This window comes from Brucella sp. LJL56 (assembly GCF_054871705.1).
Genome location: NZ_JBTXLQ010000012.1, coordinates 1 through 50,238 on the forward strand (window position 1 = coordinate 1; position 50,238 = coordinate 50,238).

The following is a 50,238-nucleotide window of genomic DNA, read 5'->3' on the forward strand; positions in this document are numbered from 1 at the left end:
CTTCATCCATGACTTCAAGCATGGCATCAGCGCGTTCTCCAACCATTCCATTCCGCTCCTATCGATGAAGGAGCTTATCTCGCGGCCTCATTCACAAAAGAAAAGGTGGGTTGTTCGTCGCGCTCACAATGCATCTGCGACTTCTTGCGCGGTATATCGCTCAGGGCCTTCGATATGTTGGATACCAGTATTCGAGACGGGTTCCATAAGCCGCCGGGCGGCCGCCTGCCCGACATCCCTGGGCGCGACCATCGGCAGGACCAGAGCGGCTGAGAAAAAGCTGGGCAACGCTCCGTTCTCTCGGACAGCTTCGGCCATGCCCGTCCAGTTGCTCATGTAGTATGCGCCGCGATTGATAGCAACCGGAATTGGCTGGACGAGCAGCTTCCGTTCCATTTCATGCAGCACGGTCAGATCTCCACAGCGTTCGCCCTCGAAGGCTCCATAGGTGGACTGCGCAACAACCTTTTCGAGCCCGGCCCCCTCCAGAGCGGCAATGATCGCGGCGACATTCGTGCGCTCTTCAATGTCGGTGTCCATTGACGGATCAGCGGCTGGGTTCAGCAGGAACGCACGTTTGCCGGCACGAAATATATTCCGCAGAGCATCCACGTCGCGTATATCAGCCACGGCGATCCGAGCGCCCGCCTCCTTTAGATCAGCGCCGCGACCCTGGACGCGCGTGACAATCGTTACATCTTGCCCTGCATCCAGCAAAGCACGTGCAGTCGCGGAGCCGACTTGACCCGTCCCCCCAAGAATGATGTGCATGACGGTCTCCGTTGTTCTTGCGTGAGACCAAGGATTAACATCTGGCTCGGACAGAAACTGTCAGGAGTGTTGTCCGGGTCAGAGATTGGCTTGCGGCTCCATGAGCCGATATTCCGCTAGAAGGCTGTGGCGGGATCGTGGCAGAGGGTCTTGCAACTCTTGAAGCTCTACCATGCGGTCAATGCGGAAATGGCGGAAGGCGTCTCGAGTTTCACACCATGCAGCCAATACTTCTGCTTGGTCAAAAAAGCTCAGTGCTACAGGCCAGACAGTGCGGTTCAGCGTGCCCTCCTCACCAGCTCCATACTTGATCCGCAATTTCTTCTGGTTTCGCATTGCCGCGCGTACCGTCGCCAGTTCTGTCAGTTTGCCGCTGCCGGAAGGCCCCACAGTGAGGCCGTTGGAGCGCATTGCCGCTGCGACAACATCTCCCATTCCATCAGCAATCTTGAACAATGCGGTGTCGGCTGCTGCCGCGATGCTTTCGTCGCCGCGCATCGAGACGAACCGAAGTCCCAACAAGACTGCATCGGCCTCGATCTGGGACAGCGCCATCGGAGGAAAAAAGAAGCCGGGGCGCAAAATGAAGCCGATTCCCGCTTCGCCTTCCACGGAAACACCTAGCTCTACGAGCGTTTGCATATCTCGATAGATCGTGCGTTCAGACACACCAAACAAGGTGGAAAGCGTCTGGGCTGTCACCGCCGTACGCCGCTCCCGTAGCACCTGAAGAAGTCTAAGAAGTCGGCCAGAACGTTGCATAAGGTTTAAAATACCCGTTTTCAAACATCGTGAAAAGCTGTGTTGGATAGCGTGGGTCCAGGTTCGGATATCCGGAAACTTCGAGCGGGGAGTGAAACAGCCACGAAACTGGCGAGGGAGTTCCCCCGGGGGCATCTATGCCGGGATAGCACAGATTAATTTGAAAGCAAAAAACGGGTGGCCGCACCATCTGCCGCGCCGCTACACAGTCATGATGCAATGTTCAGGAGAGGCAAATCATGGAACTGGAAAGTAAAACTATCATCGTCACCGGCGCGAGCAGCGGGATCGGCGCGGCGGCGGCGCGGCTGTTCGCATCCGAAGGGGCCAATGTGGTTCTCGGCGCGCGCCGATCCAGGGAGCTTAAAGTCGTTTCGGAAGCGATCACACAAGCCAATGGTAGAGCCGTAGTTTTAGCCGGCGACGTAAAGGATGAGGGCTACGCCGATGCACTAGTTGACCTGGCGAGAAAGGAGTTCGGTGGGCTGGACGGCGCATTCAACAATGCCGGCATCGTGGGTGCGATGCACCCTGCTCCGGATATGAGTCTCGATAATTGGACCGATGTGATTTCGGTCAACCTAACGGGTGCCTTCCTGGCCGCCAAGGCGCAAATACCGGCAATGAAGGCGCGCCGGCAAGGCTCGATCGTCTTCACCTCGTCATTTGTGGGTTTTAGTAATGGTGGCATGCCGGGCATGGGAGCCTATGCGGCATCCAAGGCAGGGTTAATTGGTTTGGTGCAATCGCTGGCATCGGACCATGCCGTCGATGGCATACGCGTGAATGCGCTATTGCCGGGCGGTACGATCACGCCAAGTGGGGGGGAAGGAAACCCGGCCGCATTGGAATTCATCGCCGGCTTGCATCCCATGAAGCGGATGGCGACCTCAAAGGAGATCGCGCAGGCAGCCTTGTTTCTTCTTTCTGATCGATCCAGTTTCATGACCGGAGTCCCATGATCGTAGATGGCGGAATGTCCGTTCGGTTGACATAACGACCATAAAAGATGCTCTCCGAATAGCCAAGACCGTCATTCGGAGCGGCGTTGACCGAGCATCACTGCGACTCTGCGATACAGGCATAGTCGGCCCGAAGCTGCGATTTTGGCCAACTCGAAGAACGTTGTGGGAACATTGCCTGCGGGATTGACCTGAGCAGAATCCGCTCGTGACATTGCGCTTCAATTTGAGGAGCGTAATTAATGAGTATGGGTATTTCAAGTTGGGATCTTGCCGACCAGTGGAGCTAGAGCTTCGCCGACATTGATTTCATCAATGGATTCGGCTGTCGAGTCTAATCAATCAACATTGTCGGGCTTTTCCAAGCTACGCAGTGATATAACGTCTACTACACGCTTGGAGCTGCACAAATGGCACTGAACATCCGCAATCCCGAGGCCGATAGGCTTGCGCGAGAGCTTGCAAGAATTGACCGCCCAAGCATCAGCGATGCTGTGATCACCGCCCTTCGGGAAACCATTCGCAACCGGATAGACAAGGCAAGCCCGAGAGGAAAGGCACAGAAGATTCTGGCGAAGCATGGCCTGTCTTTTCGGCGAGGTCGGAAGCCAGTCCCGCAGAGAGCCTATCACGAGCCCGACCACGATCTGACAGGCGACGAATAATTTTCGTCGATAGGCACCACTACTCCAAAAACTCTGATGTCAAAGCCCGTTGTGAGATACGCCTGTTCCGGATGTGAACGTCTTTATTTTTTCGAGGGCAAAATATCTGAAACCAGTTGAATTTGACATGTTTGTTTTCAATGGCTTAGAATAACCCCCAAGGCCACCATGTTGCCCTTGGGTCAGGATTGCTGATCTTTCTCAACGGTTCCAGCCGCATGACACATGCCTTCAGACGCGATTTTCGGTCATATCTAGGAGCGAAACGGCAGCCTTCGTATCAACTATAGCCGTTTATCATGCTGGTTGAGGCTGTCGCATGTTTCGGGACTTTTGCGACAGGGGAGCGGCGGCTTCCGACCTCATTTCAGCTGTCCGATGGATACCGCGATCTCAATTAACCCTAATTCCAGAAAGTCACGCAAATGGGATGGGAAGCTCTCGAACACTGGGGGCCAGACGTTGACCGCCTGGAACGGCTCACCGGCGGCGTCGCCAACGATGTCTGGAGCGTTCGGATCGGCGGATGCCTTGCGGTGGCACGCCTTGGCACGCGGAGCGATGCTGATCTGGCCTGGGAGACTGGGCTTCTCCAACACTTGGATCAAAATGGCATGACAGTCCCGCTGCCGATCCCGACGACGGATGGACGATTGTTCGTTGATGGCTTGGTCGTGATGGAATACCTGGAGGGCATGCCGCCCAGGACAGAGGGTGACTGGCGGCGGGTAGCTGATACACTGCGCGGGCTGCACCGGCTGACTCGGGGTTGGCCGCAGCGTCCGGGTTGGCGATCGTCGACCGATCTGCTGCAGGCTGAACGAGGGACAAGAATCGACCTCTCCGCAATGCCACCGGAGGGGGTAGTGCGATGCCGAGCCGCCTGGGCGCGGCTTGTCGGCCGCCCAACCTGCGTAGTCCACGGTGATGCCAACCCGCGGAATATTCTGATAGCGGAAGACCGGGTAGCGCTGATTGATTGGGACGAGTCACATGTCGACGTTGCCGATCTTGATCTGGCGCTACGCCACAATGCAGCAGATCTTGACGCACACACGTGGGATATTGCTCATCAGGCCTCGGCCGCCTGGGAAGCCGCGGTTTGCTGGAACGACGACTACTCTATCAAGCGCCTGGCCGAGGTGAGACCCACTTAACCGGATCTCACCTGCGCAGGTCTACTTTGATCGGCGATTGCTTAGAAGCGGGCTGTCCATTTCCCACCCCAAATCTGTCGCGTAACTCCTAAGTTTCTCGCCAAAAATTGCCGACACTGAATTTTCAGAGGAACTTCTGTCGCAAAAGTCGTGTGCGATAGGCAAAGTTTTGCGACAGACTTTCGCGACACGTCGCGGTCCGGAATCCGGGCCGCTGCGGACGTGGTGCAGGTTTCAGGATTTGCGCGACAGCGGAGCAGCCAGGTACGATCCATAGCGGACACCGCAATTGCGCGCCATGACGTGCCCCCGTTAAAATGGTCTGGATTTAATGTTATTTTTCCGGCGGATTTTCCCGATTTGAGAAGGAGAATTTGCCATGAAGAAGAGACGGTATTCGACGGAGCAGATCGTCGCGGCGTTGAAGCAGGTAGAGCTTGGATTGCCTGTCGCAGATCTGATCTGTCAGCTCGGCATATCCGAGATGACCTATTATCGATGGAAGAAGCAATTTGCCGGCCTTGAGTCCGATCAGGTTCGGGAGTTGAAGCAGGTCGTGGAGGAGAACGCCCGGCTGAAGAAACTGGTGGCTGAACTCAGCCTCGACAAGGCTGTTTTACAGGACGTTCTTTCAAAAAAATTTCCCGACCGGCGCTCATGAAACAGGTTGTAGACTATGTGACCGGCGTCCACGGTTACAGCCAGCGCCGGGCCTGTCGTTTGACGCAGCAGCATCGTTCCACACAACGCAAGGTTCTCAGACTGGATCCACGCACGGCACTGCGTCAGCGCATGCATGAGATTGTCCTGACACGTCTTCGATTTGGTTATCGGCGTGTCCATATCCTGCTAAAACGCGAAGGCTGGCAGGTTGGCAAAAATGTCGTTTATCGGCTGTATCGCGAAGAAGGGCTGTGTTTACGGACCAAAAGGCCCCATCGCCGCAAGATGGCAATGCATCGGCAGGCACGCTATCAGCCAACCCGACCCAACGAAGCATGGAGTATGGATTTTGTCCATGATCAGTTGGCCAGTGGTTCGAAACTGCGTCTGCTCACGGTGATCGATGTGTACACCAGAGAAGCACTGGCGATTGAAGTCGGACCCGAACATGTGGCAGCTGTGCTGAACCGTCTTATCTATCTACGTGGGGCGCCAAAGGCAGTGTTTTGTGATAATGGCGCCGAATTTACCGGGCAGATCGTTGATCTATGGGCTTACACGCACAAGGTCAGATTGGACTTCTCGCGGCCAGGAACGCCATCCGACAATGCTCATATTGAATCCTTCAATGGAACATTGCGTGATGAGTTTTTGAATGTGAACTGGTTCAGCTCTGTCATGGAGGCCCGACAGCTCGCTGAGACCTGGAGGCGCGACTATAATGAGAGTCGGCCCCACATGGCTCACAATGGAAAAACACCGACAGAATTTGCCGAAATATCAGCCCTGTGCCAAAATGGGCAGGTCAAAATTGCCGCTGGATTTTAACAGCCCACCCGGACCACCAAAACCAAGCACTTCAGGCTGTAGGATAATGCCGCGTGCGAGGGCTTCTTCGGTCGATTAAAAACGGAACTCTTCTATCCCCGAGACTGGAAGACCGTCACGATCGAACAGTTTGTCCACGAGGTTGATGCTACAATGAGAAGCGCATCAAATTATCACTGGGGTCGCTCAGCCCAATTGAGTATCGAAGAAAGAAGTGGTTCGGTTTGTCTGAACAGTTTCGAGCGTCTTGTTAAGTGGATTTCCGCTGCGATTATGCCGCCATCCGATGATCCTTTCCTGCGGCACGTGTGCGTTCTTTGTTCCGAAGGATGCAGGGACAGGACAGTCATGGGACCGGATGGTCATGCCCTTCTTGGGTCACGGCAGCACCTTCGAGGTCAAGCCTCACCGCAAGGCGTTCCCAGATGATCGACAGGTCCAGGGAAAGACACATATTGGGTCGATCGGAGTGAGGGTCAGATCACACCGAGAAGCCATGCAGCACCAACCCAGCGAATGGTCGATCGGTGTTTGAGTCAAACCACCCGAGAACTGGCATCAATTGTATGACTGTCGGTATTGAATATATTGGGTTTGCCATACCGGGCCAGTGCCTCCTCGACCGCTTCAATGCAGAAGTCCGCCTCCATCGTGATCGACAACCGCCAAGACAGAACCCGGCGACTGAACCAGTCCACGACGGCGCAGAGATAGACAAAGCCTCGCGCCATGGGGATGTAGGTCAGGTCCATGGCCCAGACCTGATTGGGCCTGGTGACCGCCAGCTTGCGCAGGAGATAAGGATAAATCTTGTGTCCAGGTGTGGGCTTGGAAGTGTTGGGGCGGCGGTAGATCGCCTCGATGCTCATCTTCTTCATCAGCGTGGCGATATGCAGCCGCCCAACCTCAAGCCCTTCTCCCTTCAAAAGCCCTTGCAACATCCGACTTCCGGCAAACGGGTAGTCGAGATGCAGTTCGTCGATCCGCCGCATCAGGGCCAGATCGCCGTCAGACACCGCACGAGGCAGATAATAGACGCTGCCACGGCTGAAGCCGAGAAGCTTCGCCTGACGGGCGACCGACAGTTTGTGTGAGCGGTCAATCATTTTTTTCCGCCCAGCAATCCCGCCTTGCTGAGCGCTCCGGCTAAAAAATCGTTCTCCAGAGTTAGCTCACCGATCTTGGCATGCAGCGTTTTAACGTCGACGGTTGGCTCTGCTAGTTCCGCCTTGGTCTCGTCGCCGAAAACTCCGATCGCCCCCTCAAGAAGCTGATCTTTCCATTGCTTGATCTGGTTCGCGTGCACGTCAAACTGCTGGGATAATTCCACAAGCGTCTGCTCACCTCTGATCGCAGCGAGCGCAACTCTTGCCTTAAAAGCTGGGCTATGGTTTCGGCGTGGTCGTCTCGTCATGGTATCTCCTGTTCCCGGCATCTAAGCCGAAGTCAGGCAGAAATTCCACTTATCCTAGCTGTGTAGATTTCCCGAACCACCTCTGAAGTCTCGGCCTTAACGTGTAAATCAGTCCAAGTTTTTATCCGTACCCCGAACACCCCGCGCGTGATGGTAACCGACAAGCTGCGCTCCTATTCCGCCGCGAAGGCCGAGTTGATGCCCGGCGTCGAACATCGCTCACACAAGGGATTGAACAACCGGGCTGAGAATTCGCATCTGCCACAACGACGACGAGAGTGCCGTATGATGCGCTTTAAGTCCGCGCGACAACGTCAACGCTTCGTATCAACTTACGGCCAGGTCGCCAATTTGTTTCTCCTTCACCGCAAATGCTTGACCGCTAACGAACACCGCCAACTCCGCGCAATCGCCGTCACTACCTGGCCTGAAATCGCATTGTCGACTGCGCTGTGAAATTCGGCCTGCAAGAACTCACGACGTCCGCGATCGGTTAAGGCGACGCTACCGCGTGATTGGTTGACTGCATGCAACGTTGTTAAGCAACTCAAAGCCTTGAAGTTTAAAACACCCTATGAAGCCATGCACGAACTTTGGAAATTAAAGCCTGAGGCCTTTATCGCCTAACCGCACCATCACACACTGGGACCAAACACTTAATCCACCGGGTCAACTTATGTCGGTTTGGACATGAACATATAGGAATTCCACCTGTGGTGCCTTGTTACACCTGTCTTTAATCTTTCACCAGAAAGTGGGAGATTTTTTCATGAGAAACATAATCAAACTAGCCGCGCTTCTGGCATTTGCTTCAACATCATCGAATGCGTTCGCCGAAGAGCGTGCATCGGGGACCAAGCTCATCACGTTGGGTACATTGGCAGGGCCGTTCCCAAGTAAAACAAGAGCACAATCATCAAACTTGGTTGTCGTAAACGGGGTGTATTACATTTTCGACGCTGGGGACGGCGTAGTCCGCAGACTTGCCGAAGCGAATATTCCCCTTCAGAATATAGGCTTGGTTTTTCTCACACATCTACACGACGACCACACGGCAGGTCTTCCAGCATTATTGGGGGCTGCTTGGGACAGTAAGCGCACCGACCCAATCAATGTTTATGGTCCACCGAAAACGGAACAACTTGTTAAGGCTCTCATTGATTTCGACAAGATCAGCGCAGATATACGGATCGTTGATGGTGGCCGGTCAATACCTATCGAAACCCTGTTTTCTGGTCACGATACCATGCCCGGAGTGATATACCAGGATGGCAACGTGAAAATCATCGCGGGGCAGAATAGCCATTTCGACTTCCACAAGACCAAGAACCCTGACGCCCACGAAGGATCCTATACATATCGCGTGGAGACGCGCGACAAAGTGATCGTCTTCACCGGCGATACCGGCCCCAATCCTGAGACCGAGAGGTTAGCGGCAGGCGCTGACATCTTGGTGTCGGAAGTAAATTCCGTCGAGGATAGAAAGCAAATTCTCATCGACACTGGGCAGTGGGCGACCATGACTGACGAGGAAAAAAGCCGGATCATGGAGCAAGCTGCCCGAGGGCACATGTCCCCAGCCGAAGTGGGCGAATTGGCTGTGAAGGCCAGGGTCAAAAGCGTTGTTCTGACCCATCTGACGCCGAGAGCTCACAACGACGATTATTCGTCCTGGGCGGAAGAGGTGGGAAAGGTATTCAAAGGAACGGTCATGCTGGCCAACGACCTCGCGGAGTTCTGAGGGGCATACTCTTTTGGAGAAGTGTTGAGATTGGCAGTGTCCTTGCGCGTCACGACCGTTTGAATCTCTTCCAATCTCGACCTTTGAAATCCAGAATCTTAACACGATCCGCGCCGCTCGTCGGCGCGAACTTTGCCACGCATTTTGATTGACGAACGCAGTTGAATCAAACACCAATCAAACTGATTCAAGTCAAAGTATGGCTTCACTGTCTCCAATTGATGGACGCAGTGAAGCCACCATCTTTTCACATTACATTTTCTTTTATGGATATAATATCCGACTCGAGAAAACGTACCAGTTTGCATTCGGCATGTTTGCTCTATTGAAGAAGGCTGTACATCAGTCTGAAGAACCTAGAAGAATCTACCCCTGTTGCGACCCAAACATTATCGGGTAGTCCCCGCTCTTGCCAATAGTCGGCCACTGTGGCGCCGAACGTATAGGTTCCCGTAAGATCAACGGCGACATGCGCCCGGCGCTTTTCGATAAGCGACGGGTCTATTATCGTCGCCAGAACCAGCGGATCATGCAGCGCCCCGCCGACACCCATCTGGCCGCGATGCAATTTTTCGTAGAACTTCAGCCAGTTGAGAACCGCCTTGCCAAGCGGAGTGTCGATCTTGCGCAGTTCTGCGAATTGTTCCTCTTCTACGAGAACATGCATGGTGACATCCAGACCAACCATAGTCACATCGATGCCGCTGTCCATCACGATGCGCGCAGCTTCCGGATCGCAGAAGATATTGAATTCCGTCGGCGTGATATACTCGGTGCGACGGAAAAAAGCACCGCCCATGGACACGATACGCGCAATCTTGGGCTTCAGCTCCGGATATTTGAGAAGGAGCATAGCGATATTGGTAAGCGGACCCGTCGGCGCCAGCGTGACCGGCTCCGGATGTTCGCGCAGGATTTTTGCGATGAAGTCGACGGCGTGCATATCGACCAGCTTCATCGTCGGCTCAGGGAGATCGGGGGTGCCTTCAAGACCGCTCGGACCGTCGGCCGTGCCCAGAACGAGCGGCCTGTTCAAAGGCGTCCCGCAGCCTTGCGCAACAGGCACATCCCTCGCGCCGATGAACTCTAGAATACGCAGAGCGTTAATCGTCGTGCGTTCAAGCGTTGCATTGCCGCAAACGGTCGTGACGCCAAGGAGATTGATTGCGTCGGACTTGTGCGCCATCACGAGCGCAATGGCGTCGTCATGCCCAGGATCGCAATCCATGATGACAGGAATTTGTTTCATCTATGCTACTCTTTTCATGCTTCAGCCAAGCTGTGCGATGGATTTCTTGAACAGGCTCAGGAACTGGCGTCCGTCCAGATTGCGACAGACACGCGTTGTTTCGGGGCCGGAGAACGGTAGAATCTGGCGACCGGTGAAAGCCACTGTCTGCCCGCGCACAAGCCGCTCGCTAAGCGCGACGTCGACAAAGACAGGCTTGGTCATTTCAAAGAATTCCGGATGCAGCACAGCCGAAACCGCGATGGCATCATCCAGCGGAAAGCCGACAAGCTCGAAAAATTCGCGCCAGATGTCGATATAGATGGGGAAGTTCTCGCACACATAGGATGTGATGCGGTTTTGCGGATAGAGCGATGCGAAATCGTTCAGATCATCGCGCGTCAGCATCGAGGCCGCGACACGGTTGTCTTCACAGACGTCCAGCGGAACCAGAATGATCGGAGCGCCCGATCGCAGCACCACACGGGCGGCTTCCGGGTCAGCCCAGATATTGTATTCGGAAACCGGCGTTATATTACCAGGGGTGGCGAAACACCCACCGAGAACCACGATCTGCTTGATCAGTTTCGCGATATCCGGCGCCATCTGGAGTGCCATCGCCACATTGGTTTGCGGACCAGTGGCCACAATCGAAATCTCATGCGGGTTGGCCCGCACCAGATCGATCATGAAATCAATGGCGTGCTTGGCGATCGGCTGATGGCTTGGAGCAGGCGCGGGCGGATTGAATCCCTTCAGCTGTTCTCCGAAACGGGCCTGAAGCTGTTTCTCGAAGTGTACCGGGGCAAGCATATCCTCGCGGGAATTGCCGACCAGCGGACGATAAGCCCCCTTTGCGACAGGAACGTCTTCACGACCGGCAAGCGACAGCGTGTTCAAAACCACGTTGGTAACCTGCTCGATATCCCCCGCAGCGCCTGTAACAGACGTGATGCCCTCAAGCTTAATGCCGTTGCAACCCAGTGCGAACAATATTGCGAGAATATCGTCGCCTGCTGAATCGACATCCAGTATTATACGTTCCATACCTTGATTTTACCCTTATTGAGGGCGCTTCAGGAGCGCCATGCTTTCCAGTGTTTCCTTGAAGAATTTCGGACGTTGGCGGTAGGTCAACACGAACAGCGCGCCGAGAGTGACCGCATATGGGACCATCAGGACGAGATATGATGGAAGACCGAAGGTTTGCAGGCGCAGGGAGAGCGCATCGGAAAACCCGAACAGCAGGCAGCCCAGCAGAACCTTGACCGGATCGCCATTGGAGAAGATGAGCACCGCCACGGCCATGAAACCGCGCCCTGCAGACATGTTTTCCGCAAACATCGTAATGTAGCCCAGCGAAAGATGCGCGCCAGCCAGTCCCGCGAGAACACCGCAGATCAGGGATGCGATATGCTGCATTCTCTCTGTCGGAATGCCGATGGACTGGGCTGCCTCCGGCTTTTCCCCGGTCACCCGGATATAGAGCCCGAGCTTGGTTCGATAAAGCACCAGCCACACCACGAAAACCATGATGAAGGCGAGATAGACAAGCGGCGTGTAGCCGGAAATCGCTTTGCCGAACTGGCCGAGATACTTCGCATACGGAAGATGGATTGCCGACAGGCCCACAATATCCGGGCTGACAATCGATCCGCGCGTGCCGAAAATGGCCTTTGTCAGGGAAATCGTCAGTCCGCCCGCCATGATGTTGAGCGCGAGGCCCACAACCACTTCGTTGGCGCGCATCGTCACGACAAGCAATGAAAAGATCAGGGCGACAATTACGGACGCCAATACGCCGATCACCAGGCCACCGAGGGCTGATCCTGTCCAGATCGATCCGATCACGGCAAAGAATGCGCCCAGAAGCATCTGACCTTCCAGACCGATATTGAAGATACCGGCTTTCGTGGTGAAGGCGCCGCCCAGGGACACAAGAAGAATGGGTGCCGTGGTGCGCAGCGTCGCCGCCAGCAATGTGACGGTGAATATCTTGTCTAGAACTTCCACCGGCGCTCTCCACTGAAATTATTGCGGCGGCGGAACAGGATCTGCGCCGATACGCATAGAATGATAAACGCCTGAATGACCGTGATGATTTCACGCGAGGCGCTGGTTTCAACCTCCATCAGGAGTGAGCCGGACCGCAGTGCACCAAAGAAAAGCGCAGTTCCGATGACGCCTATGGGATTGCCGTTGGCCAGAAGCGCTGCGATCACGCCATCGAACCCGAAGCCGGGGGCAAAGCCCTCCATGAACCGGTGATGGACACCCAACGTCTCAATCCCCCCTGCCAGACCGCCGACGGCTCCCGAAACCAGCAGGATCACGAACACATTGCGCTTGATGTTCACACCTCCATAGGCGGCGAATTTGGGGTTTGTGCCCATCGCCGTCATGGAATAGCCAGCACTTGTGTATTTGAGGAAAAGCTGGAACGCGACTGCCAGAATAACGCCGATGAACAGACCGATGTTCAGCCGCGAAAACTCGAAAATCTGCGGCAGATAAGCTGTCGGTGCAACAGGGTCGGTTTCCGACCAGCCGCCCGGACGCTTGAACACGGAAATAGTGAGAAACGACGTCAGCAGGATGGCAATATAGTTGCTGAGAATTGTCGAAACCACTTCGTTCGTGCCGTAGCGCGCGCGGAAGAACGCCGGGATCAATATCCACAAGCCCCCCGCCACGATGGCCGCGAACATGGCCACCATCATATGGAGGACCGGCGGCATGGTGAAGGCAAAACCGACCCATGCGGCCGCGAAGCCGCCAAGATAAAGCTGCCCTTCAACACCGATATTGAAAAGGCCGCCGCGCAAGGCGACACACGCCGCCACACCGCAAACGATGATCGGCGTTGCCTGAAGCAGCGTTCCCGCCAGCCGCTCGGTGCTGCTGAACGCGCCCCGCACGAGGGTCGCGAAAACATGCAGCGGATTTTCACCGACGAGCAGAATGATGATCGCACCGCCCGCCAGAGAAATGAAAATGGCAAGCAGCTGGCCCAACAGATTTTCGATCCAGTCCGGCAGCGGCTTTTTTGGCGTCGGTTGCGTCCCCGCCGTTAGATTGTCTTGCGCAGTCATAGGGATACCATTTTTGCGCCGCCGGCTTTGGAGCCCGCCATCAGGTAACCGATTTCATCTTCGGTCGCCGTTTCTGGATCGACTTCACCGGCGATCATTCCTGAAAACATGACCAGTACGCGGTCTGCGAGTTTGAGAATTTCATCGAGCTGCACGGAGATCAGCAGGATCGCAGCTCCGCGTTCGCGTTGCTTCATGATCTCCTCGTGAATGCCTTCCATCGCGCCGATATCGACGCCCCGGGTGGGCTGATCGACGATCAGGAAAGGACAATTCTGAGAAAATTCGCGGGCGAGAACCACCTTCTGCATGTTGCCGCCCGAGAGGGTTTTGACGGTGGTTTTCGGCCCCATGGCGCGAATGTCGAACTTGCGGATCATCTCCACCGCCTGTTCGGTTGCATAACGCCAATTTACAAAGCCGTTTGTCGCCCATGGCTTACGATGCTGGCGCCCCATCACGAGATTGGGGGTGATCGTGTCAGCGGCGTTCACCCCGTAGGTGAGGCGGTCACCGGGCACGTGCGCCAATCCCGTTTCGCGGACGGCCATTGGCGTTTCGCCCGCAATTTCCTTGCCTTGAAGAAGAATGCTGCCGTGAGACGGCTTGCGCAATCCGGCGATCACTTCGGCAAGTTCGGTCTGGCCATTGCCGTCAACACCGACAATGCCGACGATTTCTCCCGCATTCACACCGAAACTGACATCCTGAAGAACCGGCGTTCCGCGTCCGTCACGGGCATAGACGCCGGAGAGCCTGAGCACTTCCTGACCGCGCGTCGGATTGCGGGGGCGCCGGGAGAAGTTCACCTCACGCCCCACCATCATCCGGACGAGTTCGTCCTCCGTCATGTCCCTGGTTGCCTTGCTGCCGACCGCCTTGCCGTCCCGCAGAACAGTGATCGTTTCGGAATGCTGCATGACTTCGGAAAGGTGGTGCGAAATGAAGACGACGGTCATTCCCTGCTGCACGAAATTCCGCAATATCTTGAAGAGTTCGCGACTTTCCTGCGGCGTCAGAACGGCTGTCGGCTCATCGAGAATGACGATTTCGGCGCCCCGTGCCAACGCTTTCAGAATTTCAACGCGTTGTTCAGCCCCAACCGAAAGCTCGCTGACGTGCTTTGTGGGATCGACCTTAAGCCCGAAAGTCTCGGAAATTTCCTGCACCCTGTCGATCTGGGCTTTATGATCGATCAGGCCGTTATGCGTTATTTCCATTCCCAGAAAGATATTCTCGGCAACGGTGAGCGAGGGGACCAGCTTGAAATGCTGATGAACCATTCCCAACCCGCGCTCGATCGCGACCTTGGGGGAAGACATGACGGCTTCCTGGCCATTTATGCGAATAACACCCTCATCCGGCTGGTGAATGCCGAACAAGATGTTCATCAACGTCGATTTTCCTGCGCCATTCTCGCCAACCAGCGCGTGAATCTCGCCCTTCCTGACCTTGAGGTCGATTCGGTCGTTTGCTGTCAGCGCGCCGAACCGCTTGGTGATGCCTTGTAGTTCGATTGCATAAGTCATGGATCGCGGTTCCGAAAATCGGTGTTTCGCCAAAACGACACGTGCACTATCGCCACGTCGCGGGATGAAGCCCTGCATGCTCGATGAGCGCAAGCCCGCCGCCAAATCCGGCAGGCTTGCGTCGTGTTTTTCAGTTACTGGTTCATCTTCACGGCGATGGTGCCGTCAGCAATGCCTTTGCGAACCTCTTCCAGCTTGGCTGTAATATCAGCTGGCACCCTGTCCTTCATGTCGTCGCATATCTTCAGCTCGACACCACCGGATTTCACACCGTAAGCATATGCGCCGGGCTTGACCGGATTTCCGTCGACCTCACCCTTGATCAGGTCATAAACCGCAATATCCGCGCGCTTGAGCATGGATGCCAGCATGGCACCGGGAGCGGTCGGGCACTGATCGACATCCACGCCGATCGCATATTTGCCTGCCGCTCTGGCTGCCTGCAACACGCCCTCGCCTGTCGGACCCGCCGCCTGGTAAAGAAGATCGACATCCTGGCCGTAAAGCGCCATCGCCAGTTCGCTGCCCTTGGCCGGATCGTCGAACGTACCGGCAAAAACGCTGCTGACGGAAACATCACTTGCGACCTGCGCGACGCCCTGCTCCATACCTGTCAGGAAGTTGCGTATAACCGGAATGTCACGCCCGCCGACGAAACCGACCTGCGAGGAACTGTCGAACCCCTCGACCTGCTGGGACGTCATCAGGCCAGCCAGCGCGCCGACCAGGAAGGAGCCCTCTTCCTCCACGAAATCGATATAAGTCATTGTCGGGCTGTCGAGCACGCCATCGATGAAGATGAACTTCTGGTTCGGGTAAGCCTTGTTAGACTTCTGCAAGGCATCGACCAACTCCCAACCCATGACGAAGATCAGGTCGTACTGCCCGTCCTTCGCGAGATTGTTGAACTGCTCTTCATAATCAAGCGCCCGATTGCCCGTGTCCACGATCTTGAGATCGACGCCGAAATCGCCCTTGGCACGCTCCAGACCCTTGATGATCGAAATGCCGAAGCCCTGCGAAAAATAGCCCGAAATGGCCGCGACCTTCAGGTCTTGCGCCGCGACCGGTGCAGACAACATGCCCAAACCGATAAATGCGGATACAGCAAGGGTCTTCAATCCCAACTTCATTTCGATGTCCTCCCAGACCGTCGTCGTTTGCACTTGACGACAATTATTGTTTGTGTACGAATAAATTGCGAAAAGACTGATCGTCTGTCAAGGGCATATTCGAGGCAACGAATGACAGAACAGAAAAATAAAATCGAGACGGCGCAATCCGTTCTTGTAACCGGTGCCGCAGGGCTGCTGGGCTCTTATGTAACGCGCGCCTTCAAGGATGCCGGCTACAAGGTCACAGGCGTCGATATTGCGCAACGCGATGGATTGGACGTGACTGTTGCGGACCTGACCCGTCTCGATGCGGCGCTGGAACTGGTCAGAAATGTGGACCATGTGGTTCATATCGCATCGCTCCCCCGTCCCGTGGGCTACGATGTCCAGGACGTCTACAACACGAATATGTCGCTGATGTTTAACGTCGTTGAAGCCATGGAACGCAATAAAATCAATAGTTTGATTTATGCATCCTCCTTCAGCACCATCGGCCTACCTTTCGCCAACAAGCCGCTGGCGCCGGATTATTTTCCGGTTGATTCGCAACATCCGACCAAAGCGATGGATGTTTACGCACTGACAAAACTCCTGGGCGAGAATATCGTTGATTATTGGGTGGCCCGCACCGGCGGCGATGCGATCAGTATCCGCATGCCGTGGATCCAGGACACCCATATTTTCGCACGCGATGTCTTGCCCCGCCGCGACACGGACGACGCAAAGCTGGATCTCTGGGCTTATGTGGACGCACGGGACGCAGCCCGGGCCTTTATCCTGTCTTCCCAGGCTAAGCTACGGGGACATATTCGTTTTTTTATTTCAGCCGCAGACACCTATTCCAAACACATGTCGGTCGAACTGATCGAAAGGTTCTATCCAGGCGTTGCACTGAAGGAACCGCTGGTAGGCTTCGCCAGTCTTATTTCCAATCGGGAAGCCGAAGCCCTGATCGGTTTCCGGCCCCGCCATAGCTGGCGTGAATACGGCCAGTTCAAGTAAACTCGGAGGAAGTCTTTGTAATGAAAGATTTTTTGGGGAAAACCGTTCTTGTAACAGGAGGTGCTGGTGCTATCGGCAGCGCCACTGCGAAACTCTTCCTCGAACGGGGCGCCAATCTGGTGTTGGCCGACATTGATTCTGTGAAGCTCGACAAGATGAAAGCACACTTGTCCGCCTTCGGTGAAGTGTCTGTCATCAGCGGTGACGTCACTAACGAAATCCATGTACGCAAGGTCATCGATTATTGTATTAGTACGTACGGATCGCTCGACACCGTTTTCAACAATGCCGGCATTGCAGGTGCGGTTCGCCCGATTCACGAGTGGAGCAGCGCCGACTGGGATCATATCGTAAATGTAAATTTGCGCAGCCAGTTTCTGGTATTGAAATATGCTGCGATGCATATGACAGAACGCAGGGCGGGCGCCATCGTGAACATGGGCTCATCCATGTCCAACTGGGATGTCCTGTCCGGTGGCGTCGGTTATGTGGCAACCAAACATGCCGTTGTCGGCCTGACCAAGACGGCTGCACTCGATCTTGCTCCATACGGCGTGAGGATCAATGCAGTCTGTCCGGGCGTGATCGAAACGAGTCTCGGAGTTCCCGGCCTTGAGGATGGAAACGTGGGCAGCACATCAGCGGTTGCTCGCTTCGCCTCAAAAATTCCGTCGCTGCGCATTGGCCAGCCGGAAGATGTCGGCGAGGTCGTCGTGTTTCTCGCTTCGGACAGCGCCCGCCACATCAATGGTGCGGCCTGGCTAATTGATGGCGGGCAGACCCTCCAGAGTTACGCCAATGGCCCCGACGGCGGGACCTATTGAAGCAACGCAATTCGTGAAATATTTCCGCGCGGCTTGTCCGCCAAAGATAACAAGATTTAGGGGTGAACCATGTCTGTCGATGTATTTTCCGCACATAAGGCTGAAGCTGCATTCAATCTGCGAGCGGAGAAAGCCGCCATTATCGTCGTGGATATGATCAATGAGTTCTGCAAACCGGGCGGCAAAATGGTTCTGCCAGGCTATGAAACACTGGTCCCGCCGCAGCTGGCGGTGATCGAGAAGGCGCGCAAAAACGGAATGCCTGTCTTCTGGGTTCATGACGTTCACAGGAAGGGAATGCGCCGCGAGCGTGAATTTCTCAAGCGGAGTCCACATGGCGAGGAAGGCTCGTGGGGAACCGAGATCATTTCCGATCTCAATGCCCGCGAAGACGATATCCACATTACCAAGAGGCGCTATTCGTCATTCTACCAGACGGACCTGCATCTGACGCTCAAGGATATGATGGTCGAACAAGTTATCGTGTTCGGCGTCGTCACCAATATCTGCGTTCGTTCAACCGTCGCCGATGCTTTTTTCGAAGGATATGAGATTCTGGTCCCCCAGGATTGCTGCGCTGCAACCGGCCCGCGCGAGCAGGCCAGTTCGTTGTACGATATCGCCACACATTTTGGCGTTGTGTGCAATTCGGATGATATAGTTGCGGCGCTGAACAGTGACGCGCCCATTGAAAACATCATCAACGCCTGAGGTGCAGTTTGGCTGAAGAACATACAAAAGTGAGCCCCGCACCGCGAAAACGCGTACGAAAGACTGTTGCATCCCATGACGGCGACCAGATTCTGGACCGGGATGAAGCGGCAATCGCTTATGCGCGCAGCGGATACGATTTGGATACGCATCCGGCTTTCGCAGTGCGCAAGGTGCACCAGAAAGCGACACTCATATTTCAGAGCATCATGGGGATGGATAACCTGTCTCCACCGCAATTTGCGGCGCTGGCAACCATTTTGAAATATGGCGCGGTTTCCCAGAACCATCTTGGCCGCATGACATCCATGGACCCTTCGACCATCAGTGTCGTGGTGCGTAAACTGATCAATGACGGCTTGATTCACCGTAGCCGATCGAAATCGGACCAGCGTTTGAGCGTCCTCACCCTGACGAATGAAGGGCTGAGCTTCACGATCGATCGTCTCAAGGACAGCAGCGAGGTGGGAGAACGCCTGCTGGCGCCTCTCAGCGATGAAGAAAAGATTTCTTTCATGGATATGCTGATCAAGATCAGCGCCGACCCCGAAGCCTAATTTCGGCTTCAGTTCCAGAAGCCGTCAACACCACGCTAACTATTTGTTTTTAAACGCTTCTAAATGAAAATGGTTCCTACCTTTGCGGGAAACGTTTTCGTACGCGCCACTTTGGAGCGCACATTCAAGAAGAAAAACAGGGGAGAAACATGACCGATCCGAAACGCACCGTTATCAGAAATATCGGACTTACACTGAGCGGAGACATTCGAAATCCCATTTTGGACATCGATACCATTGTCGTGGAGAACGGTATCATAACGAAACTGGGAAAAAAGGATGAGATTTCCACGAGCTCCGGTGACAGGATCATTGACGCAAACGGCTCTGCCGTCAGTCCCGGCCTGATCGATAATCACGTGCATCCCGTTGCCGGTGACTGGACACCGCGCCAAAATCAGATCGGCTGGATGGATTCGACAGTTCACGGCGGCGTCACCACCATTATTTCCGCCGGCGAAGCGCATTATCCCGGTCGCCCCAACGATGTGATCGGGGTCAAGGCACTGGGCATTGCCTCGCAGCGTGCTTTTTCAAACTTCCGACCGACAGGCATGAAAGTGCTTGCAGGCGCGCCGGTGCTCGAACCGGGCATGACGGAACAGGATTTCAAGGAACTGGCCGAAGCAGGCGTCCGGCTGATCGGCGAAGTCGGGCTTGGCAGAGTGAAAGACGGCCCGACGGGCAAGAGAATGATCGCATGGGCCCGCAAATATGGCATGACATCCATGACCCATACGGGCGGCAATTCGATCCCCGGCTCGGGACGGATCGGCGCCGATGTCGTCATTGAAGTCGATGCCGATATCATTGCACATATCAATGGTGGCCCCACCGCACTTCCCTTCAACGAACTCGAACAGATTTGCGAGAAAAGCACCCGCGCCATCGAAATCGTTCACAACGGCAATCTCAAGGCGGGCCTTTATGTGCTGGATATCGCCAAACAGCGCGGCGAACTGGATCGTGTGGTGCTGGGAACGGATGGCCCAGCCGGTTCCGGCGTCCAACCACTGGGCATCCTGCGCACCATCACCCATCTGGTTTCACTGGGCGACGTGTCCGTGGAAACGGCCTTTTGCTTTGCGACCGGCAATATATGCAAATTCCGCAATCTCGATGATCGCGGCATGATTGAAGTGGGCCGCAGCGCCGATCTTGTCTTCATGGATCAGGCGACGGGCGGTGCGGGCGACGGCTTCATTGAAAGCATCGAACTGGGCAATTTGCCGGGCATTGGCATGGTGATGATCGATGGAGAAATTCGCGTGGGGCGCTCACGCAATACGCCGCCGTCGGACAGGGCTCCGCAGATCGTTCAGGAATAAAAAAAGCGGCCAATCTGGCCGCTTTTTTCTACACGCATTTTCTCGCCGGATCAGTTCCGGCGAGATCAATCCACGCCGTTCTCGCCTTTGATCTGGTCCTTTGTCAGTCCGCCGACACGCGGGTGCGGGCGGCCTGAATCGGTGACAGAAACAGCAACCACAATTTCGTTGTCCCGCGGCGCATCCGCCACGCGAACCTCCATCCCATCGAAATGGCTCCGGACTTTCGCAGCGTCTTTATGGCCAAGCGGAATGTCGATTGGCGCGCCCATGCCTGCTCGTTTCTTGGATGAGGGAATGAGGGCAGGCCCGCGTCCCAATATCCGGCGCACAGGGGCACCGAGCCTGGGATGCAGTATCGCCGCCGCATGTTCCAGCTCACCGTCAGCCCCAACGACTGCCGCCTTGCCGAAGCTTTCCACGCGGTCACCCGGAATGGCCAAGGCCTCGACAGCCCGGGTTGTCAAAAGCTCACCAAGCTCCTCCCCCATCTCGCTGAGCAGTGCGAGGTCTTCGACATATTCATCTGTGTAGGGATTAGTGATCACGGCCACCGCCGCCGCCCGGCGCGTCGGCTCCGCCAGTTCCCGTCCACCTTCGATACGGGTTTCCTCTACGAAGGTTACAATCTTTCTGATCCGTGTTTTCATCGCAATCCGTCGTCCCCCTTGATCTCATCCGCAGCCAGACCGCCGGACCGCGCGTGCACGCGAGAACCGGTCGTCATAGACAGGACCAGCAACAGTTCATTGGCGCGCGGCGCGTCCGGAATGCCGACCTCGATCGCATCGAAATGCGAGCGCACATAGGATGCGTTCACATGAGTGATGGGAATGTCTATCCGCACGCCTGGCGCGCCCACTTTCTTGGCGGACGGAACAATGGCCTTCGGGCTACCCAAAAGCTCGCGCATCGCATAGCCGCCGGGATTGTGCCACAGCGCACCGTGCTCCAGCTCGCCTGCGCCGCCAACAACAGCACCCTTGCCATATCCTTCAATCTTGGAGGCGTCGCCTCCCAGAGCGTTCAAAAGCTGGGTGGCCATTTGCACACCCAACGGCTTCAGATCATCCATGAAGCCAACAATATCCTCGACATAACGACCCGCGAACGGGTTTTCGATGACGGCGAGAATTGATCCGCGAAGAACCGGCTCGGAACGGACGGGGCCACCCTCATGATAGACCTCTTCGATCTGGATCAAAGTTTTACGCAATTTTACCGGAAACATATTTCCTCCGAAGTTTCACATCCGCGATGATTGCAGTTATTTGTATGAGTAGCAATGATTTTTTAATCGTTGGAGATTCACAGAGTCCAATTCGGAAAGTCGGAAAATAGGAATTTATAGCAATAAAAACAAATGAATAACACTATTTTTGAAAGAAAAACTATCGGATCCTATTGCCTCACTCCTATTTCTTTCAACGCAGGCAGATACAATCATACGTAATGATACAAACAGACATACCTTGCAGACTGCCAAGCGTGCCTGGCAGGGTGTCAGGAGTTGAAAAACAGGGAACTGACCCGTCAGCGACACCAGAACGGAGGTTTGGATTTCATTTGAAGTCTCGAATACCCGCAATTTCAATCCTGCTCGCCGCACATTTGCGGATGACCCAGCTTCAGCCGTCACCGTAGTTTTATGCCTTCGATCTCGCCGTCATCGCGCATGCGTTTCGGGTAGAACTCGCGCTTTAGCAGTTCATCTGTATCGTTTGGACGAATTCGGCGACTGGCGCTCGCAAGCGGAATGCTGCTACACAACTGACGGGATGTTTCCCCTGTTAAATGGCCTGGTTCTGGTATTCATTCTCCAGTGAGTTCTTTCGGGCTGAGAAGGAGAAGTGGTTATGCAGAAGCTACCGATTTCGACCCAACAACTCTTTCAGTACACTTGAAATACTCGATGGCAAATTGTGCATGCAAAGCTGCGCCGCTTGCTAGCGGTTCTTCATCAATGTTGAATTTCGGATGATGATGGGGATAGCATGCACCAAGTGCTTCGTTGCGCACGCCCACCAGTGCAAAAGCGCCCGGATAAACAGACAGAAAATCCGCATAGTTCTCCGATGCCATAACTGTATTGAAAAGTGTGCAGTCTTTTCCAAGACCGAGAACCTCGACAGCACGTTTTGCAATCGAACTGCACAACGGATCGTTTGTCACAACGGAGACGCCTCCGCTGAAGGCGATCTCGGCCCGAGCCCGATAGGCTTCGGCTGTGCTTTTTACCAAGCGTTCCAATGACCGGCGCAGGTGCTCGGCTGTTTCTCCGCTCGTCGTACGCATGGTGCCGGAAACTCTGACGATATCCGGAATTACATTTGATGCCTCGCCGCCATGAATTTGTCCGAATGTTAATGCGACCGGTTCGACGGGATCGAATTCGCGACTGACAAGAGCAGAGCAATTCAAAATGATGGCTGCTGCCGTAATGATCGGATCAACACCCCTGTTTGGATATGCGCCATGAGTTCCGACACCGTGAATTGTTATGTCTATCGCATGCCCCGCGGCCATGCGGGGGCCTGCCTCGACCGATATCTTGCCAGCTTCAAGCTCTGACCACAGGTGGATGCCGAAAATCGATTCAATCGGATGTTTTCCGAGTTCGGCTATGATCTCCGCAGTCCCCTTGCCGACTTCGTCAGCCTGCTGACAGCAGAGCTTGACGGTTCCGTGAAGTTCTTGTTGCATCTGTGAAAGAATGCGGGCTGCGCCGAGCAACATTGCTACATGACCGTCATGGCCGCATGCATGCATTATGCCGGGGACTTCCGATTGATAGTCAAGATGCTGATTGTCTTCTTGAATGGGAAGTGCATCCATATCCGCACGTAACGCGACGGCACGATCGCTGCGCGTGCCTTCAACCGTGGCAACGATACCGTATTTGCCGACACGTATATAAGGAATGCCGAGGGAATCCAGTTCTTCCCCAATGCGCCTAGACGTCCGGCTTTCTTTCAACGAAAGTTCCGGTTTTTGGTGAAACTCCCTGCGTAATCCGTGCATATGTTCCAGGTCGTCGCGCGCAATCTGATAAGCCTTCACTTTTCCTTCCGTTTCCCAAGTTTCTTCATGTCATGTCACCTCACTGGGCGAGATATTTCTTGAGGAAGGAGCGGGTACGCTCCTGCACCGGATTGCTCAGAATCTGATCCGGCGGCCCCTCTTCCACCACCACGCCGCCATCCATGAACAGGATGCGGTCGGCGACTTCGCCCGCAAATCGCATCTCATGCGTGACGATCAGCATCGTCATATGTTCGGCGGCAAGCTGCTTCATGACGGCATTGACTTCATCCACCAGCTCGGGATCGAGTGCCGACGTGGCCTCATCGAACAGCATCACCTTCGGCTGCATGGCGAGCGCACGCGCAATGGCGACACGCTGCTTCTGCCCGCCCGACAGGCGCGAGGGGTAGACGTCGATCTTGTCGGCAAGCCCCACCTTTGACAAAAGTTCCAGCGCCAGTGCGCGCGCTGCATTCTTCGTCATGCCCTTGAGCTTGATCGGGCCGAGCGTGATGTTTTCCAGCACCGTCAGATGCGGGAACAGATTGAAGTGCTGGAAGACCATGCCCATCTGCTGGCGCACCGCATTGATGTGCTTTTCGAAGGCTTGTCCTGCCAGCGGCTGGTTGACCTGCACGCCATCGAGCCAGACTTCACCGCCATTCAGCGTTTCCAGGTGATTGATCGAACGCAGAAGCGTGCTTTTGCCGGAACCGCTCGGACCGATGATCGCAACGATCTGGCCGCGCCCTACTGAAAGATCGATGCTTTTCAGGACTTCCAGCGCGCCGTAAGCCTTGCGGGCATCCTTCACTTCAACCATCGGTTTTGCCGATTTGGAGCTGCTCATCGCGTGACCTCCACTTTTCTTTCAATGCGCCGCAGGCCTGCCTCGAGGACGAGATTGACCACATAATAGATGGCCGCGACGGTGATATAGAATTCAAACGGGCTGAAGGTTTCGCTGATGGCAAGCTGGGCGCTGTGCACCAGTTCAGCAATGCCGATGATCGAAACCAGCGACGTGTCCTTCAGAAGAACGATCATGTTGTTGCCAATGGGCGGGATCGTGTTGCGGATCGCCTGCGGAATGACAACATAACGCAAAGCCTGACCGTGGCTGAAACCGATGGAACGGGCGCCTTCCATCTGGCCGGGATCGACAGCCACAATGCCTGCCCGGATGATGTCGGCATTATAGACCGCGAAATGCAGGCTAAGGCCGATAATGCCGGCGCCGAGGGCGGGAATATTGATGCCGATCTGAACCAGTCCGAAATAGATCAGGAACAGTTGCAGCAGAAGCGGCGTTCCCATGAACAGCCACATGAAGAACCGTACCGGCCATGCAAGAATGGCAGGCGCATAAAGCACCACCAGCGCAAATGCGATCCCGAGCACGAAGCTTAAGGATGCGGAGGCGACGGTCAGAACCAGCGTCCACCAAAGGCCGGTCAGAAGCAGATCCGTATAGGGAGTGACGATGCTGAAATCGAGAGCTTGCATCCAGTCCTCCCTCACTGCGCCGCGAAGCGCTTGTCGAGGAGATCGACCCCGCGCGCCACGATATAGATGATGATCATGTAGAGAACGGCTGCAACGCCGAAAATCTCGAACGGTTTGTAGGTCGAACCGATGAAACGCTGCGCCGTATAAGTCAGCTCAACCACCGAAATGGTCGAGACCAGCGCCGAACCCTTCAAAAGGGCAATAGCGTTGACGCCCAGTGGACGGATCATGAGGCGAGCGGCCTGCGGCAGCACGACGAACCGCATGGTCTGGCCACGCCCGAAGCCGATGGAGCGCGCGGCTTCGCTCTGGCCGCGATCGACGCTCTGGATCGCTCCACGGATCGATTCCGACATATAGGCGCCGATGTTCAGCCCAAGTCCGATAACGCCAGCAGCAAACGGTTCCAGATTGATGCCGATCTGCGGACCGCCGAAATAGAGAATGAAGAGCTGCACAAGGCAAGGCGTGCCGCGAAAGACACTGACATAGGCAGCTGCAAGTCCCCGCAAAATAGGGGAGCGGGACAGGCGGCCCGCCACGAGTATTGCAGCCACCGCAAGGCCCAGGATCAGGGCCAGCGCGGAAATTTGCACAGTTACCCATGCCGCCTCCAGAAAGAACGGGAGGACGCGCTGCATCAACGCAAAATCCATCGGAAAACTCCGGTCAATCGGTTCTCAACCGGCCCGGACATGTGCCGGGCCGGGATGACGACATATCAGCGAATGTCGCTGCCGACCCATTGCATCGAGATCTTCTCGTAGGTGCCATCGGCCATGATCTCGTCGAGAGCCTTCTGCATCGCAGCCTTCAGCTCCGGATTGTTCTTGCGGATGGCGATGCCAACCGAAACATCTCCACCTTCAATGTCCGGCGTATCGAGCTTGCGGACTTTCTGGCCGGTTTCCTTGATCGCCACCATGACCGGGATACGATCCATAACAATGGCATCAATGCGATCGGCGTCGAGCTCCAGCAACAATTCAGGCAAGGCCTTGTAGGTGCGGATGTTAAAGTCGCCCTGTTCACGCGCCCATTTATCATGGGTATCGCCGAGAATAACGCCTACAGTTTTCCCTTTCAAATCCTCCAGGGCTTTTAATGGAGAACTTTCCTTTACAATAATTGTCCTGCCGGCGTGATAATATGGGCCAACAAAATCAACCGCCTTCTGGCGTTCTGGCGTAATCGCGGTCGATCCAATGACGGTGTCATATTTGCTGGCCAGGACGCCAGCAATAATACCGTCAAACGGCGTGGTTATGATCCTTGCCTTTAAGCCCATTCGCTCGGCGATCGCTGAACCGATGGCGGCATCAAAACCGACAACCTCATTATTGTCATTGACGAAGTTGAACGGCGGGTACTGGCCGCTCATGGCGATACTGAGTTCACCTGTTTTTCTGATTTTCTCAAGGTCATCCGCATTGGCAGACTGGACAGAAAACGAAAGCATGGCTGTTGTTGCGACGAAAGCAAAAAGTCCCTTGAATGTTTTCCTCATCTTGTCGCGGTGCCCCCTGGAACGATTGCTTGTTTGTCTAAGCGTGTTTGGTTCTCATTGTTTGTAGTCAAAATCTGGCACAGACAGCTTTTCCAGACATCCATTCATATGTCGGCCTGGCAGGCAAATTGCCGGAATCAACCGGCTTATTGTCGCGAATACCTCAATCCGCAGCTCTGCACCTTTCGTGGACCGGGATCACGCGGTCCACGAAAGATATCAGCAGCGCGCTACGCGCAACCGTCCACTGCTACCGTCGGTCCGCGTATTGTTAAGAACCGTACGCAGCAGCTGCGCCGCTCCCGTTTCGATATGGGGATCGGTCATTCTGGCCGAGCCAACTTGCTGCCCACCGCCTAGGTTCTCTGGGTGATTGAAGAAACAAATTATTGATTGAGCAGCACGCCAAAGCCCAGCAAGGGAACGACGATCGGTGAGCGAACACTACGCCGGTTTATCATTAGTGCAAGCACCGTAATGCTGCAAGTTCGCCGTCGCGGCACTCCGGAAGCCGCGTAGCTGGGGGGCATACCACTCATGCTGATGACAGGCGCTCTCGCCAACAAGGTTGCTACATTGTGCCATGAAGGTCTTGAAGAGGTTACAGCCCCGCCCCAGATATCGGCAATGCGCCGGTCCGGGCCCCTCCGGCGAGCACCCAAATTTCTCGTGATGTCGGACCTCTCGAATTACTCCAGATGCTGGTGAACCTCATGGTCTCTGATTTCGTTGCCTGGTTGTTTGCCCTTTTCGTTATCGATCCGCTTCAAACCAGTTTGACAGAACGCTTGGATCAAGCAAAACTACCCAACGTCGGGATGATGCAAATCCAGCAGTGCGTGGCGGCTCATGGAAAGAAGCTTCTCGCGCAAGCCGAGCAGGAGCCCGTGTGGGCGATGACAACTGTTGTCGGTATATCCGTGGGGTGGGTTTCGCCCTCCCAACTTCTCACCAATGCTGATCCAAGTTGTCGTCTCCTCTTTCAGACTCTTGACGGAGATTTCAATGGAAAGCTGGAAAGCTGATTATGGAGCCATCAGAAGAGCGAGAAAAGACCGCCAACGGTGTCACTTCGATGACAATGGCTCGCCTGTCGCGGGAAGCAGGCTTGCGAGATGGCCTGACAGTTTTTGAAGCTCTGGAAATGATGGGGCGATCAAGCTTCGGATTTGTTCTCATTCTGCTTGCATTACCGGCTCTTATCCCATTGCCCGGGCCGTTTGGCGTTATTTTCGGCACAGCCGTTTCAATCGTTTCCTTACAATTTTTGTTCGGGTTGCAGCCGATCTGGATCCCCTCGTTTCTTGGAAATCGTAAATTGTCTGCAGGCGCATTTTCCTCCATGGAACGTCATGCATCACCACTAGTTCAAAAGATCGAGCGTTTTGTCCTTCCCAACCGACTGCAGGCATTCGCGGAAGGCAGCCTCAATTACATCATAGCTGTCCCAGTTTTTTGTCTCGGCGTCGCCATCGCATTGCCCATTCCGTTTGGAAATATGGCTCCCGTTGCTGCAATTTGCACTATATCAATCGGATTAATTGAGAAGGACGGTCTCGTCGTTCTCTTTGGACTTTGTATGACAATGTTTGCCTTGTTGGTAACGGGCGGCCTTCTATACGCCCTGCTGGGTGCGGTCGCTTTGGCTTGAGGCTCCACCCCTCTGCGGCGCACCATCATGTTGTGACGAATACATCCAAGATGCGCGACTGCCACATCGAAAACGCTGTGAGTGTCCCGATGTTGGGAAGAGCGGCGGGCTTATTGTGTCATCCACAAGCTTCGCGCTCTAGCCATGTTATTGATGAGGCACTCTTCCAACTGAACCAACTCCACAAGACCTCAGATGAGAATCTTCCAGCGATAATTTTTGCGTTTGCAATCGAATAATGAAATGGCAACGTAACTTTTCAGATTCCAGTCAAAAATCGTCGCTGACGCTAACCACAAACAGTTTTCCCGCTTTGAAAGTGATCAAATCCTCAACCTCCTCCGCCTTCATTGACGGACGGCAACAATGGATCCGTTAGCGGACTGCGCCTCTTGGGAAGTAACGGTGATATGCCAAGAAAGTGAAGGGGTAATAGGTACAGTTGGGCGCGGACAGCGGCGCGGAACGCTCACTGCCGCTCTCGTTGGGTTTACTGGCATCTAATGCTTCAAGAGAAGACAATGTCGTCGGCGGACAGATCGGCGAGCGTGGCGTCCTCGATGAGGATACCGTAGTTGTCACGATCTGCGATTGCGAAATAGACGCCATCCGCCGTGTCGCGTGAAGCCGCCAGGAAATCCTCGTAATCATAGACTAAGCCTGTGTGATCGAACCGGATCATGAACTGCACCCGATTTCGATCGGACAGTCGGCATAAGCAGAAAGGCTCAAGCACAGGCTGAAGCCTTGCCGTCGTCGATCTCCAGCGTCGCACCCTCGTCGAGCTTGAGACCAAACCGTAGGACCAGACGCCGATTCAACTGAACGTATTGGCAAGCAGGGCGAGGCAGCTATCGGAATACCCTCACTGCCTCGCCCCAAAGGGACTGATCGTTACCCGCTGCAAGTACCCAAGGCCAGTTCCCCAATTCCGACCACGTCCGCTTTGGATTTGCGATGATATTCTAGCAATGGCAACGTAACAACCGCAGATAGAATGCCTGCATCAGGCAAGGCCTCATCAATTCGAGGTAGGGCATTCATCGAGCGAGGTACGTGTTTCAACGCTGTCTGAATTGGCCGACCGACGAGCGGACCAGTAGTCAAGGACTCCAAGATTGACCACACCCATTGGGATCCGGCAACCTATTCCGCGTTAGCTGACGCCCTTGCGGAGCTGCTACACGAGGACAATGCAGCGTCGGACTTATTGGTCTGGCTACTACAAAGCCAGCGGCGCCCCAATCAATTCACGCTCCCCTGGAGCACCAGAGCATAGCAGTAGCTAACGCTTGAAGTGCATGCTATTATTGCAATTCGCTTTCATTTGCAGAAAGGAAAGCAAGCATGTACGGGCGTAGGCACTGGTTGGCGCAGACCGTGGATCGAAGGCTGCTTCTAGCGGGCGGGCTCGCGGCAGCGGGAAGCACCGTGGTGGCAGCAAGCGGCGCTCGTAGCCAAGCAAGCCATACAGATCACGGGAAGGCTGCTGCTGCCACGACCCGGGAGCCGCCTGTTCACCTCGCAGCCCACGGTGCCATGATCACGGTTGGAGAAGTCAACGATGCGCGTAACGGCTTCGATCCGTCGAAGCTGCTGTGCGACTGGGACACGGGCACTGTGTCACAAATGCCGGACGGAAGGACACTGCGCACATTTGAGGTGACGGCCGAAGACAAGGAGATCGAGATCGCGCCGGGCGTCATGTTCCCAGCCTGGACCTACAGCGGCCGCGTTCCCGGCCCATCGCTGCGCGCCGTCGAAGGCGAGCGCCTGCGCATCGTGTTCAGGAACAACGGGTCGCATCCGCATTCCATGCATTTCCATGGCATTCATGCCGCGCGCATGGACGGCGTGCCTGGTGCTGGCCTGATCGGACCGGGCGAGGAATTTGTCTACGAGTTCGACGCCAAGCCATTCGGGTGCCATCTCTATCACTGTCACGCCTTGCCGTTGAAACGGCACATCCACAAGGGCATGTACGGCGCATTCGTGATCGACCCCGACCCCGCACGGCACCCCAAGTATGAGGCGGTCGCGCGGTCGCGTCTCCTCGGCACGCTTGAAAATGCAGGTTGGCAAGAGTTCGTGATGATCATGAACGCCTTCGACACCAACTTCGACAACGAGAACGAGGTCTACGCAGTCAACACCGTCGCGCACGCTTACACAAAAAAGCCGATCCGCGTGGCGAAGGACAAACCGGTCAGGGTCTATCTTGTGAACGTGGTCGAGTTCGACCCGATCAACTCCTTTCATCTCCATGGCAACTTCTTCGACTACTACAATCAGGGCACCACCCTGACGCCGACGCTCAAGACCGTCGATCTGATCACCCGGTGTCAGGCCGAGCGCGGCATCCTTGAGTTCCATTTCCGGGAGCATGAGCCGGGGTTCTACATGTTCCATCCGCATCAGTCGGAGTTCACCGAACTCGGCTGGGTCGGCATGTTCGACGTCGTGGAGGCCGTGTCGTGACCGACGTAACCCGCAGCTCTTCCGGCGTGCCTGTCCGCGGCTTTGGCAGGCTTCGTCTGCTGTGGATCATGCTGCCGCTCGCGGTCCTTGGGGTGGCGATTGCCTGGTTGATTTCCGGCGATCCGCTGTCGGGCTTCCGCAATGGCGCGCCGCCGGTCGAGAACCTCACCTTCGAACGGACGATCCTTGGCACCGACGGTATTCGGGCTCTCGTAAGAGCGGGCGGTTCGGAACCGATGACCATCGCCCAGGTCCAGGTTGACGACGCCTACTGGCAGTTCTCGCAGGATCCGCCAGGACCAATCGCACGCGGCGGCACGGCCTGGATCGCGATAACGTTCCCGTGGGTGCCTGGCGAATCGCACGCCCTGAACATAGTCACCAACACGGGAGCAACGTTTGCGCATGAGATCGCGGTCGCTGTGCCCACGCCAACGCCGGATTCCATGAGTTTGGTTTCGCAAGCGATGCTTGGTGTTTTCGTTGGCATCCTGCCGGTGGCGATCGGCCTCATGCTCTATCCGGCACTCAGGCACGTCGGCCGTGCAGCTATGGATTTTCTCTTGTCGCTGACGGTAGGGCTTCTCGCCTTCCTCTTTGTCGATGCACTGGAGGACGCGCTCGAATTGGCCGGCGAGGCCGCAGCCCTGTTCCAGGGATCAACTATGGTCGTGCTCGCTGCCATTACCAGCTTCCTGCTCCTTATGGCGGTGGGACGCCGGAGCGGAACGCCGACCGGATTGACTCTCGCTACCTTCATGGCGCTCGGCATCGGTCTTCACAATCTCGGCGAAGGGCTGGCGATCGGCGCCGCGTTCGCGTCTGGTGCGGCAGGACTTGGCACCTTCCTGGTGCTCGGCTTCACACTGCACAATATCACCGAGGGTATCGGCATCGCGGCTCCGATCCTGAAGCAGCGCCCGCCACTGTGGAGTTTCGTCGCGCTAACGCTGCTTGCCGGTGGACCTGCGATCATCGGACTATGGATCGGCAGCCTGACCTTTGCACCGCAATGGTCGGCGCTGGCACTGGCGATCGGAGCGGGAGCAATTCTCCAGGTGATCGTCGAGGTCGTCTTGATGCAGCTTCGCCAGCGGGCAGAGGGCAAGGCGTTACTCACCCCAGCCATAATAACCGGTCTCACTGCAGGTGTCGGCGTCATGTACGTCACGGCGATGCTGGTTAAAATCTGAACCGGCCGTTGTTGTAGCCATGCCTGTGTCCATGGCAATGATGCGGGCACGCCAAAGAGTTGTTCTCAACTCCCCTATGGTCGCTGAGCCAAGCAAAGTTATCAGTGTTCGAGCAGCGCCGTGCCGTATGAATTATCTACGACGCATAACCAGTTTCCAGATGCGTCTCGAATGCTTTTCTGATCAACTCTTTGCCATGGAGATACATGCCCGCTTTGACCACGAATGTAGCGTCATCGGTGTAAACTGCATCAAGCTGTCAAGGTCTTTGGCCGTTATCGAACGGTCCACAGCTTCGATGAGGGTTTTCAAGGGATGGTTGGACATTCTGGACTCCAAAATGGCCGCGAGCGGAAAACAAAGACCCACCTCGAGCGTATCGGGAACCGGAGAATGGCCTATGCGGGGGGTGGTACCGGCCGGGGGCGGAACGACACTCTCTCATGACCGTCAAGGGTGGTAGAAGGCATAATACTGCATCGCCGCGTTTAAAATGTCATCGTTCAATTTCAACCTGGCTGTTGTGCCGCGATCCGATCTGACGGCGATTGATGACGCTCTCATCTTCCGATTGGTTACCGCATTTCTCATTTTCGTCGCGGGCCTTCCTCGCTCTAAGGACGGGCGTAAACCGGAGCTTGCCTTAACGTGTCTTGAGGATTTCCTATCATGACTGGATTTCGCGGCACGCCAGTCAGGTTGCTATGTTCAAATCATTTCCAGATCGTAGGTAATGTCAGCTCACCTTTTCTGTTCGAGAGGGAAGACGGCACACGCCAGCTTACATCCCAGACAAAGTGCCCGTCGTTTCTTTCAGTTGAAAAGTATCATTCCCGATTCTTCAAATGACGAAGTTCGCGCTGCAAATCCTCGATAGATACCTGCAGGCTTTTTAACTCGCCAACGAAGTGAACCAGAAGTTTTCCGGTGGCCATGCGCAGATTAGAATCGCGGATTCTACCGAGAATCAAATTGATCTCGTTTTCAAGATTGCTGACAGTCATTTTCCTCTCCCCACGGTTTGTCGTCATAGGACACACTTGAGATTAGCTATCACTTGAGACCAGGTTTTGTTTCGAGTAGAGAAATTCCAATACATCCGAATAAACTAGGCGGTGGCCCTTCTCAGTGACGCGATAGAACATATGAGCTGGCGCGGTGCCCTGAATTATTAGGCCATCAGTGACAAGACCATCATTAATAAGCCGGGTCTCGACAGATCCAATCTCGTAGGTGTTAAGCTTGAAGGTGTCCTCAGTGAGGTTGAAGGCGATATCGCCCGGCGTTATTCGTGAATACTTCGCGCGAATATAATTCAAAACGACGGTTTTTGAGCGGGTTCAAACATTTCGATTTTCTCTCCCCCTTTTTCTGATTGGCATTCATTTCAGAGAGATTTTCAACAACGAGCCGAAGCATGTTATTCGGAAAAGTATCGGATTACGATGGAACTAATTCATGCTTGAGATGCTTGCCAGAGAAAATGAAGGCGTTAGCGATGGCGGGACACTCAGATTTGAACAATGCGGCAAAAAATGCAGCGGCGCGTACGAGAATAGATGGATTTTCAGCGGCCCATGCAGTTGCGGAAGTCATCAAGAACCGAATGAATGTCACGACATTAGATGCTGACGCATCTTTGTTTTCGGATTTGTTTGCTCAGCTCGAGGCGGTAGAATCGAACGGCAAGACTGGGAAATGAACTGGTTTTCGGCTTTACGGTCTATTGTCTGGCTAAATTTCCCTTTTTAGTATCGAGCAACCGCAACACTGAAGGAAGTGATAATGTTTCCCACACGGCTTATCGATGGTTACCAGGCATTTTTGGAAAAGCGCTTCATCAACGAACACGATCGGTACAAGAATCTGGCTGAAAAAGGTCAGCATCCAGAAATCATGGTCATCGGTTGCGTTGACTCGCGCGTATCGCCGGAAGTCATTTTCGACGCAGCGCCAGGGGAGTTGCTGGTTGCGCGAAACGTTGCCAACATCGTTCCGCCTTTTGAACCGCATGGTGGAACCCAACACGGTACAAGCGCCGCACTGGAATTCGGTGTCCAGGCCTTACACGTAAAACACATCGTTGTGCTTGGTCACGCCCATTGCGGTGGCATTCGCGCCTTTGCCGATAAACAGGAGCCGCTGTCGCCAGGTGATTTTATTGGCCGCTGGATGTCGCAGATAGCGCCAGCCGCAGCAACTCTCGGCAACCAGCAAGAACACGATCATGACGATTACCTTCGCAAGCTTGAATTCGCCTCGGTCGAGCTGAGCCTCAATAACCTTATGTCTTTTCCATGGGTAAAGCGCCGCGTCGAGGAAGGACAACTGGAACTGCATGGAGCGTTTTTTGGCGTGGCTGAAGGTCGACTGCTCATCCGCAACCCCAGGTCCGGGACATTCGAACCGGTGGATGGATCAATCAGGACACGGTTGTCGGGAGTAACGTGACATGTATCTTCGGCGGATATTAGCCGTCTGTTGTTTGACCGAGAGGGCTTTGTGATTTGCCTTCCGGAAACTTTTTACCCATTATCGGCTTCACTAACCTTGTGGGGGCTTCTACTAGCGAGAGCTAAAGGGAGGCCGACATGCCGCTTTTCAACGAAGCGAGCCGCATCGTTGACCCGTCGGAAGTCAACTTCATGCGAAGTTGTTACTCGAATGCTGCCTCAAATCTGGAAGAGAGCGAACGTGGCTATTCGGCTAACGAGTTAGCGTCTTGCATAATCATGTTGTATGAGAGGGGCTTGTGAGATCAGACACGACTGACGGAGCTGTCATACAATTTGGCCAATAAACGTTATCAAAGACGGCATTCCCGGGTGGCGTATAGTTCTGTCAACAGCGGAGCGGATACGCGACAGCCTGCATCGTTTCCGGTCGAATTCGTTTCTTTTTACTGAGGCGGACAGAATTCACGACTGCCATACATTGGCGCCGTGGTGACATTAATTCCCGCAAGGGTCACTTTGCCCTGAAAGCTTGCACGGCCCAATTTTCCGTTACCTTGGGCAGGTATTTGTACTTTGGGATCAGCAGGGTGCAGTCGGATTAACACGCCAAGTTTGAACAGGTGTAACAAAGCAGGGCTCGGCCATGACGGGCTGAGAGATATATCGGGATTGTTCTGAATACATCCCATTGTCTGCGGCGGTGAGCGCCCTAGTTGTCCATTTACACCGAAAATCAATTAAAACAATCGGAAACGGTGTGGAGGCCCCGACATTGGGAAGAGCGTCGGGGCTTATTATGCCCTCCGTTAGTTTCACATCACCTTTGACACGGTCAGTTCTTTTTTTGAGAAGCGCGGAGGGCGTTATCTGGCCGCGCGGGAGAAAAAGCTTGGTCTGACGGCTGGATATTATCACGTGGACACCGGTCGCTAAAGATGTCTTTCCTCTTTCAATACAAAAGCGATAACAGGCTTTCGTACATTTCTGGGAGACGCCGATGAAGAATATCTATGTTGTCACGCATACCCAATCCATGCACCATTTGGAGGGCAATGTTGGTGGCTGGTATGATACCGGCTTGACCCCGTCCGGCCACATAGATGCTGTTGCTACTGCGCAGCGATTGGCATCGATCGTGGGTGATCGCGACGTTGAAATCTTCAGTTCTGATCTGTCACGCGCATCACAAACTGCCATCACCATCGCCAGCCGCCTTGGTCAGCCGGTGATCGAGACTGCTGGTTTGCGCGAAATCAGTTACGGAATAGCGGAGGGAAAACCCCAGGCATGGCTGGACGAGCGGTATGTTCCTGCGCCCGATCACGATCGCATGAATCATCAGGTAGGTATCGACGGCGCTGAAACGCGTAGTGAAGCCGCAGAAAGAGTATATTGCATCGTGAATGAAATCGTAGAGCGCCGCTGCGAGACCCAAATAATCGTCACGCACGGCTTCACCCTAACGCTGGTCATTTGCGCCTGGATGAAGCTGCCCATCAATGCGATTGGCTTTGCGAGCTTTCCTGCTGAACCAGGAAGCATCACTCACTTGCAGCAAGATGATTTTTGGCGAAATCGGTCCATTTGCGGCCTGGCAGACCGATCCCATTTGGAGCAACTTGAAACACCGTAGTGGCCATCCATGCAGTCTGCGCCCAGACCAGATGAATATCGATGCTCCAACAGTTTCTCCGTACTCTCAAATCACGTGCGACCCGACGCTTTCTTCGATTGAAGCGCTCAGACAATCTCGGACTGAAATGCACTACCTGGCGATGAACAGTCGAGTGATCCAGATCGATACCACGCTCTGCTGCTCAAAGGTCGGAATACTATTCAATATCATTGATGAAAAGTCTGCAGCCCAAGTACCCGGTCCAACCGGAGGGAGTTCAAAGGGCGAGGTATCTGTTGAGGAGTTCCGCATTTTCGAGAACCTCACTGGCGGAGCCATTAAATATGATTTGTCCCATATCCAAGATCAGGGCGCGATTTGCGAGTTCCAAGGCAGCAACAGCATTCTGTTCAACCATGATGGTCGTGATGCCGCGCTGATTGATATCATGCACGATGCGCTCGATTTCCTTGACAATGACTGGAGCCAGACCTTCATAAGGCTCGTCAAGCAGGAGGAGCTTGATATCACGCGCCAATGCCCGCGCAACTGCGAGCATTTGTTGCTCGCCCCCTGACAGCGTCATTCCCTCCTGTTTCCGATGAAGAAATGCGTCGTCTTCGCGGGAAACGCATTGCGATGGTCTTTCAAGATCCTATGATGACTCTCAATCCGGTTCTCACGATTGAGACGCAGATGCTCGTGCTCGCGCTCGTGATGCGCTGGGACTGGTGGGGATACCTAGTCCAGAGGAACGTCTATCTTCTTACCCACACCAATTCTCCGGCGGCATGCGGCAGCGTGTGGCGATTGCGATAGCACTGCTACATCGGCCCGATCTCATTATCGCGGATGAACCTACCACAGCGCTGGATGTTACTATTCAGAGCCAGATTATTTCCGAATTTCAAAAACTAACTGAGGAAGCAAATACCGCAGTCATCTGGATCACGCACGATCTGGCAATTGTATCGCGTCTGGCCGACGATATCGCGGTTATGTATGCGGGTAAGCTCGTTGAGAAGGGAACGGTGGCCAATGTGTTGACCGATCCTCGCCATCCTTACACGGCAGGTTTAATCGCTTCGGTCCCATCGCAAAATAGGCGAGGGGAGCCATTGCGCCAGATCCGTGGCATGACCCCAGCAATTACCAGACTTCCCAAAGGTTGTAGCTTTCGAACGCGCTGCGACCGCGCGACCGATGTCTGCCTGACGATGCCTGAACTTGCATCTGACGGCGCAAGGTTCTTCCGTTGCTACCATCCCGTTACAGAGGTACCAGCACAATGACGGCAGCAAACACCCCATTGATCGAAGCCAAGAACATCTCGCAGCGGTTTGGCTCGAAACCTGATCTGGCGGCCAAAATTGCCTTGAAGCTGAAGGTCGCCAAACCAGCGCCAATTGTTCACGCCTTGGACGATGTCAGTCTTTCAATCCGAAAGGGCGAAGTTGTCGGATTGGTCGGAGAAAGCGGTTGCGGGAAATCCACTCTCGGACGCGTCATTGCCGGAATTACCTCTCCCAGCGAGGGGCAGATTCTCTGGAACGGCAATGACCGAGAAAAGTTGTCGTCGGAAAAGAAACACGCGCTTGGTTTGATGACCCAGATGATTTTTCAAAATCCAATGGCAGCGCTCAACCCACGCATGACCGTGGATGAACTCATCTGGGAAGCGCCTTACACACATGGGCTTGCAAAGCGCACAGAACACGCACCCTACGTTGATAAATATCTCATGCTGGCGGGGTTTGACCCTGTCATGAAACACCGCTTCCCCCACCAGTTCTCAGGTGGTCAGCGTCAGCGTGTCAACATTGCGCGTGCGCTTGCGGTGCAGCCAACGTTTCTGGTTTGCGATGAAAGTGTCGCCGCTTTAGACGTATCAATCCAGGCCCAGGTAATCAATCTGTTCATGGAGCTGCGAGACAAGCTCGACCTGACTTACCTGTTCGTCAGCCATGATTTGGGCGTGGTCGAACATATATCGGATCGCGTCGCGATCATGTATCTAGGCCGCATCGTCGAAGAAGCACCAGTTGAAGATATTTTCAGACGGCCAAACCATCCGTACACTCAAGCGCTGTTAGCTGAGGTTCCGCGCATCGAACCTGAAAAGCGTCGCTTCCAGGCCGTGAAAGGCGAGCTTCCAAGCCCAATCAATCCCCCAAGGGGCTTGCCATTTTCATCCACGTTGCCCGCATGCAATGGAAAGATGTAAATTTGAGGTTCCTGTAAGAAAGCAGATTGCAGCCGATCACTATTCGGCGTGCCATCTGAATGATCAATAGATTTCGCGCCTCAACAAGATGGTGATGCTCTACTCTGTGTCTGTCTTCAATCCTAACCTATGCGCCCTATAACCGTTCACTTAGCCGCTGAAGAGGACCATAAAGGTCTGCTTTCCACCCCTTTTCAGGCGTCAATGCAGGATAAGTGCAATGACCCGCTTTGGAACGGGTGAATGCTACGCTATTGGCTGGAATGAAGGCGCGAAGCAGTCATCCGCAGCTTGGATTGCCAGTTACGAATCAACATTCGCACACTTTGGATGCTCTTCCATCACAAGAGCATTTCCAACAGAAGCGCGAAGCAGTTTCGCATTGGATAATGCGCAAAACAAAGAGATAAAGAGGCTTCGCTAATCTGTTTTAACTGGAACGCGCTCTAAATCAATTCCGGTTCTGGGCTAAGGGAGATTGCCTCCTCTCGTTGAATTTCGAGCGCCTGTGGCACCGAAAGATACATGGCAATCGTGAATCCAATCAGTCCACCGCCAATTTTTCCCAATAACAGTGGTAAAATAATTGTTGGCTGGAAGTTGGCAGAAAATGCCAGGTGATCGCCAAAGGTGAAAGCCGCGCAAACAGCGAAGGCGATGACCAGGACTTTGTCTTTGGGAGGCATTGTTTCAACAAGACGAAACATGGCCAGAACATTGGCTGATGCCGCCAAAAGCCCGGCTGCTCCAGCCGATGACAGGCCGAGCCTAGCGCCAGCTTTCTCCATGAGATTCGCCAGATAGCGATTTAGAAGATAGACCATCGGGAAGGCACCGCACAGCATGATGCCTATGTAGCCAGCTATTTCCAATGCACGAAACTGGTCTTCGCTGTCGGCTATGATGGGTGCAAATCCCCATCCGCCCAGTACCGTGCTGAAAGCTGATGTAAAATATTCGACGATTGAACTGACAAGGACCAGCGTGATTGCCGCATACATGATCCGACCGAACCACAGGAAGATCGCAATCATCAGACCAGGTAGAAATCGTAATCCAGTCGCGAGGGCCACGCAGAACAAAACCAAGGGAAGAATGTTGTGCAGGATCGTAGAGAACGAAAGATCGATCGACTGACCCGCAGTTCCCGTCGCGGCGATATCGGCGCGTATATCGGTGCCCAAGAAACTGATCAGTAAACAGGTTATGACGACACCAGCAGGAATACTAAGAACGCCCGACATAATGCCCAGAGCCATGTACTTGTGGTCGCGTTTTTTCAACATTGCCAACCCGACGGGAATCGAGAAGATGATTGTAGCACCTGCCATGAACCCGACGACCATAGCCATGATCCAGCCTTCGGGCGACTGGGCTAACGCTTTCGCCAATTGATAACCGCCCATGTCGGCTGCAATTACCGTTGTTGCCGCGATAGCCGGATCGGCACCCAATATGGTGTGCAGTGGTCCAACGAGTGAGCTGATGAATTGTGAAAGGTAGGGTATCGAAGCCATGATACCGGCTACCGGGATGAAAATAGGACCGATACTGTGCAGGCCTGCCACGAATTCTTTTCCAAGGCCCGTTTCGTTATTGAAGATTGAAGCGACCGCGCCCGCGATTGCACACATCATGATGATGTAGATGACGAATGTTCCGATGTGTTCCATTGCCGTCCCCGTTTTATGGTTTTTGTTGCGGATATGGATGGGGTGGGCGAGCCAACCCTTCAGCTCAGATCATCTGAACAGCTGAGCCAGGTGATCATTGAGGAAAAAACCCTGCGGATCGAGTTTGCGACGCAGTTCCCGAAATTGCCCGGCTTTGGGATAAATGTTTGTTACATCCCGCCCCGTAAGAAAGTGCAGCTTGCCCCAATGCGGTCGAGAGCCATAGCTGCGAAGAATGGCGTCGACATCCCGCAGATAGGGCCAATAGTCGGTTCCAGGTTCACCCGATACGGAAACCGTTACACTATCCTGCTCGAAGAATGGGCTAATCCAGGCATCGTCACCCGCAGTAAAGCGATACTCTATCGGATAAATACACTCGGGATACTTCTCCAGCATCAGCTTTCTCACGGCCTTGACTGCCTCCTTGCCATGGGCGACAGGCACAGCATATTCAAGCTCGTGGAAGTTCGGCACATATTCAATAGGATAGATTTCAGAGCTATACGCGATCTTTTCGAAATCCGAGGACATTGGTGCTTCCTCGGTGATATCCATGGTTTTCATCTCACACACATCGGTGGTGCGACCGGAGCGAGAAGTCGCGGCCGTATCCGGCAGGCAGTAACAATGTCGGCTCTGTTCTGTCGGACACCAGAAAAAGCTGAAATGGCGATGTTTGGCAGCTAGTTGGTCATGCATTTCCATGCACGCATCAAAGTCTTCCCGCCAGAGGCGCTCATGGAGATTGTAGGAATCCATCAGCTGCAAAGTGATTTCCGATATGACGCCGAGCGTTCCAACCGATACACGGCTGGCCTTCAGGAGCTCAGGTGTTGTCTCGTCGGCCACAAGAATTTCACCATTGGGCTGAACGATTTTCATGCCTACAATCGCAGACGCGAGATTGGAAAGCTTTGCCCCGGTTCCATGTGTCCCTGTCGTCAGGGCGCCAGCCAGCGCCTGACTATCGATATCGCCCTGATTGGCCATCGACAGGCCATTGTCCTTGAGATAACGGCCAAGTTCGTTGATAGTAGTTCCGGCAGCGGCTGTTACACGTTTGCGCTGCGTGTCGATGCCCTTGATGCCTTTCATTCCCGACAATGTCAGAAGAAGACCGCTGGTCGCGACTACGGGTGTGAAGGAGTGACCAGAGCCTGCACAGCGTACATTGAGGCCCTGTGACGTCGCGGTGTGGACCATTTCACAGAGTTCAGGCTCGCTGGCCGGGGCACCTGCTGCACTTGTCACACAGGACTGGTTTCCTACCCAGTTGCGCCAATGCCCGCCTGCAGCCAGCATTATTTGGTTTGTCATTGTTGTTCCCCTTTATGAAGTCGGTGACGCTTATGATGCGCCTTGTCCGGAAATGATCGGCGTGAAGTGTCAGATTGCCGTATAGGCGTTATCGGCGAAGATATGGGCACCGTTTACAAAGCTGGATTCGTCGCTTGCGAGGAAAAGAGCCACCGCGGCGACCTCCGATGGCTGGCAAAGCCGGCCTTGAGCCAGCTTGATTGCCTCTTCCGAAACATCTACGCCGAAGCTCTTGAGTATCTGGATTTCCTTCAATCCGTGCGCAGTGGCGATAAAGCCCGGACAAATTGCGTTGCTGCGAATGTTGCGATCACGAAATTCGACAGCAAGCGCCCTTGAGAACATATGGCAGGCTCCCTTGCTCGTGCAGTACAGCACCTCCATCGGTGTGCCGACGACCGCGGAAATGGAGGATGTGCTGATGATACTGCCACCGCCAGCCGCGATCATGCCGGGCAGAACGGCCTTGGAGACCAGAAACATACTTTTGACATTCACAGCCATCAGTCGATCCCATTCCGCTTCTTCCGTTTCCAAAAAAGGCCCGGCAGCAAGAATGCCTGCATGGTTCATCAACACGGTAATGTGGCCGAACCTGTCCTGTACATGCTGGCAGGCAGTTTTCACCTGATCCGCATGAGACACGTCGGCTGGTGCGAAGACTACCGAATGTCCCTCGTCGTTCAGACGTTGTGCTATGTTAGCACCTTCGCTCTGCGGTAGATCAACGATGCCGACTCTCGCTCCCTCGCGCGCAAACAGTTCAGATGCTGCCAGACCGCAACCGCCTGCACCTCCTGTAATGAGCGCCACTTTCCCAGATAGTCTTCCAGGCATTCTTCCTCCTTCGGACCTTGTCCGCCTTTCATGAACGCTTCCCCGTGGTTCGCTTTGTGTCGAACTCTTGCCCGTTGAGTGGAAAGCTTAGAGCCCCTAAAGTGGGCCGTCGATATGCCGAAAGTTATAGGGGAGTAATGGCCGTGCATGAAGCCGAAGGCATTTCCAACATCATACGTTCCATCGGCACGACCGGATTCGGCAACATTCTCGACCGGAATCTGCAAGGTCACATCGATTTCGATATGAGCTGCATTTTCGTCTTTACGTTCAATGATCACCCGGTGCTTTTGCATGACGGCTATAGCCAGACCGTATCCCGCAAGGCACTAGGGGCTTATATGCGTGGTGGATATTTGCTTGATCCATTCTATGTGGCATGCGTCAACGAGCACCCAGCAGGTCTATGGCGAATGAATGAGCTTGCCCCGGACAGTTTTTTCAATTCTGGCTTTGTTATCGCTCGCGATATTCATCCCTGTGTATCGTCCGAGGCAGGGGCTTTGGTTGAGGAGATCGGCTTTATTATCCCCTTGAAGGGCCGAACCGCTGCGGTCTACTCATTAATGCGCAATCAGGGAAAACAGCCTTTCAGCAAACCGGAAATCGAAGCACTTCGGTCGATGGAACCAGTGTTGAGCGCAGCCATCTCAAACCATCATCAACAGGTCAGTCCTGCGGTTAATACCATTCACGAAAAGGAGGATATCGAGGCGTCATTCTTGGGCGTTTTTCAAGATACGCTTACGCCAACACAACGAATTGTGGTGCGCCTGATCTTACGTGGTCACAGCAACCTGTCGATAGCGCGGAATATGAATATCTCGGAGGGTACAGCGAAAATCCATCGCTCGAACATCTATAAGCGTCTTTCCATATCCAGCCAGTCGGAGTTGTTTCAGCTGTTCATTGGGTACCTCACCAATGAACACGGTTAGAATCACTAATCCAAAGCCCATCGAACGGTGGCGTCGCCTTAACGAAATGGTGCAACATAGTGCGATCGACGTGAATTTTCAGGCGTCGATCAACAAGGAGAGATATCTTCAGGTTGTAATGGCGTCAGCACGAAGCTTTCGATGATCTTTTGCAGTGAGATGCTTTCTGTGAAGAAGGAAGAGATTGGTGATTTGGCTATGGGTCGAGACGAAACGCTGGCATCGCCGTACCGACTTGAACCGCATCATGCGTCGTTCCCGTCGCCGGATGGAAAGGTGTGAATTCCCGGCACGGTTGTTGACGTCTTTATGCGAACGATGTTCGATGCCCGGTATCAATTCGGCCTTCGCCGCCGAGTAGGACCGCAGCTTGTCGGCGACCATCACCCGTGGAGTAGTCCCCTGGCCCTTGAGCAGCTTGCGCATAAGCCGCAGGGCTGCACGCTCGCTTCTTCGGCTTTGCAGCAGGGCATCTATGACGTAGCCGTTGGCATCTACGGCACGCCAGAGCCAGCATTTCTTGCCCTTGATGGAAACCACCATATCATCAAGATACCATTTGTCGGAGAACTGACCGCGCGAGTGGCACCGGAGTTGTTAAGCGAATTTGAGACCGAACTTCGCCGCCCATTCCGACACAGTCTGGAACGAAACCTCAATATCGCGCTCGTCTAGCAGGTCTTCTACGTCGCGAAAGCTGAGCGGAAATCGATAACAAAGCCACACCGCATGCGCGATGATCTCAGCAGGAAACCGAAGGTCTAAAGTGAACAGGCCAGGCTTCGGTCATGCTCCTTGAATATCACCGCGCTCAGCAAAATCAGGTAAGGCGACGCCACCAAATATGCTCCAGCCACCGCAATACGGCGATCGCGGATTACAAATACTTTTGCTTCGCAGGCCAAATCGCACCCGGCGAGTTTCGACCATCTATTATCGCAAAGTAGCCTTTTCCTTATCGCGCTGCGGATGACGGGCTGAAAGAGCTTCGGCATGCTTGCCCCGTCCCGTGGTGCGAAGCCTTTCGAGATAGGCAGGAAGTTCACCCAGCGTATGATAGGGACCGCCCTCACGTAGAACAGTCATGAGCGGATCGATATCCTGGTCGCTACGTTCGGCCATTGTGCCATGCCATTCATCGAGCAGACGGCTGGCATGTGCGACGATATCCGGACAACTTTGGGATAGATCCTTCTGCTCATGCGGATCTAATGTGAGATTGAACAGCGTGACAGGCCCGAAATCCTTCAGCCCGTCATGCCATGTCCGCAGCATCAACCAATCTTCGTCCAGATGCCGGAAACGCACACCGCGCTGTACAACCCATGCACCTTGGCTGAGCACGAGGTAATCGCGTCCACCATTCTCGCCTTGACGCATTGCGGGTGCGAACGACTTTCCGTCCCAAACCGACGGCACTTTTCCTCCCAGCCCGTCAATCAATGTTGCAGGCCAATCGAAATGATAGTGCAGTCCGTGATTTACGCCCGGAGCCTGACCCGGCCAGCGAATGATGAGTGGTACGTTGCAGGTGAATTCATCCGCCGTCTGATGATCTCCCCAAACATTCAGTTCACCCAGATTTTCACCGTGATCGGCACTGATCACAATGATCGTGTCGTCATAAAGACCATGTTGCTTCAATGCTGCGATCAAATGGCCGATATGCTCGTCTGCGTAGCGGACACCGGCATCATAACCGTTGAACCAGGCCGAAGCTTTCTCCATTGAGTCTATAGGAGCTGGCATTCTGGTGTAATGCGCATGTGGATTGTCTGCAGAAAACCCGGTCGGTTCCTGTGGGCTGTGCGGACCGTATCCAGCAATACTTCTTGCCAGAACTTCCTCTGTCATCCATTCGGGTAGCGGCTCACCGGCAAAGGGATCACCCCATTCCTCGGGCACGCGATAAGGGGTATGCGGGTCCCACAGATTAACATGCAGGAACCATTTGCGTGACTTATTGCGTGCAATCCAGTCTATAGCCATCGGCACGATTTCGTCGGCATTTTCCATGCCACCCTTGCCGCAATTCATGATTTCATTGAAACCGGCATACCAATGCCAGCAGCCATGGCGCTCCCCAAAGCTGGATATGGTGGTGGTATGATAATCTAGATCACGCAGAGCTTTCATCCAGCCTTCTTCATAGAAGGTGCCCGCCCATGCGCGACTCGCACCTTCCCGAAAAGGCTCGCAGGCCGTGCCTCCATGGCCGACCACCCCTGTGCGAAAACCGTGTCTGCCTGACCACAGCGCGGTGCGCGATGGATGACAGGGAACATCCGAAACATAGATATTTTCAAACCGTACGCCTTCTCGCGCGATAGCGTCGATAACCGGTGACGTATTGCGATGATAACCGTAGCAGCCCAGATGATCGCGGCGCAGGCTGTCAATGTCGATATAGAGGACGTTCATTGTGGATTTCCTGTAGGCAGAAGAAAGGGCGGGGACAGCCCAACGGGCATGGGTTGAGCGGCTCTGAACTATCTGCACAATTCAAAGCCGCTCCGGGATCCGCCATCTGCGCGTGGTTCGTTTCGCGCAGGCGGCGACTCGTCATTTCGCAGCGAAATAATCGGCCAGATAATAGTCTTCCGGATCGAGCGGGCTTTCCAGTTTGCCGAAGGTTACGAACATCTCGGCCATGCCCGACAGCCAGCCATTAACCGATCCGTCGCCGGTGAGCTTCACCAGTTCCTCACTCGTCAGCGACTTTCCGTTTTTGGCTTCCGTCTCCAGATTGGTCTTTTCGATCTGGAGAAACTTTGCCGTAATGTCGACGGACTGCTCCGGATTCGCAGTGCGGAAATCCTCGGCTTCCTTGATGACCGCGATCATACGCTTCACCGCCTCTGGATTCTCGGCCACGATCTCGTTGCGTGCGATGAACGCGCTTGGAAACGTTTTCTCCGGAAAGAAGTCGCTATTGGCCGCCAGCTCCACCATACCGGGAACATGTTCCTTGATCGTGCCGATCAACGGATACCAAATGCCTGCAGCGTCGATTTGTTTGGAAGCAAAGGCCGATACGACCGTAGATGGGTCCATCTTGACGACCTGAACATCATCCAGCTTCATCCCTGCCTTGCCTAGAGCGAGCCGGAGCAGCATATCGCCAGAGGTGCCTTCTGGGACACCAATCTTCTTGTCCTTCAGGTCGGCCATTGACTTGAAGCTCTCCTGCGCGATCACCCGGTCTGAAAACCCCACCGAATTGATGGCCACAATCTTGGCCTTGCCACTCGCAGGCAACCACAGCGCGCCGGGGCCGATATAGCCGAAATCAAGGCTACCGGCACCAAGTGCCTGCACCTGAATGGGGCCGTTGGTAAATACCCGCGTGTCAGCTTCAAGACCGTGCTTCTCCCAAAGCCCCTGCTCGCTGGCAATCGCCGTGATGCTGGTGCCCCAGTAATCCGCAATATAACCGACACGCACCCGAATATTGTCGGCAAGGGCGGCGGTGGGCAAAAGGGTTAATGCTAAGCTAATTGCAAGAAAAGCACGTCTTTTCATCTGGTCATCTCCTCATTATTGACCGTGTGACGATTGCTGGCCTGTTTGTGGCTTCTGATGGTAGACGGCATGCCAAACGCGGTTGCGGATGGCTGCAAATTCCGGGGAGAGACGAATGGCCTCGGTGCGCGGATATGGCAGGTCGACCGGAATGATCTGATCCAGCCGGCCAGGGCGGGCCGCCATGACGATAACGCGATTTGCGAGATAGACCGCCTCATCCACATCATGGGTGATGAACATCACCGTGCGCTGCTCGCGGCTCCAGGCATCCAGCAACTGGTCCTGCATATGCACACGCGTCAGCGCATCAAGCGCACCGAACGGTTCGTCCATCAGCAGGATTTCAGGTGCGGCAGCGTAAGCACGCGCAATGGCGCAGCGCTGCTTCATACCACCTGACAAGGCTTTCGGCAGTGCATCGGCGAAATCCGTAAGGCCGACCAGAGACAGGTAATGATCAGAGATTTCACGCCGCTTTGCGCGCGACATCCCCGCAATGCTGAGGCCGAATTCGACGTTCTGACGCACGCTGAGCCAGGGAAACAGCGCATACTGCTGAAAAATGACCCCACGCTCTGGCCCGGGACCAGCAACCGGCTTGTCACCAACAAGAATATCACCGCTCGACGGTCGCAGAAGCCCAGCTGCAATATTCATTGCAGTGGATTTTCCGCAGCCGGACGGACCAACCACCGTTACGAATTCACCATCGGCAATATCGAGGTTCAACCGATCCAGAGCGAGAAAGCCGCCATAGTGCATCACTACATTGTTGAAGGATATTTTAGGTGTCATGCCCGCTCCTGCCATTGTGTCAGGCGACGATCAGCCGCCTGAAGCAGCCGGTCCATGAACAGCCCGAGGATACCAATTGTGACAAGACTCACGAAAATGGTCGGCAGATCGTAGTAGAGCTGCGCCTGTTGCATGCGATATCCGAGACCGGACTGGGCCGCGATCAGTTCGGCAGCTACTACGGTCGCCCAGGCAGATCCGAGTCCGATGCGCACGCCCACCAGAATGAAGGGAACGGACGCCGGAACGATCACGCGGGCGAAGATTGTCGCGTCTTTCGCACCCAGAACCCGAGCGGCGTTGATAAGCGTACGGTCCACACTAATAACGCCCTGATAGGTTGCCACGACTGAAGACAGGAAGGACGCAAGAAAGATGACGAAAATCTTTGGCGATTCATCAATGCCCAGTGTCACGATGGCCAGCGGAATCACTGCCAGCGGCGGAATCATTCGGAAGAACTGAACCCATGGCTCAATCAGACTGCGCGCAATGCGATACCACCCCATCAGAAAGCCTACGGGTATTGCAAGCGCCACGCCAAGCACAAAACCGGAGAGAACCCGGCGCAAACTGGCGAATATATCCCCCGCGAGCTGGCCGTTCAGAAACAGAGTCACTGCCCGATTGAGCACATCGACCGGGCCGGGCAGAACCACCGCACCCGTTGCCGTGAGGAGGTGCCAGCATCCTATCCCCACTGCAAAGGAAAGAAGATTGAGGCCGAGGCCCGTCATACGTGCGTTCATCGGGATACTCCCGAATAAAACAGGTGGTCCAATGCAACCGCAGCTGCGCCCACTGCACCAGAATTGTCTCCGAAACCGCCGCGCTCTATCCGCAAGACATCGCGCATATGCGGTAGCACCCGCGGCGGCAGATCGCACCGCAAACGCTCGTAGAAAGCCTCTGGTGCTTCCGCAAAATGTCCACCGAGCACGATCAAATCCGGTGTCAGCAGATTGACCGCATTGGCAAGCGCAGTTGTAAAGTGGCTGACAACCTCGTCATGCAGTGCTGGGTCACGTGCGACCGCCGCAAGAAGTGGCTCTTCACTGCCAGCACCACGCTCCCGCAACACGCGTTCCGAAACGAATGTTTCCAGACAGCCGCGATTGCCGCAGGCACAAAGCTCACCCTGCGGATCAATCTGGATATGTCCCAGTTCCACCGCTCCGTGACCGCCGGGGCGAAACGGCATACCGTCTACCACCAGACCCGCTCCGAGACCCGTGCGCAGATAAACATAAAGGACAGCAGGACAGCCCTGCCCTATGCCATAATGGGCCTCGGCCAACGCCATGGCCGTAACATTCTGTTCGACCACGGTTGGAATATTCAGTTCGGCTTCCATTGCATCGGCGAAAGCGACATCGCGCCAGCCGGTATTGATCGACAGTAAATTGCGACGGCGTGCCTGATCGACCGGTCCCGGAACACCCATGCCGATGCCGACGAGGCTACCCAGAGAAATACCCTTGCTCCGCGTGAGATCGCGCAGAACACCGGCTATCTGATGCGTAAGTATCAGCGGATTGTCGTTTGCAGCGTGATCAAAGGCGGCACTCGTAATCATCTGTGCCGTCAAATCGCAAATTGCCACCTGCACAGCCTCGGCGCCGACATGCACGCCAGCGACATAATGAGCTGACGGGACCAGACGCACACTGATCGGTGGCCTCCCCGGCGCCAGCGAGCCCGAAGGAAGAACGGGCACTTCGGTTTCGGTAATACAACCGTCCTTGAGCAGTTGCGCGGTGAGATGCGTAAGGGTCGTGGCTGACAATCCACAACGCCGTGCCAGCTCGGCCCGCGACTGCGGACCCTCGTCGCGTAAGATTCTTAGCACCATGCCGAGGTGTATGCTCATGCGACCCCTCCTTATTTATTTTCTAAAGTTGAATAAATAATTAGGCGTGTCAATAGTTTTGGTCTTCGTTCCTTCTCTCGGTATTGCTTTTGTCGCCGTGAAGCCTTCAGTTTAGAGAGCTAACATTTCCGAAACCGATCGTGCCTATAGCAGAATAGCAACAGACAATCCTAAGTTTGGGTAAGCATCAATGGTTACAACGGAGTATCGCGCGTATGCCCACTATCAATACGGAAGCAAACTATGTTGTATCCGGTCGCCACACCAGATATGCTATGTTCTGGCTTTCTCAAACTCCGCCCACGCACGTTCGAACGCTTCGAAATCGAAGCAACCGCCGAGCGCGGGATCGAGAATGAGCCTTTCGGTTTGGCGAAGCCTTGCGATAGCGCCAGCAAGACCGGAAACCACGCCAGCCGGAACGACAAGCGCACCGTGGCGATCTGCATGGATAAGATCGCCCTGCCTCACCTCCAGGCCGAAAATGGTGACCGGCTCTGCAACGCTGACAACATGAACGAAACCATGGCTCGGGCCAATACTGCCTGCTATCACGGGAAAGCCTCCGGGAAGATCGCCGAGGTCCCGAACTACTCCATTCGTCAGCGCACCCGACATTCCGAAACCCTTGTGCAGTGTCGTATTGATTTCGCCCCAATAGGCACCGACACAATGGGGATAATCCATGTCTTCTATAACGGCGACCGAAGGCTTCTGTGCGTCGTGCATCGCCCGATAATATAACATCCGCCTATTCTTGATAACGTCAGCTGGCTCGGTTGGAGGACGCAAGGCCGCGATTTTGGCTGTGACAGCATAGCCGACAACCGCTGGCTCGCCGGGAGCCGAGGAGATCATAGTACCGCGAGTGAATTGCGCAAAACCGCGCTTGCCCTGCACCACTTCGACGGCGTTGCACACTGTCGGCGTGTCGGCGCCACGCAGGATGTCGAGAAGATCGGTATTCATGTGGCCTCCAGCCAACGGCAAATTGCAGCCGTAGTTTCGTCTGGTCGTTCGAGTGTCGGAATGTGTCCAGCGCCTACGATAACCGCCAAGTCTGAGTGCGGCATCAGGGCGTGCATCAGATCGTGACGGTCGCGTGGACAAAGGCGGTCGTCCTCGCCAGTCAGAACGAGAGCTGGTCTGTTGATTTTCGCTGAGAACTGATGGAGTGGATGCCCCCTCCCGACGGCATCGCAATGTGCCATAGTGATGTTTGCAGCAACGTCACTCAGAGGAGAGAGCATCCATGAAGGAAGTTAGCATTGTCG

44 protein-coding genes and 9 pseudogenes are annotated in these 50,238 nt (G+C 54.7%); 23 read left to right on the top strand and 30 right to left on the bottom strand.

Features of this window, described 5'->3' with window-relative positions:
• Positions 1 to 123: 123 nt before the first annotated feature.
• Entirely contained in the window at positions 124 to 771 is a 648-nt protein-coding gene (locus tag ACYSN1_RS21175; RefSeq protein ID WP_461727482.1) for an NAD(P)H-binding protein, read from the bottom strand.
• Positions 772 to 849: 78 nt separating this feature from the next.
• Positions 850 to 1,668, bottom strand: coding sequence for a helix-turn-helix transcriptional regulator (locus tag ACYSN1_RS21180; RefSeq protein ID WP_461727483.1), 819 nt, complete (start codon positions 1,666 to 1,668; stop codon positions 850 to 852).
• Positions 1,669 to 1,772: 104 nt separating this feature from the next.
• Between ACYSN1_RS21180 and ACYSN1_RS21185 the strand changes: the two are divergent.
• The 5 genes and pseudogenes from ACYSN1_RS21185 to ACYSN1_RS21205 form a co-directional block, all read left to right on the top strand.
• Positions 1,773 to 2,530: pseudogene (locus tag ACYSN1_RS21185) on the top strand (SDR family oxidoreductase).
• A gap of 375 nt (positions 2,531 to 2,905) precedes the next feature.
• Positions 2,906 to 3,160, top strand: a complete 255-nt coding sequence (locus tag ACYSN1_RS21190; protein ID WP_461727484.1) for a type II toxin-antitoxin system VapB family antitoxin — start codon at positions 2,906 to 2,908, stop codon at positions 3,158 to 3,160.
• 425 nt (positions 3,161 to 3,585) lie between these two features.
• On the top strand, positions 3,586 to 4,317 hold the full coding sequence (locus tag ACYSN1_RS21195) for a phosphotransferase enzyme family protein (protein WP_461727485.1): 732 nt from the start codon (positions 3,586 to 3,588) through the stop codon (positions 4,315 to 4,317).
• 379 nt (positions 4,318 to 4,696) lie between these two features.
• Positions 4,697 to 5,808 (top strand): IS3 family transposase gene (locus ACYSN1_RS21200; RefSeq protein ID WP_461727486.1). Its coding sequence is split into 2 segments (ribosomal slippage): positions 4,697 to 4,958 and positions 4,958 to 5,808, totalling 1,113 coding nucleotides; the frame shifts between segments, so codons are not numbered across the junction.
• A gap of 42 nt (positions 5,809 to 5,850) precedes the next feature.
• Positions 5,851 to 6,062, top strand: a pseudogene (locus tag ACYSN1_RS21205) (IS3 family transposase); the annotation flags it as partial.
• Positions 6,063 to 6,380: 318 nt separating this feature from the next.
• Here ACYSN1_RS21205 and ACYSN1_RS21210 read toward each other — a convergent pair.
• Positions 6,381 to 7,222 (bottom strand): annotated as a pseudogene (locus ACYSN1_RS21210) (IS3 family transposase); the annotation flags it as partial.
• 123 nt (positions 7,223 to 7,345) lie between these two features.
• Here ACYSN1_RS21210 and ACYSN1_RS21215 point away from each other — a divergent pair.
• From ACYSN1_RS21215 to ACYSN1_RS21225, 3 genes and pseudogenes are all read left to right on the top strand, one after another.
• Complete coding sequence (locus ACYSN1_RS21215; protein ID WP_461727518.1) at positions 7,346 to 7,678, top strand: DDE-type integrase/transposase/recombinase; 333 nt, start codon at positions 7,346 to 7,348, stop codon at positions 7,676 to 7,678.
• A 57-nt stretch (positions 7,679 to 7,735) separates the two neighbouring features.
• Positions 7,736 to 7,849 (top strand): annotated as a pseudogene (locus ACYSN1_RS21220) (IS481 family transposase); the annotation flags it as partial.
• Between the two features lie 142 nt (positions 7,850 to 7,991).
• On the top strand, positions 7,992 to 8,963 hold the full coding sequence (locus ACYSN1_RS21225) for an MBL fold metallo-hydrolase (protein WP_461727487.1): 972 nt from the start codon (positions 7,992 to 7,994) through the stop codon (positions 8,961 to 8,963).
• A gap of 322 nt (positions 8,964 to 9,285) precedes the next feature.
• Here ACYSN1_RS21225 and ACYSN1_RS21230 read toward each other — a convergent pair whose 3' ends face one another.
• The 6 genes from ACYSN1_RS21230 to ACYSN1_RS21255 form a co-directional block, all read right to left on the bottom strand.
• Entirely contained in the window at positions 9,286 to 10,212 is a 927-nt protein-coding gene (locus tag ACYSN1_RS21230) for a nucleoside hydrolase (RefSeq protein WP_461727488.1), read from the bottom strand.
• A gap of 21 nt (positions 10,213 to 10,233) precedes the next feature.
• Complete coding sequence (locus tag ACYSN1_RS21235; protein ID WP_461727489.1) at positions 10,234 to 11,238, bottom strand: nucleoside hydrolase; 1,005 nt, start codon at positions 11,236 to 11,238, stop codon at positions 10,234 to 10,236.
• A 15-nt stretch (positions 11,239 to 11,253) separates the two neighbouring features.
• Complete coding sequence (locus ACYSN1_RS21240) at positions 11,254 to 12,204, bottom strand: ABC transporter permease (RefSeq protein ID WP_461727490.1); 951 nt, start codon at positions 12,202 to 12,204, stop codon at positions 11,254 to 11,256.
• On the bottom strand, positions 12,192 to 13,283 hold the full coding sequence (locus ACYSN1_RS21245) for an ABC transporter permease (protein WP_461727491.1): 1,092 nt from the start codon (positions 13,281 to 13,283) through the stop codon (positions 12,192 to 12,194). Before ACYSN1_RS21245 ends, ACYSN1_RS21240 begins: the two co-directional genes overlap by 13 nt.
• Positions 13,280 to 14,812, bottom strand: a complete 1,533-nt coding sequence (locus ACYSN1_RS21250; protein WP_461727492.1) for an ABC transporter ATP-binding protein — start codon at positions 14,810 to 14,812, stop codon at positions 13,280 to 13,282. Before ACYSN1_RS21250 ends, ACYSN1_RS21245 begins: the two co-directional genes overlap by 4 nt.
• Before the next feature lie 134 nt (positions 14,813 to 14,946).
• On the bottom strand, positions 14,947 to 15,945 hold the full coding sequence (locus ACYSN1_RS21255; protein WP_112585106.1) for a BMP family lipoprotein: 999 nt from the start codon (positions 15,943 to 15,945) through the stop codon (positions 14,947 to 14,949).
• Positions 15,946 to 16,056: 111 nt separating this feature from the next.
• Here ACYSN1_RS21255 and ACYSN1_RS21260 point away from each other — a divergent pair, with 111 nt between their 5' ends.
• The 5 genes from ACYSN1_RS21260 (at position 16,057) to ACYSN1_RS21280 (ending at position 20,349) form a co-directional block, all read left to right on the top strand.
• A complete protein-coding gene (locus tag ACYSN1_RS21260; RefSeq protein ID WP_461727493.1) occupies positions 16,057 to 16,929 on the top strand; it encodes an NAD-dependent epimerase/dehydratase family protein in 873 nt (290 codons plus the stop codon).
• Between the two features lie 20 nt (positions 16,930 to 16,949).
• Positions 16,950 to 17,753, top strand: a complete 804-nt coding sequence (locus tag ACYSN1_RS21265; protein ID WP_461727494.1) for an SDR family NAD(P)-dependent oxidoreductase — start codon at positions 16,950 to 16,952, stop codon at positions 17,751 to 17,753.
• A gap of 69 nt (positions 17,754 to 17,822) precedes the next feature.
• On the top strand, positions 17,823 to 18,464 hold the full coding sequence (locus ACYSN1_RS21270) for a cysteine hydrolase family protein (protein ID WP_112585102.1): 642 nt from the start codon (positions 17,823 to 17,825) through the stop codon (positions 18,462 to 18,464).
• 29 nt (positions 18,465 to 18,493) lie between these two features.
• Complete coding sequence (locus ACYSN1_RS21275; protein ID WP_112585139.1) at positions 18,494 to 19,021, top strand: MarR family transcriptional regulator; 528 nt, start codon at positions 18,494 to 18,496, stop codon at positions 19,019 to 19,021.
• Positions 19,022 to 19,170: 149 nt separating this feature from the next.
• Positions 19,171 to 20,349, top strand: coding sequence for an amidohydrolase family protein (locus ACYSN1_RS21280; protein WP_461727495.1), 1,179 nt, complete (start codon positions 19,171 to 19,173; stop codon positions 20,347 to 20,349).
• A gap of 65 nt (positions 20,350 to 20,414) precedes the next feature.
• Here the strand turns inward: ACYSN1_RS21280 and ACYSN1_RS21285 are convergent, their stop codons facing one another.
• The 7 genes from ACYSN1_RS21285 to ACYSN1_RS21315 form a co-directional block, all read right to left on the bottom strand.
• A complete protein-coding gene (locus ACYSN1_RS21285; RefSeq protein ID WP_461727496.1) occupies positions 20,415 to 20,999 on the bottom strand; it encodes an amino acid synthesis family protein in 585 nt (194 codons plus the stop codon).
• The gene (locus tag ACYSN1_RS21290) at positions 20,996 to 21,580 is read right to left on the bottom strand and encodes an amino acid synthesis family protein (RefSeq protein ID WP_461727497.1); all 585 of its coding nucleotides are present in this window, start codon (positions 21,578 to 21,580) and stop codon (positions 20,996 to 20,998) included. The genes ACYSN1_RS21285 and ACYSN1_RS21290 overlap by 4 nt, the downstream gene beginning before the upstream one ends.
• A gap of 623 nt (positions 21,581 to 22,203) precedes the next feature.
• Positions 22,204 to 23,409, bottom strand: coding sequence for an amidohydrolase (locus ACYSN1_RS21295; RefSeq protein WP_461727498.1), 1,206 nt, complete (start codon positions 23,407 to 23,409; stop codon positions 22,204 to 22,206).
• 40 nt (positions 23,410 to 23,449) lie between these two features.
• Positions 23,450 to 24,196: an amino acid ABC transporter ATP-binding protein gene (locus tag ACYSN1_RS21300; protein WP_461727519.1), complete on the bottom strand. Its 747-nt coding sequence runs from the start codon at positions 24,194 to 24,196 to the stop codon at positions 23,450 to 23,452.
• Positions 24,197 to 24,219: 23 nt separating this feature from the next.
• Positions 24,220 to 24,879 carry an amino acid ABC transporter permease gene (locus tag ACYSN1_RS21305; protein WP_036587096.1) on the bottom strand — a complete coding sequence of 220 codons (660 nt, stop codon included), beginning with the start codon at positions 24,877 to 24,879 and terminating at the stop codon, positions 24,220 to 24,222.
• Between the two features lie 11 nt (positions 24,880 to 24,890).
• Complete coding sequence (locus ACYSN1_RS21310; RefSeq protein ID WP_010660809.1) at positions 24,891 to 25,538, bottom strand: amino acid ABC transporter permease; 648 nt, start codon at positions 25,536 to 25,538, stop codon at positions 24,891 to 24,893.
• A 65-nt stretch (positions 25,539 to 25,603) separates the two neighbouring features.
• Positions 25,604 to 26,341, bottom strand: coding sequence for an ABC transporter substrate-binding protein (locus ACYSN1_RS21315; protein WP_461727499.1), 738 nt, complete (start codon positions 26,339 to 26,341; stop codon positions 25,604 to 25,606).
• A 746-nt stretch (positions 26,342 to 27,087) separates the two neighbouring features.
• Between ACYSN1_RS21315 and ACYSN1_RS21320 the strand changes: the two genes are divergently transcribed.
• Both ACYSN1_RS21320 and ACYSN1_RS21325 read left to right on the top strand, forming a co-directional pair.
• Positions 27,088 to 27,414, top strand: coding sequence for a hypothetical protein (locus ACYSN1_RS21320; protein WP_461727500.1), 327 nt, complete (start codon positions 27,088 to 27,090; stop codon positions 27,412 to 27,414).
• Between the two features lie 2 nt (positions 27,415 to 27,416).
• The gene (locus tag ACYSN1_RS21325; protein ID WP_461727501.1) at positions 27,417 to 28,040 is read left to right on the top strand and encodes an exopolysaccharide biosynthesis protein; all 624 of its coding nucleotides are present in this window, start codon (positions 27,417 to 27,419) and stop codon (positions 28,038 to 28,040) included.
• 508 nt (positions 28,041 to 28,548) lie between these two features.
• Here the strand turns inward: ACYSN1_RS21325 and ACYSN1_RS21330 are convergent.
• Positions 28,549 to 28,722, bottom strand: coding sequence for a hypothetical protein (locus ACYSN1_RS21330; RefSeq protein ID WP_461727502.1), 174 nt, complete (start codon positions 28,720 to 28,722; stop codon positions 28,549 to 28,551).
• A gap of 665 nt (positions 28,723 to 29,387) precedes the next feature.
• On the opposite strand from ACYSN1_RS21330, the gene ACYSN1_RS21335 reads away from it, so the two are divergent.
• Together ACYSN1_RS21335 and ACYSN1_RS21340 are read left to right on the top strand one after the other, a co-directional pair.
• A complete protein-coding gene (locus ACYSN1_RS21335; RefSeq protein WP_461727503.1) occupies positions 29,388 to 30,518 on the top strand; it encodes a multicopper oxidase domain-containing protein in 1,131 nt (376 codons plus the stop codon).
• On the top strand, positions 30,515 to 31,711 hold the full coding sequence (locus ACYSN1_RS21340; RefSeq protein ID WP_461727504.1) for a ZIP family metal transporter: 1,197 nt from the start codon (positions 30,515 to 30,517) through the stop codon (positions 31,709 to 31,711). The genes ACYSN1_RS21335 and ACYSN1_RS21340 overlap by 4 nt, the downstream gene beginning before the upstream one ends.
• A gap of 827 nt (positions 31,712 to 32,538) precedes the next feature.
• Here ACYSN1_RS21340 and ACYSN1_RS21345 read toward each other — a convergent pair.
• Positions 32,539 to 32,715, bottom strand: coding sequence for a hypothetical protein (locus ACYSN1_RS21345; protein WP_461727505.1), 177 nt, complete (start codon positions 32,713 to 32,715; stop codon positions 32,539 to 32,541).
• Between the two features lie 413 nt (positions 32,716 to 33,128).
• On the opposite strand from ACYSN1_RS21345, the gene ACYSN1_RS21350 reads away from it, so the two are divergent.
• The 3 genes from ACYSN1_RS21350 to ACYSN1_RS21360 all read left to right on the top strand — a co-directional run bounded on the left by ACYSN1_RS21350 (position 33,129) and on the right by ACYSN1_RS21360 (position 35,800).
• Complete coding sequence (locus ACYSN1_RS21350; RefSeq protein ID WP_461727506.1) at positions 33,129 to 33,413, top strand: hypothetical protein; 285 nt, start codon at positions 33,129 to 33,131, stop codon at positions 33,411 to 33,413.
• An 83-nt stretch (positions 33,414 to 33,496) separates the two neighbouring features.
• Complete coding sequence (locus tag ACYSN1_RS21355) at positions 33,497 to 34,162, top strand: carbonic anhydrase (RefSeq protein ID WP_461727507.1); 666 nt, start codon at positions 33,497 to 33,499, stop codon at positions 34,160 to 34,162.
• 1,002 nt (positions 34,163 to 35,164) lie between these two features.
• Positions 35,165 to 35,800 carry a histidine phosphatase family protein gene (locus tag ACYSN1_RS21360; protein ID WP_461727508.1) on the top strand — a complete coding sequence of 212 codons (636 nt, stop codon included), beginning with the start codon at positions 35,165 to 35,167 and terminating at the stop codon, positions 35,798 to 35,800.
• An 81-nt stretch (positions 35,801 to 35,881) separates the two neighbouring features.
• Here the strand turns inward: ACYSN1_RS21360 and ACYSN1_RS21365 are convergent.
• Positions 35,882 to 35,981 (bottom strand): annotated as a pseudogene (locus tag ACYSN1_RS21365) (IS6 family transposase); the annotation flags it as partial.
• 78 nt (positions 35,982 to 36,059) lie between these two features.
• Positions 36,060 to 36,383 (bottom strand): annotated as a pseudogene (locus ACYSN1_RS21370) (ATP-binding cassette domain-containing protein); the annotation flags it as partial.
• On the opposite strand from ACYSN1_RS21370, the pseudogene ACYSN1_RS21375 reads away from it, so the two are divergent.
• Both ACYSN1_RS21375 and ACYSN1_RS21380 read left to right on the top strand, forming a co-directional pair.
• A pseudogene (locus tag ACYSN1_RS21375) lies at positions 36,377 to 37,074 on the top strand (ABC transporter ATP-binding protein); the annotation flags it as partial. The pseudogenes ACYSN1_RS21370 and ACYSN1_RS21375 sit on opposite strands and share 7 nt — an antisense overlap.
• Positions 37,071 to 38,076, top strand: a pseudogene (locus tag ACYSN1_RS21380) (ABC transporter ATP-binding protein). The pseudogenes ACYSN1_RS21375 and ACYSN1_RS21380, both read left to right, overlap by 4 nt.
• Positions 38,077 to 38,452: 376 nt before the next feature.
• On the opposite strand, the gene eutH reads toward ACYSN1_RS21380, so the two are convergent.
• The 3 genes from eutH to ACYSN1_RS21395 form a co-directional block, all read right to left on the bottom strand.
• On the bottom strand, positions 38,453 to 39,679 hold the full coding sequence (gene eutH, locus ACYSN1_RS21385) for an ethanolamine utilization protein EutH (RefSeq protein WP_461727509.1): 1,227 nt from the start codon (positions 39,677 to 39,679) through the stop codon (positions 38,453 to 38,455).
• Between the two features lie 69 nt (positions 39,680 to 39,748).
• Entirely contained in the window at positions 39,749 to 40,984 is a 1,236-nt protein-coding gene (locus ACYSN1_RS21390; RefSeq protein ID WP_461727520.1) for a D-arabinono-1,4-lactone oxidase, read from the bottom strand.
• Between the two features lie 84 nt (positions 40,985 to 41,068).
• The gene (locus ACYSN1_RS21395) at positions 41,069 to 41,836 is read right to left on the bottom strand and encodes an SDR family NAD(P)-dependent oxidoreductase (RefSeq protein WP_461727510.1); all 768 of its coding nucleotides are present in this window, start codon (positions 41,834 to 41,836) and stop codon (positions 41,069 to 41,071) included.
• A 143-nt stretch (positions 41,837 to 41,979) separates the two neighbouring features.
• On the opposite strand from ACYSN1_RS21395, the gene ACYSN1_RS21400 reads away from it, so the two are divergent.
• Positions 41,980 to 42,774, top strand: a complete 795-nt coding sequence (locus ACYSN1_RS21400; protein WP_461727511.1) for a helix-turn-helix transcriptional regulator — start codon at positions 41,980 to 41,982, stop codon at positions 42,772 to 42,774.
• A gap of 108 nt (positions 42,775 to 42,882) precedes the next feature.
• On the opposite strand, the pseudogene ACYSN1_RS21405 reads toward ACYSN1_RS21400, so the two are convergent.
• The 7 genes and pseudogenes from ACYSN1_RS21405 to ACYSN1_RS21435 all read right to left on the bottom strand — a co-directional run bounded on the left by ACYSN1_RS21405 (position 42,883) and on the right by ACYSN1_RS21435 (position 49,933).
• Positions 42,883 to 43,548 (bottom strand): annotated as a pseudogene (locus ACYSN1_RS21405) (IS6 family transposase).
• Positions 43,549 to 43,707: 159 nt separating this feature from the next.
• The gene (locus tag ACYSN1_RS21410; RefSeq protein WP_461727512.1) at positions 43,708 to 45,195 is read right to left on the bottom strand and encodes a sulfatase; all 1,488 of its coding nucleotides are present in this window, start codon (positions 45,193 to 45,195) and stop codon (positions 43,708 to 43,710) included.
• Positions 45,196 to 45,336: 141 nt separating this feature from the next.
• Positions 45,337 to 46,296 (bottom strand): aliphatic sulfonate ABC transporter substrate-binding protein, encoded by a 960-nt coding sequence (locus ACYSN1_RS21415; protein ID WP_461727513.1) that lies wholly within the window; start codon positions 46,294 to 46,296, stop codon positions 45,337 to 45,339.
• A gap of 15 nt (positions 46,297 to 46,311) precedes the next feature.
• A complete protein-coding gene (locus ACYSN1_RS21420; RefSeq protein ID WP_461727514.1) occupies positions 46,312 to 47,094 on the bottom strand; it encodes an ABC transporter ATP-binding protein in 783 nt (260 codons plus the stop codon).
• Positions 47,091 to 47,843, bottom strand: coding sequence for an ABC transporter permease (locus tag ACYSN1_RS21425; RefSeq protein ID WP_461727515.1), 753 nt, complete (start codon positions 47,841 to 47,843; stop codon positions 47,091 to 47,093). The genes ACYSN1_RS21420 and ACYSN1_RS21425 overlap by 4 nt, the downstream gene beginning before the upstream one ends.
• Positions 47,840 to 48,964, bottom strand: coding sequence for an ROK family transcriptional regulator (locus ACYSN1_RS21430; protein WP_461727516.1), 1,125 nt, complete (start codon positions 48,962 to 48,964; stop codon positions 47,840 to 47,842). Before ACYSN1_RS21430 ends, ACYSN1_RS21425 begins: the two co-directional genes overlap by 4 nt.
• A gap of 273 nt (positions 48,965 to 49,237) precedes the next feature.
• Positions 49,238 to 49,933: an RraA family protein gene (locus ACYSN1_RS21435; protein ID WP_461727517.1), complete on the bottom strand. Its 696-nt coding sequence runs from the start codon at positions 49,931 to 49,933 to the stop codon at positions 49,238 to 49,240.
• Positions 49,934 to 50,238: the final 305 nt, after the last annotated feature.

Coding starts and splice junctions, on each gene's coding strand:
- ACYSN1_RS21175 (WP_461727482.1), bottom strand. CDS start 771: ATGCACATCATTCTTGGGGGGACGGGTCAAGTCGGCTCCGCGACTGCA.
- ACYSN1_RS21180 (WP_461727483.1), bottom strand. CDS start 1,668: ATGCCCCCGGGGGAACTCCCTCGCCAGTTTCGTGGCTGTTTCACTCCC.
- ACYSN1_RS21190 (WP_461727484.1), top strand. CDS start 2,906: ATGGCACTGAACATCCGCAATCCCGAGGCCGATAGGCTTGCGCGAGAG.
- ACYSN1_RS21195 (WP_461727485.1), top strand. CDS start 3,586: ATGGGATGGGAAGCTCTCGAACACTGGGGGCCAGACGTTGACCGCCTG.
- ACYSN1_RS21225 (WP_461727487.1), top strand. CDS start 7,992: ATGAGAAACATAATCAAACTAGCCGCGCTTCTGGCATTTGCTTCAACA.
- ACYSN1_RS21230 (WP_461727488.1), bottom strand. CDS start 10,212: ATGAAACAAATTCCTGTCATCATGGATTGCGATCCTGGGCATGACGAC.
- ACYSN1_RS21235 (WP_461727489.1), bottom strand. CDS start 11,238: ATGGAACGTATAATACTGGATGTCGATTCAGCAGGCGACGATATTCTC.
- ACYSN1_RS21245 (WP_461727491.1), bottom strand. CDS start 13,283: ATGACTGCGCAAGACAATCTAACGGCGGGGACGCAACCGACGCCAAAA.
- ACYSN1_RS21250 (WP_461727492.1), bottom strand. CDS start 14,812: ATGACTTATGCAATCGAACTACAAGGCATCACCAAGCGGTTCGGCGCG.
- ACYSN1_RS21255 (WP_112585106.1), bottom strand. CDS start 15,945: ATGAAGTTGGGATTGAAGACCCTTGCTGTATCCGCATTTATCGGTTTG.
- ACYSN1_RS21260 (WP_461727493.1), top strand. CDS start 16,057: ATGACAGAACAGAAAAATAAAATCGAGACGGCGCAATCCGTTCTTGTA.
- ACYSN1_RS21265 (WP_461727494.1), top strand. CDS start 16,950: ATGAAAGATTTTTTGGGGAAAACCGTTCTTGTAACAGGAGGTGCTGGT.
- ACYSN1_RS21270 (WP_112585102.1), top strand. CDS start 17,823: ATGTCTGTCGATGTATTTTCCGCACATAAGGCTGAAGCTGCATTCAAT.
- ACYSN1_RS21280 (WP_461727495.1), top strand. CDS start 19,171: ATGACCGATCCGAAACGCACCGTTATCAGAAATATCGGACTTACACTG.
- ACYSN1_RS21285 (WP_461727496.1), bottom strand. CDS start 20,999: ATGAAAACACGGATCAGAAAGATTGTAACCTTCGTAGAGGAAACCCGT.
- ACYSN1_RS21290 (WP_461727497.1), bottom strand. CDS start 21,580: ATGTTTCCGGTAAAATTGCGTAAAACTTTGATCCAGATCGAAGAGGTC.
- ACYSN1_RS21300 (WP_461727519.1), bottom strand. CDS start 24,196: ATGGTTGAAGTGAAGGATGCCCGCAAGGCTTACGGCGCGCTGGAAGTC.
- ACYSN1_RS21305 (WP_036587096.1), bottom strand. CDS start 24,879: ATGCAAGCTCTCGATTTCAGCATCGTCACTCCCTATACGGATCTGCTT.
- ACYSN1_RS21310 (WP_010660809.1), bottom strand. CDS start 25,538: ATGGATTTTGCGTTGATGCAGCGCGTCCTCCCGTTCTTTCTGGAGGCG.
- ACYSN1_RS21315 (WP_461727499.1), bottom strand. CDS start 26,341: ATGCTTTCGTTTTCTGTCCAGTCTGCCAATGCGGATGACCTTGAGAAA.
- ACYSN1_RS21320 (WP_461727500.1), top strand. CDS start 27,088: ATGCTGGTGAACCTCATGGTCTCTGATTTCGTTGCCTGGTTGTTTGCC.
- ACYSN1_RS21325 (WP_461727501.1), top strand. CDS start 27,417: ATGGAGCCATCAGAAGAGCGAGAAAAGACCGCCAACGGTGTCACTTCG.
- ACYSN1_RS21330 (WP_461727502.1), bottom strand. CDS start 28,722: ATGATCCGGTTCGATCACACAGGCTTAGTCTATGATTACGAGGATTTC.
- ACYSN1_RS21335 (WP_461727503.1), top strand. CDS start 29,388: ATGTACGGGCGTAGGCACTGGTTGGCGCAGACCGTGGATCGAAGGCTG.
- ACYSN1_RS21345 (WP_461727505.1), bottom strand. CDS start 32,715: ATGACTGTCAGCAATCTTGAAAACGAGATCAATTTGATTCTCGGTAGA.
- ACYSN1_RS21350 (WP_461727506.1), top strand. CDS start 33,129: ATGTTATTCGGAAAAGTATCGGATTACGATGGAACTAATTCATGCTTG.
- ACYSN1_RS21355 (WP_461727507.1), top strand. CDS start 33,497: ATGTTTCCCACACGGCTTATCGATGGTTACCAGGCATTTTTGGAAAAG.
- ACYSN1_RS21360 (WP_461727508.1), top strand. CDS start 35,165: ATGAAGAATATCTATGTTGTCACGCATACCCAATCCATGCACCATTTG.
- eutH (WP_461727509.1), bottom strand. CDS start 39,679: ATGGAACACATCGGAACATTCGTCATCTACATCATCATGATGTGTGCA.
- ACYSN1_RS21390 (WP_461727520.1), bottom strand. CDS start 40,984: ATGCTGGCTGCAGGCGGGCATTGGCGCAACTGGGTAGGAAACCAGTCC.
- ACYSN1_RS21395 (WP_461727510.1), bottom strand. CDS start 41,836: ATGCCTGGAAGACTATCTGGGAAAGTGGCGCTCATTACAGGAGGTGCA.
- ACYSN1_RS21410 (WP_461727512.1), bottom strand. CDS start 45,195: ATGAACGTCCTCTATATCGACATTGACAGCCTGCGCCGCGATCATCTG.
- ACYSN1_RS21415 (WP_461727513.1), bottom strand. CDS start 46,296: ATGAAAAGACGTGCTTTTCTTGCAATTAGCTTAGCATTAACCCTTTTG.
- ACYSN1_RS21420 (WP_461727514.1), bottom strand. CDS start 47,094: ATGACACCTAAAATATCCTTCAACAATGTAGTGATGCACTATGGCGGC.
- ACYSN1_RS21425 (WP_461727515.1), bottom strand. CDS start 47,843: ATGAACGCACGTATGACGGGCCTCGGCCTCAATCTTCTTTCCTTTGCA.
- ACYSN1_RS21430 (WP_461727516.1), bottom strand. CDS start 48,964: ATGAGCATACACCTCGGCATGGTGCTAAGAATCTTACGCGACGAGGGT.
- ACYSN1_RS21435 (WP_461727517.1), bottom strand. CDS start 49,933: ATGAATACCGATCTTCTCGACATCCTGCGTGGCGCCGACACGCCGACA.